This window comes from Nonomuraea sp. H19, assembly GCF_052068215.1.
In the GTDB taxonomy this organism is placed as follows: domain Bacteria; phylum Actinomycetota; class Actinomycetes; order Streptosporangiales; family Streptosporangiaceae; genus Nonomuraea.
In genome coordinates this window covers 1-55,640 of sequence record NZ_JBQHCV010000030.1, presented here as the reverse complement: position 1 = coordinate 55,640, position 55,640 = coordinate 1, and the positions used below count along the sequence as shown (strand labels likewise).

General features: G+C 68.4%; 58 protein-coding genes and 2 pseudogenes (1 of these 60 running past the window's edge). 33 read left to right on the top strand and 27 right to left on the bottom strand.

Features of this window, described 5'->3' with window-relative positions; genetic code table 11:
• Positions 1–253, bottom strand: the beginning of a protein-coding gene (locus ACTMTI_RS45925; RefSeq protein WP_441127158.1) for a dihydrofolate reductase family protein. The gene continues 314 nt to the left of window position 1, outside the view; the window shows 253 of its 567 coding nt (coding positions 1–253); its start codon is at positions 251–253; its stop codon lies off the left edge, out of view.
• Positions 254–352: 99 nt separating this feature from the next.
• A complete protein-coding gene (locus ACTMTI_RS45920) occupies positions 353–952 on the bottom strand; it encodes a pyridoxamine 5'-phosphate oxidase family protein (RefSeq protein ID WP_441127157.1) in 600 nt (199 codons plus the stop codon).
• Between the two features lie 112 nt (positions 953–1,064).
• On the opposite strand from ACTMTI_RS45920, the gene ACTMTI_RS45915 reads away from it, so the two are divergent.
• From ACTMTI_RS45915 to ACTMTI_RS45905, 3 genes are all read left to right on the top strand, one after another.
• Positions 1,065–1,931, top strand: coding sequence for a LysR family transcriptional regulator (locus ACTMTI_RS45915; protein ID WP_441127156.1), 867 nt, complete (start codon positions 1,065–1,067; stop codon positions 1,929–1,931).
• 162 nt (positions 1,932–2,093) lie between these two features.
• The gene (locus ACTMTI_RS45910; RefSeq protein ID WP_441127155.1) at positions 2,094–2,408 is read left to right on the top strand and encodes a class I SAM-dependent methyltransferase; all 315 of its coding nucleotides are present in this window, start codon (positions 2,094–2,096) and stop codon (positions 2,406–2,408) included.
• On the top strand, positions 2,405–3,319 hold the full coding sequence (locus ACTMTI_RS45905) for an alpha/beta hydrolase (RefSeq protein WP_441127154.1): 915 nt from the start codon (positions 2,405–2,407) through the stop codon (positions 3,317–3,319). Before ACTMTI_RS45910 ends, ACTMTI_RS45905 begins: the two co-directional genes overlap by 4 nt.
• A 446-nt stretch (positions 3,320–3,765) precedes the next feature.
• On the opposite strand, the gene ACTMTI_RS45900 is transcribed toward ACTMTI_RS45905, so the two are convergent.
• Positions 3,766–4,662: a helix-turn-helix transcriptional regulator gene (locus ACTMTI_RS45900; protein ID WP_441127153.1), complete on the bottom strand. Its 897-nt coding sequence runs from the start codon at positions 4,660–4,662 to the stop codon at positions 3,766–3,768.
• Between the two features lie 170 nt (positions 4,663–4,832).
• Between ACTMTI_RS45900 and ACTMTI_RS45895 the strand changes: the two genes are divergently transcribed.
• From ACTMTI_RS45895 to ACTMTI_RS45865, 7 genes are all read left to right on the top strand, one after another.
• Positions 4,833–5,009 (top strand): carboxymuconolactone decarboxylase family protein, encoded by a 177-nt coding sequence (locus ACTMTI_RS45895; RefSeq protein ID WP_441127152.1) that lies wholly within the window; start codon positions 4,833–4,835, stop codon positions 5,007–5,009.
• 12 nt (positions 5,010–5,021) lie between these two features.
• Positions 5,022–5,180 carry a carboxymuconolactone decarboxylase family protein gene (locus ACTMTI_RS45890; protein WP_441127205.1) on the top strand — a complete coding sequence of 53 codons (159 nt, stop codon included), beginning with the start codon at positions 5,022–5,024 and terminating at the stop codon, positions 5,178–5,180.
• Positions 5,181–5,309: 129 nt separating this feature from the next.
• Positions 5,310–6,299: an aldo/keto reductase gene (locus ACTMTI_RS45885; protein ID WP_441127151.1), complete on the top strand. Its 990-nt coding sequence runs from the start codon at positions 5,310–5,312 to the stop codon at positions 6,297–6,299.
• A gap of 419 nt (positions 6,300–6,718) precedes the next feature.
• Complete coding sequence (locus ACTMTI_RS45880; RefSeq protein ID WP_441127150.1) at positions 6,719–8,146, top strand: serine hydrolase domain-containing protein; 1,428 nt, start codon at positions 6,719–6,721, stop codon at positions 8,144–8,146.
• A 17-nt stretch (positions 8,147–8,163) separates the two neighbouring features.
• Positions 8,164–8,550 (top strand): hypothetical protein, encoded by a 387-nt coding sequence (locus tag ACTMTI_RS45875; protein ID WP_441127149.1) that lies wholly within the window; start codon positions 8,164–8,166, stop codon positions 8,548–8,550.
• Between the two features lie 20 nt (positions 8,551–8,570).
• The gene (locus ACTMTI_RS45870; protein ID WP_441127148.1) at positions 8,571–8,891 is read left to right on the top strand and encodes a hypothetical protein; all 321 of its coding nucleotides are present in this window, start codon (positions 8,571–8,573) and stop codon (positions 8,889–8,891) included.
• A 21-nt stretch (positions 8,892–8,912) separates the two neighbouring features.
• Positions 8,913–9,383 carry a hypothetical protein gene (locus ACTMTI_RS45865; protein WP_441127147.1) on the top strand — a complete coding sequence of 157 codons (471 nt, stop codon included), beginning with the start codon at positions 8,913–8,915 and terminating at the stop codon, positions 9,381–9,383.
• A 482-nt stretch (positions 9,384–9,865) separates the two neighbouring features.
• On the opposite strand, the gene ACTMTI_RS45860 is transcribed toward ACTMTI_RS45865, so the two are convergent.
• A complete protein-coding gene (locus ACTMTI_RS45860) occupies positions 9,866–11,086 on the bottom strand; it encodes a cytochrome P450 (RefSeq protein ID WP_441127146.1) in 1,221 nt (406 codons plus the stop codon).
• 193 nt (positions 11,087–11,279) lie between these two features.
• Here ACTMTI_RS45860 and ACTMTI_RS45855 point away from each other — a divergent pair.
• Positions 11,280–11,366: pseudogene (locus ACTMTI_RS45855) on the top strand (IS5/IS1182 family transposase); the annotation flags it as partial.
• 36 nt (positions 11,367–11,402) lie between these two features.
• On the opposite strand, the gene ACTMTI_RS45850 reads toward ACTMTI_RS45855, so the two are convergent.
• Positions 11,403–12,335: a hypothetical protein gene (locus tag ACTMTI_RS45850; protein WP_441127145.1), complete on the bottom strand. Its 933-nt coding sequence runs from the start codon at positions 12,333–12,335 to the stop codon at positions 11,403–11,405.
• A gap of 113 nt (positions 12,336–12,448) precedes the next feature.
• Between ACTMTI_RS45850 and ACTMTI_RS45845 the strand changes: the two genes are divergently transcribed.
• Entirely contained in the window at positions 12,449–12,940 is a 492-nt protein-coding gene (locus ACTMTI_RS45845) for a hypothetical protein (protein WP_441127144.1), read from the top strand.
• A gap of 76 nt (positions 12,941–13,016) precedes the next feature.
• Here ACTMTI_RS45845 and ACTMTI_RS45840 read toward each other — a convergent pair.
• The 5 genes and pseudogenes from ACTMTI_RS45840 to ACTMTI_RS45820 all read right to left on the bottom strand — a co-directional run.
• Positions 13,017–13,508, bottom strand: a pseudogene (locus ACTMTI_RS45840) (family 1 glycosylhydrolase); the annotation flags it as partial.
• Between the two features lie 85 nt (positions 13,509–13,593).
• A complete protein-coding gene (locus ACTMTI_RS45835) occupies positions 13,594–15,057 on the bottom strand; it encodes a family 43 glycosylhydrolase (protein ID WP_441127143.1) in 1,464 nt (487 codons plus the stop codon).
• 56 nt (positions 15,058–15,113) lie between these two features.
• Positions 15,114–15,941 (bottom strand): carbohydrate ABC transporter permease, encoded by an 828-nt coding sequence (locus ACTMTI_RS45830; protein ID WP_441127142.1) that lies wholly within the window; start codon positions 15,939–15,941, stop codon positions 15,114–15,116.
• Entirely contained in the window at positions 15,938–16,879 is a 942-nt protein-coding gene (locus ACTMTI_RS45825; protein ID WP_441127141.1) for a carbohydrate ABC transporter permease, read from the bottom strand. Before ACTMTI_RS45825 ends, ACTMTI_RS45830 begins: the two co-directional genes overlap by 4 nt.
• Before the next feature lie 8 nt (positions 16,880–16,887).
• On the bottom strand, positions 16,888–18,156 hold the full coding sequence (locus ACTMTI_RS45820) for a sugar ABC transporter substrate-binding protein (protein ID WP_441127140.1): 1,269 nt from the start codon (positions 18,154–18,156) through the stop codon (positions 16,888–16,890).
• A gap of 235 nt (positions 18,157–18,391) precedes the next feature.
• On the opposite strand from ACTMTI_RS45820, the gene ACTMTI_RS45815 reads away from it, so the two are divergent.
• Positions 18,392–19,723, top strand: coding sequence for a LacI family DNA-binding transcriptional regulator (locus ACTMTI_RS45815; RefSeq protein ID WP_441127139.1), 1,332 nt, complete (start codon positions 18,392–18,394; stop codon positions 19,721–19,723).
• A 252-nt stretch (positions 19,724–19,975) separates the two neighbouring features.
• Here ACTMTI_RS45815 and ACTMTI_RS45810 read toward each other — a convergent pair whose 3' ends face one another.
• Positions 19,976–20,785, bottom strand: a complete 810-nt coding sequence (locus ACTMTI_RS45810; protein ID WP_441127138.1) for a helix-turn-helix transcriptional regulator — start codon at positions 20,783–20,785, stop codon at positions 19,976–19,978.
• Between the two features lie 77 nt (positions 20,786–20,862).
• Between ACTMTI_RS45810 and ACTMTI_RS45805 the strand changes: the two genes are divergently transcribed.
• Complete coding sequence (locus ACTMTI_RS45805) at positions 20,863–21,597, top strand: dienelactone hydrolase family protein (protein WP_441127137.1); 735 nt, start codon at positions 20,863–20,865, stop codon at positions 21,595–21,597.
• A gap of 442 nt (positions 21,598–22,039) precedes the next feature.
• Here the strand turns inward: ACTMTI_RS45805 and ACTMTI_RS45800 are convergent, their stop codons facing one another.
• The 7 genes from ACTMTI_RS45800 to ACTMTI_RS45770 all read right to left on the bottom strand — a co-directional run bounded on the left by ACTMTI_RS45800 (position 22,040) and on the right by ACTMTI_RS45770 (position 28,130).
• Entirely contained in the window at positions 22,040–22,870 is an 831-nt protein-coding gene (locus ACTMTI_RS45800) for a hypothetical protein (RefSeq protein WP_441127136.1), read from the bottom strand.
• Positions 22,842–23,057, bottom strand: a complete 216-nt coding sequence (locus tag ACTMTI_RS45795; RefSeq protein WP_441127135.1) for a RidA family protein — start codon at positions 23,055–23,057, stop codon at positions 22,842–22,844. The genes ACTMTI_RS45800 and ACTMTI_RS45795 overlap by 29 nt, the downstream gene beginning before the upstream one ends.
• Positions 23,058–23,344: 287 nt before the next feature.
• The gene (locus tag ACTMTI_RS45790; RefSeq protein WP_441127134.1) at positions 23,345–24,418 is read right to left on the bottom strand and encodes an adenosine deaminase family protein; all 1,074 of its coding nucleotides are present in this window, start codon (positions 24,416–24,418) and stop codon (positions 23,345–23,347) included.
• Positions 24,415–25,467: an ABC transporter substrate-binding protein gene (locus ACTMTI_RS45785; RefSeq protein ID WP_441127133.1), complete on the bottom strand. Its 1,053-nt coding sequence runs from the start codon at positions 25,465–25,467 to the stop codon at positions 24,415–24,417. The genes ACTMTI_RS45790 and ACTMTI_RS45785 overlap by 4 nt, the downstream gene beginning before the upstream one ends.
• 22 nt (positions 25,468–25,489) lie before the next feature.
• Complete coding sequence (locus tag ACTMTI_RS45780; RefSeq protein ID WP_441127132.1) at positions 25,490–26,467, bottom strand: ABC transporter ATP-binding protein; 978 nt, start codon at positions 26,465–26,467, stop codon at positions 25,490–25,492.
• Positions 26,464–27,255 carry an ABC transporter permease gene (locus ACTMTI_RS45775; protein WP_441127131.1) on the bottom strand — a complete coding sequence of 264 codons (792 nt, stop codon included), beginning with the start codon at positions 27,253–27,255 and terminating at the stop codon, positions 26,464–26,466. The genes ACTMTI_RS45780 and ACTMTI_RS45775 overlap by 4 nt, the downstream gene beginning before the upstream one ends.
• Complete coding sequence (locus ACTMTI_RS45770; protein ID WP_441127130.1) at positions 27,252–28,130, bottom strand: ABC transporter permease; 879 nt, start codon at positions 28,128–28,130, stop codon at positions 27,252–27,254. The genes ACTMTI_RS45775 and ACTMTI_RS45770 overlap by 4 nt, the downstream gene beginning before the upstream one ends.
• A gap of 77 nt (positions 28,131–28,207) precedes the next feature.
• Here ACTMTI_RS45770 and ACTMTI_RS45765 point away from each other — a divergent pair, with 77 nt between their 5' ends.
• Together ACTMTI_RS45765 and ACTMTI_RS45760 are read left to right on the top strand one after the other, a co-directional pair.
• Positions 28,208–29,152 (top strand): LacI family DNA-binding transcriptional regulator, encoded by a 945-nt coding sequence (locus ACTMTI_RS45765; protein WP_441127129.1) that lies wholly within the window; start codon positions 28,208–28,210, stop codon positions 29,150–29,152.
• A gap of 443 nt (positions 29,153–29,595) precedes the next feature.
• A complete protein-coding gene (locus tag ACTMTI_RS45760; protein ID WP_441127128.1) occupies positions 29,596–30,240 on the top strand; it encodes a dihydrofolate reductase family protein in 645 nt (214 codons plus the stop codon).
• A gap of 162 nt (positions 30,241–30,402) precedes the next feature.
• Here the strand turns inward: ACTMTI_RS45760 and ACTMTI_RS45755 are convergent, their stop codons facing one another.
• The 6 genes from ACTMTI_RS45755 to ACTMTI_RS45730 all read right to left on the bottom strand — a co-directional run bounded on the left by ACTMTI_RS45755 (position 30,403) and on the right by ACTMTI_RS45730 (position 35,787).
• Positions 30,403–30,624, bottom strand: coding sequence for a hypothetical protein (locus ACTMTI_RS45755; RefSeq protein ID WP_441127127.1), 222 nt, complete (start codon positions 30,622–30,624; stop codon positions 30,403–30,405).
• Positions 30,625–30,846: 222 nt separating this feature from the next.
• Complete coding sequence (locus ACTMTI_RS45750; protein WP_441127126.1) at positions 30,847–32,196, bottom strand: ATP-binding protein; 1,350 nt, start codon at positions 32,194–32,196, stop codon at positions 30,847–30,849.
• 350 nt (positions 32,197–32,546) lie between these two features.
• Positions 32,547–32,846 (bottom strand): DUF1905 domain-containing protein, encoded by a 300-nt coding sequence (locus ACTMTI_RS45745; protein ID WP_441127125.1) that lies wholly within the window; start codon positions 32,844–32,846, stop codon positions 32,547–32,549.
• 168 nt (positions 32,847–33,014) lie between these two features.
• On the bottom strand, positions 33,015–34,316 hold the full coding sequence (locus ACTMTI_RS45740) for an aspartyl protease family protein (protein WP_441127124.1): 1,302 nt from the start codon (positions 34,314–34,316) through the stop codon (positions 33,015–33,017).
• A gap of 284 nt (positions 34,317–34,600) precedes the next feature.
• The gene (locus ACTMTI_RS45735) at positions 34,601–35,434 is read right to left on the bottom strand and encodes an NAD(P)H-binding protein (RefSeq protein ID WP_441127123.1); all 834 of its coding nucleotides are present in this window, start codon (positions 35,432–35,434) and stop codon (positions 34,601–34,603) included.
• 125 nt (positions 35,435–35,559) lie between these two features.
• Positions 35,560–35,787, bottom strand: coding sequence for an SDR family oxidoreductase (locus tag ACTMTI_RS45730; RefSeq protein ID WP_441127122.1), 228 nt, complete (start codon positions 35,785–35,787; stop codon positions 35,560–35,562).
• Between the two features lie 371 nt (positions 35,788–36,158).
• Here ACTMTI_RS45730 and ACTMTI_RS45725 point away from each other — a divergent pair, with 371 nt between their 5' ends.
• The 6 genes from ACTMTI_RS45725 to ACTMTI_RS45700 all read left to right on the top strand — a co-directional run bounded on the left by ACTMTI_RS45725 (position 36,159) and on the right by ACTMTI_RS45700 (position 43,123).
• Positions 36,159–36,932, top strand: coding sequence for an IclR family transcriptional regulator (locus ACTMTI_RS45725; RefSeq protein WP_441127121.1), 774 nt, complete (start codon positions 36,159–36,161; stop codon positions 36,930–36,932).
• A complete protein-coding gene (locus tag ACTMTI_RS45720; protein WP_441127120.1) occupies positions 36,929–37,813 on the top strand; it encodes an SMP-30/gluconolactonase/LRE family protein in 885 nt (294 codons plus the stop codon). The genes ACTMTI_RS45725 and ACTMTI_RS45720 overlap by 4 nt, the downstream gene beginning before the upstream one ends.
• Before the next feature lie 18 nt (positions 37,814–37,831).
• Positions 37,832–38,692 (top strand): fumarylacetoacetate hydrolase family protein, encoded by an 861-nt coding sequence (locus ACTMTI_RS45715; RefSeq protein WP_441127119.1) that lies wholly within the window; start codon positions 37,832–37,834, stop codon positions 38,690–38,692.
• The gene (locus ACTMTI_RS45710; RefSeq protein WP_441127118.1) at positions 38,692–39,705 is read left to right on the top strand and encodes a zinc-dependent alcohol dehydrogenase; all 1,014 of its coding nucleotides are present in this window, start codon (positions 38,692–38,694) and stop codon (positions 39,703–39,705) included. Before ACTMTI_RS45715 ends, ACTMTI_RS45710 begins: the two co-directional genes overlap by 1 nt.
• 21 nt (positions 39,706–39,726) lie before the next feature.
• The gene (locus tag ACTMTI_RS45705) at positions 39,727–42,516 is read left to right on the top strand and encodes an FAD-binding and (Fe-S)-binding domain-containing protein (RefSeq protein WP_441127117.1); all 2,790 of its coding nucleotides are present in this window, start codon (positions 39,727–39,729) and stop codon (positions 42,514–42,516) included.
• 76 nt (positions 42,517–42,592) lie between these two features.
• Positions 42,593–43,123, top strand: coding sequence for a GNAT family N-acetyltransferase (locus tag ACTMTI_RS45700; RefSeq protein ID WP_441127116.1), 531 nt, complete (start codon positions 42,593–42,595; stop codon positions 43,121–43,123).
• Here ACTMTI_RS45700 and ACTMTI_RS45695 read toward each other — a convergent pair.
• Positions 43,111–43,587 carry a hypothetical protein gene (locus ACTMTI_RS45695; protein ID WP_441127115.1) on the bottom strand — a complete coding sequence of 159 codons (477 nt, stop codon included), beginning with the start codon at positions 43,585–43,587 and terminating at the stop codon, positions 43,111–43,113. The two genes, ACTMTI_RS45700 and ACTMTI_RS45695, sit on opposite strands and share 13 nt — an antisense overlap.
• Before the next feature lie 218 nt (positions 43,588–43,805).
• Here ACTMTI_RS45695 and ACTMTI_RS45690 point away from each other — a divergent pair, with 218 nt between their 5' ends.
• Genes ACTMTI_RS45690 through ACTMTI_RS45670 form a run of 5 tightly spaced genes read left to right on the top strand, consistent with a single transcriptional unit; the run spans position 43,806 to position 48,731 of the window.
• Entirely contained in the window at positions 43,806–44,198 is a 393-nt protein-coding gene (locus ACTMTI_RS45690) for a GntR family transcriptional regulator (RefSeq protein WP_441127114.1), read from the top strand.
• Positions 44,195–45,085 (top strand): ABC transporter ATP-binding protein, encoded by an 891-nt coding sequence (locus ACTMTI_RS45685; protein ID WP_441127113.1) that lies wholly within the window; start codon positions 44,195–44,197, stop codon positions 45,083–45,085. The genes ACTMTI_RS45690 and ACTMTI_RS45685 overlap by 4 nt, the downstream gene beginning before the upstream one ends.
• Entirely contained in the window at positions 45,082–46,143 is a 1,062-nt protein-coding gene (locus ACTMTI_RS45680) for an ABC transporter permease (RefSeq protein ID WP_441127112.1), read from the top strand. Before ACTMTI_RS45685 ends, ACTMTI_RS45680 begins: the two co-directional genes overlap by 4 nt.
• Entirely contained in the window at positions 46,140–47,564 is a 1,425-nt protein-coding gene (locus ACTMTI_RS45675) for a S41 family peptidase (protein ID WP_441127111.1), read from the top strand. The genes ACTMTI_RS45680 and ACTMTI_RS45675 overlap by 4 nt, the downstream gene beginning before the upstream one ends.
• A 12-nt stretch (positions 47,565–47,576) precedes the next feature.
• Entirely contained in the window at positions 47,577–48,731 is a 1,155-nt protein-coding gene (locus ACTMTI_RS45670) for an alpha/beta hydrolase family protein (protein ID WP_441127110.1), read from the top strand.
• 128 nt (positions 48,732–48,859) lie between these two features.
• On the opposite strand, the gene ACTMTI_RS45665 is transcribed toward ACTMTI_RS45670, so the two are convergent.
• Complete coding sequence (locus ACTMTI_RS45665; RefSeq protein ID WP_441127204.1) at positions 48,860–49,252, bottom strand: nuclear transport factor 2 family protein; 393 nt, start codon at positions 49,250–49,252, stop codon at positions 48,860–48,862.
• A gap of 355 nt (positions 49,253–49,607) precedes the next feature.
• The gene (locus ACTMTI_RS45660; protein ID WP_441127109.1) at positions 49,608–50,195 is read right to left on the bottom strand and encodes a TetR/AcrR family transcriptional regulator; all 588 of its coding nucleotides are present in this window, start codon (positions 50,193–50,195) and stop codon (positions 49,608–49,610) included.
• Between the two features lie 171 nt (positions 50,196–50,366).
• On the opposite strand from ACTMTI_RS45660, the gene ACTMTI_RS45655 reads away from it, so the two are divergent.
• From ACTMTI_RS45655 to ACTMTI_RS45630, 6 genes are all read left to right on the top strand, one after another.
• Entirely contained in the window at positions 50,367–51,278 is a 912-nt protein-coding gene (locus ACTMTI_RS45655; RefSeq protein ID WP_441127108.1) for an alpha/beta hydrolase, read from the top strand.
• Positions 51,279–51,426: 148 nt separating this feature from the next.
• Positions 51,427–52,263 (top strand): alpha/beta fold hydrolase, encoded by an 837-nt coding sequence (locus ACTMTI_RS45650; protein WP_441127107.1) that lies wholly within the window; start codon positions 51,427–51,429, stop codon positions 52,261–52,263.
• Between the two features lie 197 nt (positions 52,264–52,460).
• Complete coding sequence (locus ACTMTI_RS45645) at positions 52,461–52,589, top strand: hypothetical protein (RefSeq protein WP_441127106.1); 129 nt, start codon at positions 52,461–52,463, stop codon at positions 52,587–52,589.
• Between the two features lie 55 nt (positions 52,590–52,644).
• Positions 52,645–53,661, top strand: coding sequence for an NADP-dependent oxidoreductase (locus tag ACTMTI_RS45640; RefSeq protein WP_441127105.1), 1,017 nt, complete (start codon positions 52,645–52,647; stop codon positions 53,659–53,661).
• Between the two features lie 116 nt (positions 53,662–53,777).
• Complete coding sequence (locus ACTMTI_RS45635; protein WP_441127104.1) at positions 53,778–54,608, top strand: enoyl-CoA hydratase/isomerase family protein; 831 nt, start codon at positions 53,778–53,780, stop codon at positions 54,606–54,608.
• A gap of 210 nt (positions 54,609–54,818) precedes the next feature.
• Complete coding sequence (locus tag ACTMTI_RS45630; RefSeq protein ID WP_441127103.1) at positions 54,819–55,532, top strand: SDR family oxidoreductase; 714 nt, start codon at positions 54,819–54,821, stop codon at positions 55,530–55,532.
• Positions 55,533–55,640 lie beyond the last annotated feature (108 nt).

The window sequence follows — 55,640 nt, the reverse complement described above, 5'->3', positions numbered from 1 at the left end:
TCTTGTCGGCGGCCTGCCAGACCCGCGCCCACTCCAGGATGAACGGCGCCTGGTCAGGCACCGTGTGCGCGGTTTCCCAGTAGACCATCGTGTCGTACATCCGGCGGCCGTAGAGGTACGTACCGATCGATCGCCCGTGCTCGTTGATGAACTCGTGCAACTCCTCCTCGGGGCCGCCCCAGCCGAAGTCGCCGTCCGTATCGCTCACGTAGCCGTCGAGCGACGTGATCATCGAGTATATGAGCTTGCCCATGGTGGGCCTCCTTGCCTGTCCGGACAACGGATCTCAAAATCGGTATGCAGCTTGTCGCCGACGCTCCACGCGGGATGCCAGCAGTCATGGCCGGGACTTCTATCGGGTGCGGGTGACGCGGAGTCGTGTGTCGGTGACGTTGTCGAAGCGTGAATCCCCTCCCCTGATCAGGACGAAGTGCCGCCGCACGTCGGCGCAGTAGGCCAGCAGAGGGCCGGACGGCGCGAGGTCGTCGCCGGTGAGTTCCTTGCCTGCGGGGAGGCGGGCGTTGAGCAGTGTCAGCGCCGCGACGGGGTCGTCGGCGGGACCGGCGGTCGCCTCGAGGTAAAGCGCCTCGGCACCGCCTACGGGCGCGTGAGAGTCGAAGACCGTGATGGCCACGTCCGGACGTTCGGTGAGGTTGCGGGAATGCCTGCTGTCCGGTGCCGACACCCAGACGAGCCGATCCTCATCGCGGGCGGCGAAGAAGACGGGAGTGGCCCACGGCTGCCCTTGGCGATCAGCGGTGGCCAGCACAAGGTAGTGGTTGTCGCCGAGCAGCCGGGGAACCATCGCCCACATGCCGGTCACCGGCCGCGGGCCCGGTGGTTGAGGTGCTTGGCGGCCGGAATCGCCCTGTCGGCCGTGAGATCCGTACTCGGTGCGGTCACCTGCCCGCCCGTGGGCGCCGATCTGTTCACCGTGCTTTGTGTTCGCCATCGTTCTCCCTGCGATCGTCGGCTTGCCGACACATCGTCGCGTTCACCGCCGGGCCTCATCAATGACGAAATATGGAACAATCGTTCGGCAATACTGAAGAATGAGGGAGCCGGTGGAGCGTCAGGACATCGAGGTGTTCCTCGTACTCGCCGAGGAACTGCACTTCGCGCGCACGGCCGAGCGCCTCCGTGTCTCGGCTGCAACGATCAGTCAGACCATTGCCAAGCTCGAGCGCCGGTTCGGCGCGCCGCTGTTCCACCGCACCACCCGCCGGGTCGAGCTGACCTCTCTCGGCAGGCAACTCCGGAACGATTTACAGCCCGCGCACGCACAAATCCAGGCCGCGATCGCACGAGCGACCGCGGCGGGGCACGGCATCACCGGCACGCTGGAACTGGGCTACATGTCGGCCGCGGTGGCCCAAGTCGTCCTGCCGCTGGCTGACACCTTCCGCGACCACGTGCCCGGGTGCCGGGTGGCCATCCGCGAAACCGCGCTCGCCGACCTCTTCGGTCCCCTGCGCCGGGCAGAGGTCGACCTGTCGGTGCTGCCCTTGCCGGTAGAGGAGCCGGACCTCACCGTCGGGCCGGTGCTGCTGTCGGAGCCGGCGATGCTCGCCGTGCCCGCGGACCATCCGCTGGCGCACCGCATCCGCGTTGGTCACGATGAGATCGCCCGCGAGAGGGTGTTCTTCGTCGATACCCTGCCTGGTTACTGGATCGACCGCCACCTACCGGTGCCCGACCGTCTCACCGAGTCCCTGCCCGGCTTCCAAGAGATCCTCGCCTACGTCACCTCAGGCCACGGCGTCGCCCTCGTCGGCGCCCAGACGCCGGACTTCTATCCGCGTCCCGGCTTGATCTGCATCCCCGTGGAAGGCGATGCCGCGTTCGACTACGCGCTGGTCTGGCGCACTGACCGGCTCAGAACCATCGCCGAGGCCTTTCTCCGCCACATCACGCCGCTGACGAGTAATTGAGCGATGGGCCGTTCGCTTGCCGGACTCCCATGGCAGCGGGAGTGCAGGTAGGCGACACCTGATGCCGGATATCTGTGCAAGACCTGCCTCGGCCAAGCTCGACCCCCACCGGCAAGCGAATCGAGACCTTAGTCATGGAGCCAGGGGTCACCGCGAACCAGGGTGTCAGCGCATGAACACGGACAACTGGCTGGAGGACACCGGGCCTCCTATGACACGGTCGCAGTCAGCTACGCCGACCAGATGCGCGAGGCGCTGGGCGAGCACCCCTATCTCCGGGCGACCCTGGCCTTGTTCGCTGAGCTGGTTCGCACCGAGGGAGACGGACCGGTGGCTGACGTGGGTTGCGGACCCGGGCACGTCACGGCTCACCTGCACGAGTTGGGCCTCGACGCGTTCGGCATCGACCTTTCTCCCACGATGATCGAAGTGGCCCGACGTGACCACCCCCATCTGCGTTCGAGGTGGGGTCGATGACCGATCTCGACCTCCCTGACGCCTCAGCCGCCGCCCTGCTCGTTTTCGGCCGGGCGGCGGGAGATCAACCGGCGGCGGGCAACCCCGTCGCCGGCCCGGCCGCCCGGATAATTGACTCGCCTCGTCAGCGGGAATGCCGATGTAATCCCGCCATGCGCATCACCTCAGAAACGTTCGCTGACGGCATCCGCGAACAGCTCTTCACTGTCGGAGACATCCCCGGGGTGCTCTGGACGCCCGCCGAGGGCTCCGGTCCCCGTCCGCTGGTCTTGATCGGACACGGCGGCGGCCAGCACAAGAAGGGAGGGGAGGTCGTCTCCCGGGCCTTCCCCTACGTCACCTCCTGCGGCTTCGCGGTCGCCGCGATCGACGCGCCAGGTACCGGCGACAGGCCGGAGCACCCGCAGATCCGGCGGCTCGTCGCGCTCATCCAGGAACGAGAGGCCGCGGGCGAGCCCTTCGGCCCGGCGTGGCCCGCCCTCAACGAAACCGTGGCGGCGCAGCTCATACCCGACTGGCAGACCACCCTGGACGCGCTCCAGAAACTGGACTCCGTCGGCGACAGCCGGCCCGTCGGGTACTACGGCCTGTCCCAGGCCGGTGAGATGGGCATCCGCCTCGTCGCGGCCGAACCTCGGATCACAGCTGCGGTCCTCGGCCTCATCGGAAGCGACTGGCTCACCGACACCGCGGCGCGGATCACGATCCCGGTCGAGTTCGTGCTGCAGTGGGACGATGAAGTCAATCCGCGGGACTCAGTCATGAAGCTGTTCGACGCACTCGGCTCCGCCGAGAAGACCCTGCACGCCAACCCCGGCAGCCACTTTCGAGTCCCGTCCTTCGAAATCGACAGCTCGATCCGATTCTTCGCCCGGCACCTGGGTAGCCCTGGCACCGCGAGCAGCTCCTGACACCACCGGCGCCACCCGGGGTCGTGGTCATATCCGGCCGAGATTTCCCGCTTGCTGTCTGGCCGCTGTTCCTCGATACCCCCACCGTCCAGGCCGCTCTAGGGGGCAGCTGGCAGGCGGTCCAGGCGGATGCCGGCTGGGGCAGCTGGGCCGTCATCCGCCGACGCGGCGATCACGCGTAGACCGATCGTTGCCTCGCGCCCAGCCGGTGCGTTGCGCGCACGCGACTTTGGACATCCGTGCAGCCGACTTCGGAAACCGGCACACCGCTAGGACGCGCATCACCACCGAGTGGTCTGCACGCCCACTGCTGCGTGCAGACCACTTCGCGCATCCGTGCACTCACCTTCGGAAACTGACACCCTGCACAAGCTGTCGACAGGGCTTGCATCTTTGTCGGCGTGTCGATCCGGTCGGGCGGGGGACCGGTTCAGGCCCGGCGCAGATCAGCTCTCCGGGGTGCGTGTCCGGTCGTCTTCTCGGGCCGGTTCGGTCTGTTCGAGGGTGGAGGCCCAGCTGGCGAGGAGCGTGAGCCCGTCCTGGGCTGCGGTGCCGGGTTCGGCGCTGAAGGCGGTGAGGGTCAGGCCGGGGTCGGCGGGCAGGGGCATGGCTTCGAAGGGAAGGCTGAGGTCGCCGATGACCGGGTGGTGGAAGTTCTTGACGCCGTTGTGGTGCAGGCGGACGTTGTGCGCGGCCCACAGGGTGCGGAATTCTTCGCTGCGGGTGGCGAGTTCGCCGACGAGGTCGGTCAGGGCCCGGTCGTAGGGGTCGCGGCCGGCTTCGGTACGCAGCAGGGCCACGGTGGTGTGGGCGGATTCGTCCCAGCCGGGGTAGAAGTCGCGGGCGCGGGGGTTGAGGAAGCGGAAGCGGGCGAGGTTGACCGGCCGCACCGGGTCGTCGAAGACGGGCGCGTACAGTGCCCGGCCGAGCCGGTTGGCGGCGATGATGTCCAGGCGTCCGTTGCGGACGTAGGCGGCCGCGTCGGTCATCGAGTTCAGCAGGCGCTGGATGCCGGGCCGGATCTGCTGCTGGGCAGGGCGGCGGCGGATGCGGGGGCCGGCGTTGGCGGTGCGGGCCAGGTCGTGTAGGTGGGCGCGTTCGGCTTCGTCCAGCTTCAGGGCGCGGGAGAGGGATTCCAGGACGCTTTCGGAGACGCCGCTGAGGTTGCCTCGTTCCAGGCGGGCGTAGTACTCGGCGCTGACGCCGGCGAGCATGGCGACCTCTTCGCGGCGCAGCCCGGGGACGCGCCGGTTGCCGCCGTAGGCGGGCAGGCCGGCCTGCTGCGGAGTGATCTTGGCTCGCCGCGAGAGGAGGAACTCGCGGACCTCGCTGCGGTTGTCCATGTTTTCCCAGGGTAGGCCCGGTTTGGGTGCCGTGGGGTGTTCTGTCAGTACACCAAACAGCAGGAACTGTCTGCCCGGTCTCATCGCCGGTTTGCTGGCTGATGCCGGGGTTGTGCGTACCGCCCGCCGCCTCCCCGAGCCTCACCACGCTCCTATCGAAAGGCAGCAACATGACGCAGAACACGGGGAGTCCGCAGCCCGCAGGCGGCCGGAGCGGGCTCGGCGACTTCGCGCCGAAGCTGGTGGAGCTGACGGACACGGTGCTGTTCGGGGACGTGTGGGAGCGGCCGGAGCTGTCGGCGCGCGACCGCAGTCTGGTCACCGTCACCGCCCTGGCCGCGCTGTAGCGGACCGAACAGCTGGACTTCCACCTGCGCAAGGCGCTGGAGAACGGGCTCAGCAAGGAGGAACTGGTCGAGGCCCTCACCCACCTGGCCTTCTACGCAGGCCGGCCCACCGCGATGAGCGCGGTCGCCCAGCTGAAGACCCTCGTCGAGGAGACAGGCCCGGCTGCCTGACAGCAGCGGCAACGCCACCAGGCCGCCTCTGCCGCAGGAGGACGGACGAATGCCAGACCAGCACGGTCGGCGACCGGCCTTGTCGGCATCAGTGATTGAGCAACGATAGCGATGACGATGGAGAAGACGATGGACAAGCGAACTCTCGGGCGTGGCCTTGAGGTCTCGGCGATCGGCCTGGGCTGCATGGGCATGAGCCAGAGCTACGGTCCCAACCCGGGAAGCCGGCAGGAGATGATCGCGCTGATCCGGGCGGCGGTGGAGCGCGGCGTCACGTTCTTCGACACTGCCGAGGTCTACGGGCCGTTCCTCAACGAGCAACTGGTCGGCGAAGCCCTCGCCCCCGTCCGCGATCAGGTGGTGATCGCGACCAAGTTCGGATTCGCCTTCGACGGCGACGGCCGCCAGAGCGGGCTGTCCAGCCGGCCGGAACACATCCGGCAGGCCGTCGACGGCTCGCTGCGGCGGCTCGGCGTCGAGGTGATCGACCTGTACTACCAGCACCGCGTCGACCCGCAGGTGCCGATCGAGGACGTCGCCGGAGCGGTCAAAGAGCTCATTCAGGCGGGCAAGGTCCGGCACTTCGGCATGTCCGAGGCAGCCGCCGGCACCATCCGCCGCGCCCACACCGTCCAGCCCGTGACCGCCGTGCAAAGCGAGTACTCCCTGTGGTGGCACAGGCCCGAGCAGGAGGTTCTGCCGGCGCTGGCAGAGCTCGGCATCGGCTTCGTCCCCTACAGCCCGCTCGGCAAGGGATTCCTCACCGGCACCGTCGATGAGGCCGCCACCTTCGACAGCTCAGACATCCGCGCGAGCATCCCGCGCTTCGCCCCCGAGGCGAGGAAGGCGAACCAGGCACTCGTCGATCTCCTGGCCGCCATCGCTCAGCGCAAGGGCGCCACCCCCGCCCAGATCGCCCTGGCCTGGCTGCTGGCCCAGCACCCCTGGATCGTCCCGATCCCTGGCACCCGTCGGCTGGAGCGCCTGGCGGAGAACATCGCCGCCGCCCAGGTCGAGCTCACCACCGACGACCTCGAACACATCGAGACCGCCGCCGCCAAGATCGATATCCAGGGCGGCCGCTACCCCGAGCACCTCGAACGCATGACCGGCCTGTGACCTGCCGCCACCACCTTGTGCGCCACCAGGAAAGACATCAGTGAACTGGCCGCTCGAACATCGCCTCGGCCGCGCCCAGCAGCCGCTCCATCGGGGCCGGTCGGGGCGGCGGCTCGATACTCCCGGCTGCGCTATGCCCAGCCCCTCACCATGATCTGCCGACCGCCGGTCACCAGCGTGGTGATCGAGGAGGCGAAGACCTCGCTGATGCTGGGCGAGAGGGCCTTTCCACCCGACTGCCGGCCGTGATCCTCACCGAACTGCCGGGAATCAGTCCCGAGACCGCCACCGCCTGGACCCAGGCCGGCGGCAAGTGGGCCCGCTACGCGGCGCAACTCCCCGATCGACCCAATCGCAGAACCTGAGCTCTGTCTCGTAACTCGATTGGGCGGATTTGGCGGTTTTGTTAGGGTGCCTGGATGCCTTCTCAGCGCACCCTACTGCCGCGCTCGACGCCGGCCGCCTCGGGGATGTCGTCCCGTTCGATCACCGCGCTGCTGGACCGGCTCGAAGCACGATCCGTCGAGTGTCACTCCATCATGGTCGTACGCCACGGTCACGTCGTCGCTGAAGGCTGGTGGGCGCCGTACTCGGCCGAGCGCCCGCACCTGCTCTACTCGCTGACCAAGTCGTTCACCTCGGTCGCCGTGGGGCTCGCGATCGCCGACGGGCTGCTCTCGCTGGACGATCGGGTGGTGGACGTGTTGCCCGACCACGTTCCGGCCGACATCTCGGCGCAGGGACGCCGCCTCACCGTTCACCACCTGCTGTCCATGACGGCCGGACACCGTACGGACAGCCTTGCCGAGGCCTGGCGACTGGAACCGGGCGACCTGGTGAAGGGCTTCCTGCGCGTACCGTTTCCCGAGGCCGAGGGAACACGGCACGCCTACGACAATTCGACCACCTTCATCCTGGCCCGGATGGTGGAACGGGTCACCGGCCGCGGCCTCCCGGAACTGCTCGACGAGCGCCTCTTCAAGCCGATGGGCGTCGACCACGCCGAATGGGATCGGGTGGCGAGCGGTGCCGCCTTCGGATTCCACGGACTGCACCTCACGACCGAGGCCATCGCCGCCTTCGGTGAACTGCTGCTGCGCGGAGGCCTTTGGGGCGACCGGCGGCTCGTCCCGCGTGAATGGGTGGAGCTCGCGACCAGACGGCACATCGACACCCTGCCATTCGAGGACGGATCGGACGACGTCGACTTCAGCTGCGGTTACGGATACCAGTTCTGGATGTCGCGTCACGGGTACCACGGTCACGGTGCCTTCGGCCAGCAATGCGTGGTCGTCCCGTCGCACGATCTCGTAGTCGCCGTGACCGCCCAAGGGCAGGCTCAGGACGTGCTCGACGCCATTTGGGAGTGCCTGCTGCCCGGCATGGACCATACGGGAAGCACCCGGGACGACGAGATCCTCGCCGATCGGCTGCGGCGGCTGTCACTCGCGCCGGTGCCGGGTTCGGCCGCCCCGGAGCGTTCCGTCAAGGCGAGACTCGACGCCTCCGCCGAGGATTCGGCTCTGCCCGGCGGAACCATGGTGATCGTCGATCCCGTGGACGGTGGATGGCTCCTGCGATTCGGGTCCTTCCTCAACGTCGAGGTCGGCCACGGCGAATGGCGGGAAAGTTCGCCGCTCGGCCGCCCTGTCGTCGCGGCTGGCGCCTGGCAGGGCAACACGTTCGTCGCCGAGCTTTACGTCATCACCACCCCGCACCGGGTTCGGCTGGTGGTCGACGCCGACGCGGGGACAGCGGTGGCGACGTGGAGCACCGTGCCCCTGACCGGCCCTAGTCTGGCGTTGCATGTGCGGTCGCCGCTGATGACACGGCCCGACGTCGCGTAGGTGACGACCCGGACCCCGTGGCCTCCAAGACCACCACCCCCACGCCGTCGAACACCGAGCCGACGCCGGCGGTGAGCGAGTTCACCGACCCCTGTGGAACGTTCGACACCGGCAAGAAGACCCCGTATGCGGTAACCGGCTACTGGATCACCCCCAAGTCGACCCCCTGCACCTGGCGCGAGCAGCTCCAGGAGATCCACCGCGTCGGCGGCGACACGATCATCAGGATCGGGTACGGCCTGCAGTTCCGCACCGTCTCCGACTCCGGCGAGGTGCTGGCCAAGGGCACCGTCGACGCGCTCTACGAGCCGTGCGAGGAAGACGGCCTCAACTGCCACGACGCCGCCCTCCGCGACCTTCGTGAGGCCAACCCCGGCAACCGCATCGGCCGCGTGCGCGTCTGAACAAGCCCCGGTCGTACGACATGATCCTCGTGGCCGGCTCGAACCAGGACAAGGACAGCCTCACCGAGTTGCTCGATCTCGCCGACCAGTTCGGCATGCGCGTCTTCCCCGCGCTGCCGCTCGCCCGGCGCGACTCGAAGGCGGAGACCCGGGCCGAGAAGCGCCACCTTGGCACGCTCAAGCTGATCCTGATCAGCCCCTACCTGGACGCGCGCAAGCGGGTCGCCTTCGGGCAGACGCCCAAGCAGGTGGCCGAAGGGTTCGAGGCCCTGGTGAAGACCGGGCTCGAGATCATCGCGCCGCAGGACAGCCGGGGGACGGGCAAGGTCGGGCTGTTCTGACCCGACGAGCGGCTGCGGCCGGTGGTGGGGGAGTCGACGTACGACACCGCCTACCACGGGTCCACGCGGGACTACTACCGAGAGATGGCGGCGGCCCGTGAGGAGCTGATCGATCAGGGCTATCACGTGGAGCCCTGGGCGAACGTGGAGGCGTTCGAGCCGTCCGGCGATCAGCCGTGCGCGCCGACCGGCCCACGTGGGAAGACCTCCAAGGAACGGCTGGACCAGGCTGTGACCATGGCCGGGCGGTACGTGCAGAAGATCGTCTCTTATATGTGGAGCGACTTCATGACCTGTGGGGATCCGTCGCTTGAGGACGAGATCGGCAACGACTGGCAGCGGTCGATCGCCGTGGACGCCATCCGGCGGCCGCACGACATCCAGGACGGGGTGGAGGTTCGCGGGTACAACCTCAAGGACGGCACCGTCAACGTTACGCGGTCTGGGGGGACCAAGGAGATGGTGGTGGCTGCCGTGGGGGTGGCTGGATGAGGATCCGATCGAGGAAGAGCCGCCGGTGGGGATGGCTACTGGCTGGGTGCCGTTCGACTGGGCTCAGGTGCCTGCGGGGGACTGGGTGCAGATCGGGGTTAGGTGCCGTCCGGGCCTGGGACTACGGAGCCGCTGCATGTGCGGATCGCCGCGCAGGCGAATGTGACGCAGGGGGGCTGACTGGCCTGACTGACTGACGCCGGGGCGGGGTGCGGACCGTGTGGCGCCGGCGAGGATGCGCGTCCGGCGCCGCCCCGCTGATCGCCCGCGGCGTCCTCGACGAGCGGCATCCGCAAGGACCTCGCCGCCCAGACCTGGAAGCAGCTGACCTCGGCCTGCGCGCTGCCGGGCAAGATCTGGCTGGACGCGCTGGTGCCGTACGCGCTGGACCAGAGCGTCAAGCAGATCGGCGCGCCCCAGGCCTGGCAGAAAGGTGACGGCGGCCCGCCCTCCCCGGGAGGAGGGCGGGCCGCGGGACCTGATCAGCCGAAGCGCAGCGGTAGCGCATCCGGGCCCTGGATCCCGATGGGGCCTTGCCAGGTGATCGGCCCCACAACGGAGGGCGGGCCCAGCCGCGCGGCGAGGATGGGAAGCGCCTCCCCTATCTCGACGCGGGCGAGAGCCGCGCCCAGGCAGTGGTGCGGGCCCGCGCCGAACTGCAGCGGGGGATTGTCCCTGACGGCCGTGATGTCGAATTGACCGGCGTTCTTGTGCGCGCGCGGGTCGCGCTGGGCGACGTTCACGCACATCGTGAGGAACGTGCCGCGCGCGATGTGCAGTCCCTCGTAGTCGAAGTCTTCGGCGGCGAACCGGTAGATGGTGCCCGCCGAGGGAAGCCAGCGCATCACCTCTTCGACGGCTTGGGCCGCCAGCTCCGGCCGCTGCCCCAGCAGGGTCCACTGGTCGGGGTGCTCGGAGAAGGCGACCATGGCGTTGGCGAGCTGGTGCCGGGTGTTGTCCTGGGCGCCGAACACGAGCGTGACCAGGAGGTTGCGCAGCTCGTCCTTGCTGACGCGGCTGTCGTCGGCCTGATGGGCCGAGACCAGGGCGGAGCTGAGATCGTCGGTGGGCCTGGCCGACTTCTCCTCGATGAGGAAGTCGGCGTAGTCGTTCAGGCCGCGTACCGCGGCTTCCACCCTGGTGGCGACATCGCCCCCGGCCGCGAGGCTGAAGACCAGGCCGATGTCTCTGGTCCAGGTACCGAAGACGTCGTAGTCCTCGGGCGGCACGCCGAGCAGCCGGCACATGACCGCCAGTGGCAGCCGGGCGCCGAAGTCCTCGACGAACTCGCACCCCTCGGCCGACGCCAGGCCCTCGGTCAGTTGCTCGACCTGGGCCCGGATGAACGGCCGCAGACTTTCCACCGTGCGCGCGGTGAACGCCTTGCTCGTCAGGCGGCGCAGGCGGCGGTGATCCTCTCCTTCGTGGTTGACGATCATCGGGACGAACCACTCGTAAATCGGACCGTCGAAAATCCCGTTCGTCTCCAGGTATCGCTTGCCGTTGTGGTCCAGCCTCCGGTCGCGTAAGAGGTCGTTGGCCTGCTCATAGCGCAGCACGAGCAGGCCTATGGGGCTTGTCGCGTACCAGCTTTCCGCTTGGGCCGCGAAGACCTCGGGCGCGCCGAAGTCGAAAGCCGGATCCAGGGGATCGAGGAATGGCACGTTCTGGGGAGTGGGTTCCTGGCCCACGGATGTCGACACGTCATCCTCCCTGCAGAGATGGGCGTACCGTCCACACTCCCCCGGCATCGCAGCGAAATAAAGTAACGCGCTACGCATTCTTTGAGCTATGGTCATCCGTCCGGTGAACATCCATGACTCGCCGGATTACGGCGGCCACCTTTAGGAAATGAAGAATGGCCGTGATTCCCGTTCCGACTCGATGTGGCACCGCGCGCGCCTGGCCGGCGGATTCGGTGTCGGCACCACCACCGCCTGGCGGTATGCCCGCGAAGCCGTCGATCTGCTGGCCGCCCTCGCGCACCCAGGAGATCCACCTGCTGAACGGGTAAGGCGCTCACCGGACTGGACGCGTTTCGTCAGTCCGCTGGACCCAGCCGAGGAACACGCCGTCGGGGCAGTGCGTCGCCAGCGCCGCCGCGATCGAGCCGTGCAGGCTGGCGTCGTTGGGCAGGGCGAGGTGGTGCACGTCCGGCTCGTCGTAGAGGGACAGGTCGAGCCGTGCCCCCGGGTACCTGCTAACCCCGGCCACGATCACCGCTTCGCCCACATATGACAGAGCGACCGAGCGGAGCCTGGACCAGGGGTGGTCGTTGATGCCCCGCTCGGTGACGGTCAGTACGCCCATGGCCTTGGCCTGCAAATCTATCCGGATATATCCGGCGATGCCGATGGCCGCCACCAGCACCACGCCGACCATGAAGGCGATGTAGTCCGGGGCGTTGACCCCCCGGTCCTCGGGCAGCATCTCGCCGATGACGCCGACCACGATCAGTACGACCGCGGCGATGACGATCATCAGGCAGCCGAACATGCCCCTGTTCTGCCTGAGCGCGGCGGCCCGCAGGTCGAAGGCGGTTCCGTCGGGCGGCTGGCGGAGCATCTTCGCCGCGACGGTGGACTGGCTCCACCGCTTGACATCCTCGCGGCCGAGCAGCATCCCGCCGGCGATGCCGCACAGCGCGGCCGCAGCCCCGATCAGCTGCGACGGGTACACCTTGCCACTGCTGATTCCGATCGCTATGGCGGCGCCGACGATCATGATTGTGCAGATCGCGAAGAGCGCCTTGCGCATCAGCCCTATCGCCATCGGCCCGCCCAGCCAGACCCGGGCAAGCCAGAAATACCAGACCGAGCTCCAGAACACCCCCGCGAAGATCTCGAAGGGGGCGGCGTCGTTCCGCCAGACGAGCACGATGCCGCCGATGAGGCCCAGCCAGAGGATGGCGAGCAGACCGACGGCCAGTTGGTGGGCGAGGGGACGCTGCATGCGCGGAATCCTAGTCTCCAGGCGGATCGCCCCAGACGGGGCAAGTTTGTACGGCGAGCCGTACATTCCGGGCGTTTCGCCGCGTCGGCATCACCCAGGCGGGGCCAGCGTCGGTGGAGCTCCTCGCGGATGCCAGTCAGCCGCTCGAACCGGGCGTTGGCGGGAAGACGGCGATCCACAGGAGGCGGTCCCGACACCTGCCGATCAGGAGGCTGTCCGACTTCGCCGGCCCTGCGCCTGCCGATGATGTCATCCGCCCAGGTCATGGCTTTGATGACGTCGAATACTGCCTGAAGGTGCCGCCGGACGTAGTCGGTCCGGTCCTCGTCGTGAATCATCCCGTTGTCGACGGTGTCAGGGAAGGGGCGCCGTTCTCGGTGATCAACGGATTCCAGGTCCCCATCCTGGACGAAGGACCAGTCGGTGATGCCGGCCGTCGTTTCGAGGAGCCGGCCGGTGTAACGACCCTCCAGCATCGGCCCCAGGAACGCGTCGTTCGACAGCGCCTCCACTTTGGAGCACGCGGTCTCGCCGCTCGGGCCGTCCGGGCGGAACACGTGCAGGTTGAGCGTGACGGAGAACTTCGCGTCGGATTTGACCTCTGAACGCATCGCCTGGATGGGCCAGGCCGTGCGCGCGATTGAGATGGTGCACGGCCAGCAGCGGCTCCAGCCTGCTCGATCGTCCGGGCGCGTGCACGCCGCTGCCGTAGCCGAGATACGCCGAGCACCAGGGTTCGTTGAGCGTGGTCCAGGTGTCGACGCGGTCCCCGAGCGCGGCGCTGATGCCCCGCGCACACTCGGCGAACGCGTCGGCGGTGGCTCTGCTGGTCCACCCTCCCTCATCCTCCAGGGGTTGAGGGAGGTCCCAGTGATACAACGTCGCCACCGGCCGGATGCCGCGTTCGAGAAGTCCGTCGACCAGGCGCGAATAGAAATCGACGCCCTTCTGGTTGGCCGGGCCCACGCCGGCCGGAATGCCCCGCGGCCAGGCGACGGAGAACCGGTGGGCTTCGAGTCCGAGCTCGGCCATCAGGTCGAGGTCGGTCTCGAGACGGTGGTAGTGATCGTCGGCGACGTCTCCGGTGTCGCCGTTGAACGTCCGACCGGGCGTGTGGCTGAATGTGTCCCAGATCGACGGGCCGCGCCCGTCTTCGGTGGCGGCGCCTTCGATCTGGTACGCAGCCGTCGCGGACCCGAAGACGAACTCGTTGGGAAACCCTCACTGGAGTTCCTCGCGAAAGGTTTGAGTCATGGCGTCACGGCAGGGGATCGATGTAGGCGTCATCCGCCTCGTACCGCACGGAGGCGACTTCGACCATGCCGCTGATGGCGCGGACGCCGGCGACCCGGCCGGTGAATCCGCCGGCAACCTCGGTGGAGAGGTATCGGCCGTCGAAGCGCGCGAGCATCACGCTGTGGCCGTCGCGGATCACTGACAAGGCGATGTCATCTGGGCCGTCGTGGGTGGCACGCAGTGACTCGATCCGTACCGTCGGCGTCGGCCCGAGGCCGGTCGCGGCCTCGCCGACGTGGGATTCGAGCGGGCCGATGTGCAGAACCGCGTGCGCGGAGCCCTCGTTCACGCGCAGCTCGCACCAGTGGTGGTCATCGAGTCGGAGTAGGACGCCCGCCGCGCCGTCGGCCGTCCGTAGTGCGACGTCGAAGCGCCAGCTCTCGTCGGTCACGCGGGTCATGAGGGCACTGACGTTCCCGCTGGCGGAGGTGGCCGGGATCAGCGAAATGCCGGGTTCGGCGGGTGAGACGAATTCGTCGAGGGGAGCGCCGGGGGAGACCCAGCGAGGGTGGAGTGAGGGGTCGGCGAATCGATCCAGGAATGAGTGGTCGGGGATCTCGTACACGAAGCGCCCCTCGTCGAACCACGGCCACCCGTCGATCCAGTCGATGCCGGCGAGGAATGTCTCGCGGCCGTTGACGTGGAACATTGGGGTCGTTCCGCGTGGGCGGACGCCGAGATACACGGCCGCCCATCGCCCGCCGGGGGCTTCGACGAGGTCCGCGTGCCCCGTGTTCTGCACGGGATGCGTGGTGCTGCGATGCGAGAAGACGGGATTGCCGGGGGCGGGTTCGAAGGGCCCGTCGGGCTTGCGGGACCGGGCGATGGAGATGGCGTGGCCGCGTTCCGTGCCGCCCTCGGCGATCATCAGGTACCACCAGCCGTCTCGGCGGTAGAGATGTGGAGCCTCCGGGAAGGCTAGTCCGGTCCCCTGCCACACGAGCCTCGGCTCCTCCAGTGTCACCCCCTTCTCGAGATCGACCCGGGCTTGGGCGATGCCCTCCAGGCCGGGGCGTGTCGAGCAGTAGGTGACGTAGCAGGTGCCGTCGTCATCCCAGGCCAGGTCGGGATCGATGCCCGCCAGGCCGTCGATTACCACGGCCGGAGCCCACGGACCGGCCGGGTCTGTCGTCGACGTCAGCAGTTGGCCGCCACCTGTGGAGACGTTCGTCGTGATCAGCCAGAAGCGGCCCGCGTGATGGCGCAGTGTCGGAGCGTAGATCCCCTTGCTGGCGCCGGCTTTCCCCGCCTGGAACTGGTCGGTGTCGGCCAGAGCGTTGCCGATCTGGGTCCACGTGGTGAGGTCGGTGCTGTGCCAGACCGGGACGGCGGGGGAGTATTCGAAGGAGGAATTGACCAGGTAGTAGTCCGCCCCAGCCCGGCAGATGCTCGGGTCGGGGTGAAAGCCACCGATGATGGGATGCACGCTGGCGGCCGCGCGGCGCCTGCCTTTTCGCGATTCGGGATGTGGTCCTTCGAAGGTCATTTGATTCCGGTCGCCGCGATTCCTTGGATGAAGTAGCGCTGCAGGGCCACGAAGAGCAGCAGCACCGGGGTGATGACCAGTACGGAGCCGGCCAGCAGGACTCCGTAGTTGGTCGCGTTCTGCCCCACCGAGTACAGGGAGAGCGCGATGGGGAGGGTGTACATGTCCTCGGTCTGCGCGACCACGAGTGGCCACAGGAAGTTGTTCCACGATCCGAGGAAGGTGAGGATGGCGAGCGTCGCCAATGCCGGCCCGCAGAGGGGCAGGATGATGCGCGTGAAGATGCGTATCTCGCCCGCACCGTCGATGCGGGCGGCTTCGATGAGCGCGTCGGGGATCTCGCTGATGAACTGCCGCATGAGGAAGACGCCCATCGGGCCCGCGAGGAACGGGATGATCAGGGCGGGATAGGTGCTGACCATCCCCAGTTTGCTGACCACGACGAACAGCGGGATGAAGGTGACGACGCCGGGAACCATCAGCGTGATCAGCACCAGCAGGAAGAGGACCCGCTTGCCGGCGAAGTCGAGTTTCGCGAGCGCATAGCCGACCATGGAGCAGAACAACAGCGTTCCGAGGACCGTGAAGACGGCCACGATGACGCTGTTGAGAAAGAACGTCTGGAAGTTCAGACGGCCGAACCACGTGGCGAAGTTCTCGAACGTGAAAGTCTCGGGCCACCATGTGGGCGGTCGCCTCAGTAGCTCCGACTGGGTCTTCACCGAGCCGAGGTACATCCAGACGAACGGGATGAGCGTGGCCACGACGGCGATGACGAGCACGCTGTACACCAGGGCCCGGCCCGCGATGATGGGCTTTTTCATGGTGCTTCCTTGGGGCGGAAGGCTCGGAACTGCACAATGCTCAGCAGCGCGATGGCGATGAAGAGCACGTAACTGGCGGCCGACGCGGTGCCGTAGTTGCCGAATCCGAACTGGTTGTAGGTGAAGTAGCTGATCGAAAGCGTGGAGTCCAGCGGGCCTCCCTTCGTCATGACGAACGGCTCCTCGAAGAACTGCAGATACCCGACCGAGAGGAGCACGGCGCCGAGGAGCAGTGTCGGACGGAGCATCGGAAGCGTCACCCGGACGAATCGCTGCCACGCGGTCGCGCCGTCGACGGCGGCCGCCTCCAATACGCTCGCGGGGACGTTCTGCAGCCCGGCCAGGAAGATGATCATGAGGGTGCCCATGTTCCGCCAGACGGCCATGAGGATCATGGCGGGCATCGACCAGAGCGGGTCATTGAGCCAGTCCGGGCCCTGGATGCCGACGGCGTCGAGCGCGGTGTTCAGCAGGCCGTCCGGTTGCAGGATGAATCGCCACACCACCGCGACCGCCACGATGCTCGTGATCACGGGCGCGTAGAAACCGACGCGGAATGCCGTGCGGAATCGCGTGATCCCGTTGTTGAGCGCCACGGCGAGGGCGAGAGCGACGACCATCGTGAGCGGAATGCCCACCGCGACGAAGTACACGGTGTTCAGCAGCGACCGCACGAACTGCTGGTTCTGGAACAGTCGGAGGTACTGGTCCACTGCCACGAACTCGACGGCCAGCGGGCTCTCGATATCGCTGTTCCTGAAGTCGGTGAAGGACATCAGGAACGATGAGACGAGGGGGAACACCATGAAGACGGCGAAGCTCAGGATGAACGGCAGAGCGAAGAGGTAGGCCACCACGGTCATCCGGCGACGACGCGCCTTGGTGGTGCCGTCGCTGCCGGAGCGTGACAGTGCTCCAGCGCCGGCGATTCGTGTCATGGCCATGCTTATTTGCCGGTTCCCAGCGAATCGGCGGTGGACTGCAGCTGCCTGACCGCGTCCTGCGGGCTCTTGCCGCCACGGGCCATCCGCTCGATCTCCGTGTCGGCGGCCGCCGACACCTGCGTCCACGTGGTGAGCGCGGGAGCCGTCTTGACGCTCTTGAGCTGCTCACCGAACACCGACACCTTCGGGTCGCTCGTCAGCGCGGTGTCCTTCCACGCCGATTGCCGCGAGGGAAGGTCGTTGACCGCCTTGAACCACTCGACCTGAACGTCGGGCTGCGTGAGCCACTGGATCAGCTTCCATGCCGCGTCCGGGTTCTTGGAGTTCTTGAACACGGTGAGGTTGGCGCCGGCCGCGAACGAGGTGGACGTCCCGCCCGGCGGGGCCGGGATCGGCGCCACCGCGAACTTGTCCTCGAAACCGGCGCCGCCCGCGGTCTTCAGCCCCGGGATGTCCCACGGGCCGCTGATGAACATCGGGACCGAACCGTCAACGAAGGCCGAGGTAGTGGACGCCGACTCGGAATCGGGATTCTTGTTGGCGATGCCTTCCTTGAAGAAGCCGTTGACGTATTCGAGGGACTCGACAATCTTGGGGCTGTCGAACGTCCACTTCGTCTGGTCGGAGTTCATGACGTCGGCTCCGTTCGACCAGACGAACGGCAGGTTGTTCAAGAACCCGTTCCATCCGCCGGAAGGCAGCGCGACACCATATTTCGCACCGGTCTTGTCCTGGTAGGCCTTGGCGAGCTCCTTGAATCCCTGCCAGTCTTTGGGGAAGCTGTCGAACCCCGCCTTCTTCATCAAGTCGGTGCGGTAGAAGATCACTCGGGTTTCGACATACCACGGCACTCCCAGATGTGCTCCACCGATGTCCGTCGTTTGCCGCGAAACAGGGAAGATGTCGCTCGTGTCGATCTCGGCGGGCGTCGGACGGAGCGCCGAGGCGAACGTCGGCATCCAGTCGGTCCCCAACATGCCGATATCTGGAGTCGTTCCCCCTGCGATCGCCGTCTGATACTTGTTCTGCGCCGAGTCCCACGGAATCGCGGTCACCTTCACCTCGACGCCGGGGTTCTTCTCTTTGAAGGGCTTGACGAAATCAGCGAGCGCTTCACCCTCCGTGCCTTGCGCCCAGATAGTGACGGTGCCAGTGGCCGGACCATTCGTCAGGCGACTCGCTGACACGTCGTTCTGCGGGCGGTCGTTCGAACGCCCACAGCCGCTGAGCATGAGCGCAAGCGTCGCGGTGACGGCCGTGGCCACCGCCATATTCCGTCGGATCATCATCGTTCCCCTTCGTGCATGGGGCTGTGGGGTGCGCGAACTGTGCTCCACTGCGAGCACATGTCGTGCCGGATCGACTCCGTTTCGGCATCTAAGCGCATAACATCAGGTGGACGCAACCATGCTCACTGCTGGACTCCTTGCACGGTGAGGCACGCGCCGCACGCCCGACGCGGGTCGCCGTTATTGATCCACGAAGCGATAAGACCTGGTAGAAGGGATGCCACTCGAGATCAACGCTGTCTGCTCGTCATCCCGGGCGCGTGACTTCCGCGTCCCCCGGGGCGACTCTCCTCGTGCGGGACATGATCGTGATGACGGTCCCGGCGGACCGTGTCCGCCGCGCGGTCGCGCGTCAAGGCGGAGCTTTTCCGCTCGCCGGGCGATAGTCGAAGGGCGCAAAGGAGGCGGCCTTGGAGCGCCGTCGAACCGGTACTGTACGAGTGCTCTTGATGGACTGCTGACTCGAATTGGGGCGGACGTGGCGAGGCGACCGACGGTATACGATGTCGCTCAGCTTGCTGGAGTGTCGATCGCAACGGTTTCCTTTGCGTTCACCAAGCCAGAGCGGGTGAAGGCGGACACTTTGCAAGCGGTTCTGCGCGCTGCCGACTCCATCGGCTATGTGCCCAGTGCGAATGCCCGGGGGCTTGCCAAAGGAAAGACCGGAGCGCTGGGCTTGTATGCGTTCGACTATCTGCTCGAGTCGGTCGCGGATTCCCCGGATTCCGTTCCGCCTGATTCGACTCGCGTTCCTGACGGGCGGCTTTTCCCGTTGTATTCGGACGAGGTCCAGCGGGGCGTTCAGTTGGAGTGCAGGCGGCACGGTTACGCTCTGATGCTCGGTTCCGGCCATAATCCTGGACATTTGCCGAGCGTGATCGACGTCGCGGGACGCGTCGACGGCCTCATTGCGTTCGCCGGTGCCGCATCGGGCGCCCTTCTGGAACAGATCTCAGCCCGTATACCCGTCGTCGAACTCGGCGGCGAAGTCCGGCGCGAGGGAATGTACACCGTCTTCGTCGACAACCGCGCCGCCATGGCCCACCTCACGCAGCACTTGCTGATCGATCACGGTTATCGCGACTTCGCATACCTTGGCGAGTTGGGCACCCCGGAGTTCGTCGCGCGCTATGAGGGCTTCTCCGAGGTCCTGCGACAGGCGCGAATCGCCCCTCCGCCCCCGGTGAGGAGCCATCCCGGTGACGATCGATCGACGATCGACGCCGTACGCGGCCTTCTCGAACGCCCTTCCTTCCCGCAGGTTCTCATGTGCGCGACCGATCAGGAGGCCCTCGTCGCCATTGACGCGCTTCGGGGACAGGGCATGGACGTGCCGGCCCGGGTTGCGGTGACCGGCTTCGACGGCATACTGGCGGGACGGCTGACCACACCGCACTTGACGACGGTGCGACAGCCGATGGAGGACGTCGGGCGGGTGGCGGTGCGAATCCTCCTCGAAGCCCTCAAGGGCAACGAAGACGCGAGCCGTCATGAAACTCTCGCGTGTGTGGTGTGGCGCGGCGGAACCTGCGGGTGCTCCAACGACTGACAGAAACCTGCTGCCGGCGGTAGTGGCGCAGCGCGGTGGCGGTCTCGGCGTCCAACTCGTGGTGCTAGACATAGTTATCGCGGCGATGAAGACCGGTCTCTTCGAGGTCATGGATCACACTTCGCCAGCGGTTGGGAGATCGGTCGCGGTGAAGTCGCTGCGCCGGTCAGCGTGTCAGCCATGTGTCTCAGGTTCGGGCCGTGCCAAAGGGGCAGCGCTGCCCGGGACGGCCAGGTGCCACACCAGTTCCCCTCAGCCGACCGCGCCTGCTGCCGAGTAGGTGACCAGGGTCTGGTCGGGGTTGTCTGCGAGTTGCAGCACGACGTGGCTGTAGTTGAGCGGCCCGAGCCTCGGATGGCGAAGCTTCTTCGATCCACTGCCCACCGTCATGACGTCATGCCGCGGCCACCACTGCCGGACCTCCTCGCTGTCCCCCTTCAGCTCTTCGATCAGGGCCTCAACGCCGGGATCGTCCTGGTGCCTGGCCGTGGCGAGCCGGAGCCGGCCGAGCATGGCCCGGGCCTCCTGTTCCCATTCGAGATACACCGTTCGGGCGCGCGGCGCGGTGAACATCCAGCGCACGAGGTTGCGCTCGCCGTCGGGCAGCGCGTCCCAGTCGGCGAACAGCTCACGCGCGGCGGGGTTGGAGGCCAGTACGTCCCAGCGGCGTCCCTTGACGATCGTCGGGAACGGCTCGAGCCGCTGTACCAGGGAGACCACTTCGGGATCGATCCACTCCGCCGGTGCCGCGGCGATACCAGGGCCGGGCCCGTCCTCGCCGCCGCGGGCCAGCACCCGCAGGTACTGCCGTTCTGCGTCGGACATCCGCAGCGCGTCGGCCAGGGCGTCCAGTACCTGGGCCGAGGGCCGCACGGGTCGGCCCTGCTCGAGGAACGTGTAGTACGTAACCGACATGTTGGCCAGCAGCGCGACCTCCTCGCGGCGCAGCCCCGCCGTGCGCTGGCGGCTTCCGGCGGGCAGGCCGACGTCGCTTGGACGTAGGCGCTCGCGTCGGGACCGGAGCAACTGCCCCAGGGCCTGCAGATCACCGGTTGTTGCCATACAACGCAGCCTAATCATGCCAATACCAGTAACAAGCTGCTCTGGTTACCAGTTTCAGTCGCGCCCATGCTGGACCCATGACGAGCACCCCGGAAACCATCACCATCCCCGTGGCCGACGGCACCACCTTGCCCGCCTACCTGGCCCGCCCGGCCGGCCGCGCCGCCCCTGTCGCGGTGCTCGTGGCGCACGAGCTATTCGCGGTGAACCCCGACATGCGGGGTGTGGCCGATGCCTTGGCGCAGGCCGGGTACCTGGCCCTCGTGCCGGAGTTCTACCACCGGCACGCCGAACCGGGCCGCTGGCTCGAACGCACCGACGCCGGGCGCCGAGAAGGATTCGCCCTCCTGCACCAGTTGCGCCGCAACGAGGCTCTGGCCGACGTGGACACCTGCCTGAGCTGGCTGGACGCGCAGCCAGACATTCAGCAGACCGCGATGATCGGCTTCAGCGCCGGCGGCCACCTGGCCTACCTTGCAGCCTGCCAACTGCCGATCAGCCACACCGCCGTGCTGTACGGCGGCTGGCTGCCCACCACCGATATCCCGATGAGTCAACCCACCCCCACGCTGGACCTGACCTCCGGGATCAGCGGCCGATTGCTCTACCTGGTCGGCGAGGACGACGCACTGATCGACGCGGGCCAGCGCGGTCAGATCCGCGCCGCACTGGAGGAGGCCGACGTCGAGCACGAAATGGTCATCTACCCCGACGTCGCTCACGCGTTCTTCTGGTCCGGCACGCCGGCCTTCGACCAGAAGGCCCGAGACGACGCTTGGACCCGGATCCTGAGCCTGCTCGCCGGCTCTTGAGACTTCCTCAGAACGAACGAGCTACACCCATCTGGGCCTGTGGCTCTGCGTTGGTTCCAGGACCTGACCCCGGCCCCAGGCACGGTCACCACGCCACGCTGGCCCCAGGCCCGCACCGAGGAGGACACCGCGCTCGTTCGCGCGGTCATCCCCGGCTGCGTGGACGCGGCGGTCAGCCGCCTGCTGCTGGCCACCGACCGAGGCCTGCTCCGCCTGTCCTGCACCGACGAGTCCGGACGCCGCGTCGAGCTCCCCGAGACGGGCCTGGGCGAGCTCACGGTACATGGGCAGCGACGGCTGGCGCGCCCAGTATTCGGCCGAACGTTTCGTCGACGACTTCAGCGATCTCAAACCACCGCGGTCCGACGTCCCGTGAAGCCCGAAGCGGCCGCCCCCTTTGGGGTGGCGGTCGCTCGCGTCGTTCAGTCAGCCGGGTGCGGCGTCAGTCCAGCTTCTTGAAGAAGCCGCGGATGAAGGCCACGATGAATGCGCCGCTTCGTCCGACGTCGCTCCATGTGTCCCCGTACCTCGGCGCCTGGCCCACGCCGGTGCCGATGTGCGTGGACCACCTGTCCTGGTGCTGGAGCCCGTACTTGAATCCCTTGTTCCGGGGTGCCGGATCGCGGCCCGCTGAACGGGCCCTGGCAGCTCGCTTCTCTTGGGCCGCGGCCGCGGTTGGGACGTAGGCGAGCGCCGCATGGCTATCGGCCGGCGCCGCGCCTTTGGGCGGCGATTGCCGCTGGCCTGGCGCCGCGATCGGCAGGTTCGACGCATCGAGGTCGTCGGGCCGGCCGAGCTCCAGGACGCCTTCCCCCACCTGGCCCGCCGCTACGCCAAAGCCGCGACCGACGCACCCGCCGACCACGGTCCAGGGCGGACGGCAGCGGGCTGGGCTGAGTGGCGCTGCGCCCGGAGCGCATCGGCGAACAGGCGATGACGACCAGCAGCCGCTGGTCACGCGAGTCGCTCGCAACAACGGCGCATCGGGCATCGGCAAGACCAGGCCGGCCATGGCCGAGGAGTACGGCGCTGACCGGTTTCCGGACGAGGTGGCCGCCCCGGGCGGTCGGCGCACGGAGCTCTGCAGGTGCTCATCGAAGAGGGCCACACTGCCTTGACACAGGGGCGGGATGGCCTTCCCTCCGCGTCGGCCGTCCTCAATGAGAATGCCGGGCTCAAAGAGGATCTCGACCCCGATCAGCGCAAGCGGCGGCGTAGCGAGGTTGAACTCGCGGGCTGCCTGTTCAATGCCCGCGTTGAAAGCGTCGTACATTTCTCCTCCAGCCTGCGGCGTACCAGGTAAGGCGGACGACGTCGTGGAACGTTGCTCCTGCCACGTCGAGCGCCTTGGCGACGTTGCGGTAGACCTGGGTAACCTGTCCGGCGAGGTCGCCCGGTGCCACGAGCTCGCCGTTCTCCTCCCAGGCGACCTGTCCCGCGATGTGGACCTGTCGTACCACTCATGCCGCATCGACTGCCGACGCTGTCGGAGTAGATGTAGCCGGCCAGGCGGAAGCTGCCGGGCGAGAGTTCGTCCGACTCTTCGGTGGGATCCATCTCGGACAGGGGATACGCCACGGGCTTGCGACTGATGAAGAGCCGGACCGTGGAGGTGACCGGTTGGCCGTGGGCCGGCTCTGACCGCAGCACGGTGTTGTCCGGCTTGGAGTCGTTCACGACCGTTTCTGTGGGTCCTTGGAGAGGAGCCTGTGGGCTTCCGGTTCGTCGACCTAACGCAGCATGCCGATCATTCTACGCTCGCGAGTTCTCTCTCAAAGCGCTTGCGCAGCGCGTCCTTCTCCGGCTCCGGCAGCCAACACGCCTCCACCCCGGCCAGCGCCATCGCACGCAACCGCTCATCCTGTACGGCGAGCTGATCGGAGAGGATCCGATACTCCTTCGCCAGCGATGTCGGGAACATCCCAGGGTCGTCGGAAGCGGGAATGACGTTGAGCCCGGCCTCGAGCATCGCTGCGATCGACGCCCGCCGCCACGGCCGCCACGAGCGCCGCGACGTGGTCGAGACGACAGTGAACGGGATCTGCTCGTCCCTGACCCTGGCGACGACCTGGTCGTCCTCGAGTACGAAGTAGCCGTGGTCGATCCGGTCGCACCCGAGTATGTCGAGGCAGGTGAGCGTGTTGGCGGCGACGGGCGCGTGCTCGGAGGAGTGAGCAGTGCGGCGGAGCCCGGCCTCACCGGCGAGCCGGAAGGCGGCCTCGAACCGCTCGGGCGGCCCGGCGGTCTCCAGGTTGTCCAGCCCGACCCCTGCCACGTAGTCGTGCGGATTGTTCACAACCGTGCGTATCCAGCAGAGCGCCTCCTCGCCCGACTTGCTCCGGTCGATGGCCGCGATGAGCCTGCCCGTCATGCCGAAGTCGCGTTCTGCCATCCTGATGCCCTCGGCGTATGCCTCGATCACCGTGGCGTAGCCGAGCTTCTCCTGATGTTCGGTCAGCGCGTCGAAGGAGAGCTCGAGATGCCTGGTCGCGCTGGTCCGGTGGGCGTCCTCGAACGCCTCATAGGTGATTCTGGTGAGATCGTCAGCGTCGCGCAGGACCTGGAGAACCCACGAGGACACCTGGAACAGCGAGTACGAGACCTCGGGCTCGTCCGTGCTCCTGCCCTGCGGAACCGGGATCCGCGTGTTCAGGTAGAGTGCCGGGTCCGGCGGAAGCGAGTTCACATCCGCGTAGATCCGCTCGGGCGTGTCGGGCAGGTCGAGCCCCTCCCGCCTGGCCAGCTCGGCGAAGGTCGAGCCGCGCACGGTGCCGATGAGGTGGCAGTGCAGATCGACCTTGGGCATCAGATCAAGATTCACTTGCCGGCAACCTCGCGGGTGAAGCGCTCGACCCAAGTGGCGCGGGTGTCGACGAGCTGGGCGGGGTCGAGGGTCTTGAACCCGGCGGCCACTGGGTCCTTCGCCGCCTCGCCCGTTACCTTGGCGACGTCGGCCGGGATCTCGGCCTTCGGGTTCGTGGGCAGGTCACCCACGGCCTTCGCCATGGCGCTCTGCGCCTCGGCCGACAGCATGTAGTCGATGAACTTCGCCGCTCCCTGCTGGTTGCGGGCGCCCTTGGGGATCATCGCCCGGTTGGTGGCCATGTAGCGGCCCTTGGCAGGAGCCGTCCAGGCGATCGGCTCGCCCGAGGTGACAAGCTTGGTGGCGAAGCCGCTCAGTGCGTCGGCAGCGACGATCTCGCCTTGGGTCAGCAGGTTCGTGACCTCGGTCGAGGAGGTGTAGAACTGCAGGACGTTCGGCGCCCAGCCGGCCAGGGTCTTCAACGAGGTGTCGATGTCGTAGGGGCCGTTGCCGTACGACTCACCCACACCCGAGATCATGAGTTGTCCGGCGGTCACCGAAATATCGGGAAGCGCGACCTTTCCCTTGTTCGCCGCGTTCGCGAACAGCTCCCAGTCGGCGGCCTGCTTCTGGCTGAGCTTGCCGGTGTTGTAGATGATCCCGTTGAGCTGGTGCGTGTAGGCCGGCCCCTCGTAGGCACCCTCGGTCGCGAACGGCGCGAGCTCCTTGATGTTGGGCACGTCGACCTTTTGGAAGAGACCGTCCTTCTGCCCGAGCGCGGCGAAGTAGTCGGAGATCAGCACCACGTCCGCCTCCGGCTCACCCTTGGCGAGCTTCAGCTTCGACAGCCGGTCGGCGTTGGACCCGGTGTCCAGCTCGACCTTGATTCCCGTCTGCTTGGTGAACGGAGCGACGACCGCCTGCTCGAACTCCTTCACACCGAAGGGGAAGGTGCTGACGACGATGGTGTCCTGATCGGCTTGCTTCTCACCGGAGCCGGAGCCGGAACATCCGGCTGCGGCGAGCACTGTCAGAGCAGCGGCCAGTACGGCACGGCGCGTGGGCATGGGGTTCCTTCTTTCAGTGGCTTCAGCGGGGGAGGGGGACCAGATGGGCGTCTGGCGCGATCACCGTGACGCTCGATCCGGGTGCCAGGGCCGCGCCGCTGCGTACGTCGGCGCGCAGCCTGACGGTCGCGCCCGACGGGTCGACCACGTCGAGCGAGACCAGCAGGTCGACGCCGCGGAAGGCCACGTCGACCACCATTGCGTCAAGGCCGTGACCTTTCTCGACGATGCGCAGATGCTCGGGCCGGATGGTCAGAGGGGTGCCGTCGGCCGCGGTGAGGAAGTTGTCGTAGCCGAGGAACTCGGCGACGAAGCGGTCAGCCGGACAGGGGAAGACCTCCTGAGGAGAGCCCTGCTGCACGATCCTGCCCTCATTCATGATGACCATCTCGTCGGACATCTCCAGCGCCTCGTCCTGGTCATGGGTGACGAGGATGACGGTCAGCTTGGTCTCCGCCTGGATGCGCCTGATCTCGGCCCGCATCTGGACGCGCAGGCGGGCGTCGAGGTTGGACAGTGGCTCGTCGAGCAGCAGGAGCTTGGGCCTGATCGCGATCGCCCTGGCCAGTGCCACCCGCTGCTGCTGCCCACCGGAAAGCTTTTTCGGCTTGCGGCCGGCCAGGTGCGCGAGCCCGACGAGCTCGAGCGTCTCCATGACCCGCAACCGTCTTTCCGCGGAGGGCACCTTGCGCAGCTTGAGCCCGTAACCGACATTGTCGGCCACCGTCATGTGCGGGAACAACGCGTACGACTGGAAGACCATCCCCAGATTCCGCTTTTCCGGCGGCGTGCGCGTGCTGTCGATCCCGTCGATGCGGATCGTCCCCGACGTCGGTGCCGAGTAGCCCGCGATCATCCTGAGCGTGGTGGTCTTGCCGCAGCCGCTCGGGCCCAGCAGCGTCGTCAGTTTCCCTGATGGCACGGCGAGGTCGATCTCATCGACGGCGGTGAAGGAGCCGAACCTCTGGGTGACGCCGATCAACTCGGCGGCGGCGGTCATTGATTGATCCCTCCGAAGATCTTGGCGAATCCGACCGTGCGCTCGGCGATCACCGCGATGACCACGGTGGCGGCCAGGATGAGGGTGGAAGCGGCGGCGACCATCGGGTCATAGGACTGCTGCACGTAGTCGAGCATCGTCACCGGCAGCGTCCGGAAGTCGCGTCCCTGCAGCAGTAGCGACAGCGGCACGTTGTTGAACGACGTGACCACGCTGAGCAACCCGGCGGAGAAGATTCCCGGACGCAGGACGGGCAATGTCACGTTGAAGAACGCGCGCAGCGGCGAGGCACCGAGCCCCCGGGCGGCCTCCTCCAGAGCGGGGTCGGCCAGCGCGAGCGAGGCGCCGGTCACGCGCACCGCATAAGGCAGCATCAGCGCCGTGTGCCCGACCAGCAGGGTGCTGAAGTTGTCCAGGTCCATGCCGATCATCAGCTGCTGGAACAGCGCGAGGCCGACGACCAGCTCAGGGACGATGAGCGGCGACAGGAACAACCCCTCGACGAGGCCCTTGCCAGGGAGCTGTCCACGGTGGACGGCGAGCGTGACAGGCACGCCGATCAGCAGTGCGAGCGCGGTGGCGAGTACGGCGAGCTCCAGGCTGGAGAGCGCAGCCTCGACGAACGGCTCGTAGCCGAGCGCCTCGTCGAACCAGCGCAGCGAGATCCCGTCGGGCGGGAACCTCAGGGTGCTCCCCGCCGTGAAGGCGGTGGCGACCACGAAGATGATCGGCACGATCATGATGACGTAGCCGATGACCGCGAGCGCCGCTGTGATCGGCCGCTTCATGAGGTGGCCCCCTTTCGCCCGATCAGCGAGGACAGCCCGGAGACCAGGAAGACCAGGACCGTCATGATGAGCGCCGTCGCCGAGGCGGAGGCCCAGTCGAGCGTGGTGCTCGCGTAGTTGAAGAGCTGCGTGGAGAGCATCCGCTGGCTGGACCCGCCGAGCAGATAGGGCGTGGTGTAGGCGGTGACGGAGCCCGCGAAGACCAGGGTGGCGGCCACCACGATGCCCGGCATGGTCAGCGGGATGACGACGTTCCACATTGTGCGGATCCTGCTCGCGCCGAGCCCGCGCGAGGCGTCGTCCAGGCCAGGATCGACCTGGGCGACGGCCGAGTAGCAGGAGATGATCGCCAGCGGCAGGAACAGCTGGGTGAGGCCGAGGACGATCGCCAGCTTGGTGTAGAGCAGCTGCGGCGCCACGTCGACGATGCCGAGCTGGACGAGCAGTTGGCCGAGCGCCCCCTTGGAGCCGAGAATCACCAGCCAGCCGAACGTCCGCACCACGTTGCTCAGCATCAGTGGGAAGATCGCCACTGCCAGGAAGACTCCGCTCCAGCGCGACGGCGAGCGGGCGAGCCAGTAGGCGATGGGAAAGCCGAGGACGACGCAGATGATCGTGACAGCCAGGGCCAGCCCGACCGTGCGCCCGATCACCTCCAGGTCGTAGGGATCCGTGAGCATCTCGCCCAGGCGCGCGAAGATCTCGCTGGTCGGCACGTCCGGCGGCGCGAAGAGCATCGCGGCGGAGGGGATGAGGAAACCTGCGACGAGAAGGACGAGACCCGGCACCAGTAGAAAGGCCGATTTGCGGGAGATGTCGGCGTCCTTTCTCAGTGGCGTACGCTTACCTGGAACCGGTTGTGGAACCGGTTCCATGAGCCTGACCATAGATGGTGAGCGGCCTCGCGCACAAACCCCCCTGTGAATTCCGTGTAACGACTCAAGGAGGATCAGTGCCAACACTCGCGGACGTCGCCGCGCTGGCCGGGGTTTCCAAGGCGACGGCCTCCCGCGCCCTGGGCCGGCCGGACCTGGCCGCCCCGGAAACGGTGGCCCGCGTCCGCGCAGCCGCCGAGCAGCTCGGATTCGTCCCCAACCGGGCAGCCACTCAGCTGGCACGAGGGAAGACCGGAGTGGTCGCTGTCGTGGTGCCCACGCTCGACAACACCTTCTTCACCCCGATCATCGGCGGTGCCCAGGCGCGCGCGGCCGACTCGGGCATGCAGCTGACCATCGCGGTGCACTCTCTGGAGCACGAAACCCAGCTCGCCGCGGTCGAGCAACTCGCGCACCAGGTCGACGGCTTCCTGCTTACCGCGCCCCGGGGTTCAGACGAGATCGTCCGCGCCGCCGCGTCGTTCAAGCCGACCGTGCTCATCGACCGCGAGATCGAGGGCATGACCTCGGCAGTCGCCGACACGGCCACCGCCTTCGGCGCGCTCGTCACCTGGTTCGTCGAGAAGGGCCACGAGCGCATCGTCTACATCGGCGGCCCGGCGGGCTCCTGGCAGGATCGCCAGCGCCAGGCAGCCATCCGCGCCGCGGCCGGGTCGAGCGGCGCGACGCTGACCATGCTCGGCCCCTACCCCTCGACGTTCGCCGCCGGAGTGGAGACGGCAGAGGCCGTGGTGGCCGCCCGCGCCACCGCCGTAGTCCCCTACGCGACCTCGATCGGCCTTGGCCTCATGTTCGCCCTGCTCAGCCGCGGAATCCGCGATGTCGTGGTCAGCTCGGAGCGCATGGTCGTCGAGAGCCTCGGCTTGGGCGACGTCCCCTCGATCGACGTGGACGGCGAAAAGCTCGGCGAGGTGGCCATGGACCAGCTCATGACCCTCCTCGGCGAGCGCAGGGAGCCACCACCACTCACCAGACGTCGCCTGACCGTCCCGATCCGCTAGGCGGATCGTCCGCCCAGCAATCAGGTTCGCCTGGCGGCCCCCGCCGAGGAGGCCGTCCGGCTGGGAGGCCGGTGACCTGCGATGACGCTGGACGCAGGCCGGCCACCCAGTGTGGACGTGGCCTGTGATCTATCGTGAGCGGGAGTGCGGGTGCGGCGTCCCGGCCTGGTGGCGTAAGCAGAGCACCGTGCTGCGCGCTTCAAGATCGGTCGGCATGCGCTGTTCGAGGAATCGGACGTGCGGGCCTGGATCAAGGCGCTCGGCATACCTGCCGAGCCCTGCTGCCGGGCGTCGCAAGGACGCTGACCGCGGGACGGGGGGTGACCGATGCGCCGGGTGAGGCGGTCGACGAGTACGAAGCTGGGTGCCGTCGCGGCGATGAGTCTGCCGGCGCCCGCAGGTCTACCTCCCGACCGAGACGACGAACTCATCGGGAGTAAGGCATGGGCCTCATCCACATCGAGCTGTTCGCAACCCTCGACCTCGTCGGGCAGGCGCCCGGCGGCCCCGACGAGGACCCGGTGGGGTTCCCGTTCGGCGGCTGGCAGGCGCCCCTGCTGGACGAGGTCGCCGGGGCGCAGGTCGGTGCCGCGTACGAGGGCATGGACGCCCTCCTGCTCGGCCGGCGGACGTATGACATCTTCGCCGCCTACTGGCCGTACCAGGAGGGCGGCGAGGACAACGAGATCGCCACGCTCTTCAACCGCGTCCCGAAGTACGTGGCCTCCCGCGGCAGGCCCGGCCTCTCGTGGGCCGGGTCCACGCAACTCGGCCCGGATCTGGCCGGCGCGGTGCGCGAGATCCGTGACCGGCACGAGCACGTGAAGGTCGTCGGGAGCCTGAACCTGGTGCAGACCCTTCTGCGCGAGAAGCTCTTCGACCGTCTCGACCTCTGGGTGCACCCGATCGTGCTCGGCGTCGGTAAGAAGGTGTTCGACGGTGGCGCGGTGCCCACGAACGTCACACTCCTCGAACCGCCGGTAGCCGGTCCGAAGGGCACCGTGTATCTGCGCTACGGGCTCGCCGACGGCACGCCCGGGACGGGGGACATGAGCGCACCCGATCGCGGTGCCGGGCGCGACGACTGAAGCCGCCCCGCGCCAGGTGAGTCCGTGTCGTCGGCGGTGAATCCGCCAGGTCAGCATTCCGTCCCGGCGTCGGCCGTTCGAGGTGCCGACGCCGTGACGAAGTGCCTCGCCAGAGGGTCGCCGCCGTCACGCACATTGTCTGGCAGGCCCGTCGCCCTAGTACTACAGCCGGAGACGTGCGGTAGCGGGCGGTGCGGGCTCGGTGCTGGTGGCGTCGTCGCCAGCGGGACCAGGCGAGGAGCTGTTCGATGGTCGCGTGGTGCGGGCCAGGAGCGAGGTGAACAGGCGGCGTGCTTCGGCCGGCGTGACCGCGATGAGCCCGGCCTCGTCGGTGGCGGGTCCGGCGGCTCTTCCGCCCCGCTGGAGCAAAGGCTTCGTCGGCAAAAGCCCCGAACCTGGCTGGCACTGACCGACGTAGGGCGCGAGGCCTTCAAGAACTACACGTCCGTACTTCGGCAGATCACGGAGAACACCCGTCGCGCTTGAGACACAGAAGCCGACCGGCTGTCTCGAGCGGGGACTCCCTCAACGTGTGGAGGGACAGTGCGGGCGGGGCCGTCCAGGAGAGGTGCGCTTGACACGCCGCCTCACCAGGCGGGGGCAGCTTCAGCCCGGCGCCAGCGGTAGGCGCAAGACGAATTTGGCGCCCAGCGGTGAGTCCTCCACGGTCAGCGTGCCTTGATGCGCTTGAGCGATGGCACGTGAGATGGCGAGGCCGAGACCACTGCCTTGCGGATCGCGCTGGCGTCCTGCGGTCAAGCGGACGAAAGGCGCAAAGACCCGCTCGCGGTCGGCCGGTTCGATCCCGCCGCCGTCGTCAAGCACACTGACCGTCGCGTGTCCATCCGCGCGTACGACACTGACGTCGACACACGTCCGGGCGTGGCGTTGGGCGTTGACGAGAAGATTCACCAGCACCTCTGCGAGCTGGACGGGGTTGCCGGACACCTCCACGGTCTCGTCGGCGTGGAGGCGGATCGGCACCTTTGTGCCCCTTCGTGCGACTTCCTCCCGCACCAAAGTGGTGAGATCTACCCGCTCGAACTTGTACGAGGAGGTGCGCAAGCGGGTCAGCGCCAGCATCTCATCGATGATCAACTGACAACGCTCCAGCGTGGACAGCGCATCGTCAATGGCTAGGCGCGGGTCCACGTCGGAATACAGCAGGGCCTCTTCCAACTGGGTACGCATCCCGGTCAGCGGGGTGCGCAGCTCGTGTGTCACCATCGAGGCGAAGTGACGCTGATGGTCGACCGCTTCCTGCAACCGCGACAGTGTCTCATTGGCGGTGCGAGCCAGCCGCCCGATCGCGTCATGCCCGGACGGTTCGGGAACGCGCATGCTCAAGTCGGTCACGGTGACCTGGGCGATCCGCCTCCGTATCGCCTCAACCGGGCGCAACGCCTGCCGGACCAGTATCCAGGCCGCGCCCGCGAAAAGCAGGCTGGCCATCAGGACGCCGACGCCGAGGAGAAGCTCCAGGGTATGGGTGGCCAGGATCGCGGGTTGTATGCGACCGGCATAGACGATGTGCGATTCCCCACCCCACAACAGTTGCTCCTCTTGCGGCGAGGGCCTGACGGCGGTGAACATCACGCACTGCACAGCGGAACACTCCATGCGATGCACAATGCGATCATCGGACTGGGGCCAGAACTTGCTCAGCACCGGGCGTCCCACCGCGGCTCTACTGGCCGACACGACCCGTCCGGATGAATTGACCAACTGGATCAGGTTGACGTCCGAGGTGGTGACCGGGGGCGGAGGCCGTGCCTCGTTCATCGCTCCGATCCAGTCAACGGCCGCTTGCTCGGTATCTTCGAAGATACGCTGCTCGACGTCGGTGCGAATCGCGAGATCCGCGACAACTCCAACGGCGCTGAGAGCCATCAGCGACAAAAGTCCCGCCGCCAATGTCAGGATTGCCTGGACAGAAAGGCGTCTGGAAAGCGACACTCGTTCCTTTCTGGTGTCCTACTCGCCTCGCAAGAGACGCCAGACACGTTCAGCTCTCGTTGTTCCCGCCTTTCTTGCTGCCGGCATGCCCATCCGGCACGCGGCACCCGACGTTCGCCGTGACCCGCCAGGATCCGCGCCGCCTCAAGTCGTCCTGTCCATGGTCGCCGGTGAAAGGCGGCCTCGCAGGCTCACCGCTATCACTTCCCGTGCTGGTCTTGAAGGACAACCCTCCGTACGGTCAATCTTCTTTTAACCAGTTTCGGTAGGTCTTCTTGGGGGCACCGCCGTCGATCACGCCGGCGTGACTTCGCCCATAGAGCCCCGAGAGCACGGCGCCGGCAGGGTGATCAGACGTCGAGGAGCTCGACGGTCACGCTCGCCACGTCACCCGCGCCGAGCCCTTCGGCCTCGCGCACGGTCCGCTTGATCGGCAGCGCGTAGCAACCGCGCCCCTTGTCCGGGAAGATGGAGGTCTTCCAGCTGCTCCCGCCGATCGTGACCCGCACCCGCAGCGAACCGAACCCACGCCGCGACCCGCCGGTCATGTCCTGAATCGCCTCGGACTCCTCGACGGGCAGGCTGACGAAGGTCCAGCTATCAGCCCGCCGAGCATCCCAGATCCACAACTCGGCATCGAAGACGACCATCACGGACACACCATGGCACGCGGGTCCGACATACCTTCGGCATACCGCCGCGTAGCTACCTCGCCGGCCTTCATCTACCGCGGAGCCATCCGAAGTCTTCAACCCCTTGACGATCCAGAGTCCGCACAGGCCCCAGCCCACCGAGCGACTGCCAGTGACGTGGATCGTCTACTGGCTTGCGTCCGGGTCCATGGAGTCACCGGTGATGTAGAGGTTCATGTGGGTGTAGTCGAAGGTGATGGCGAACGGCTTGAAGTAGTCGTGGGTGAAGTTGGCGATGGTGTCGAACATCATGCCGTCGTCGACTCTGGGATTCTCCTCCGCCCAACCTTTGACCCGCCGCCTGGTCGCCCTACCGAGGCTGATCCGCTCCGGGGTGATGGCGTAACGCACCTTGCCGTTGATCACCTCGGGCTCGCCGAGCGCGATCCCGGCTCGCTTGGCCATCTCCAACGAGGTGCCCATGCCCCGACCGGGACCACCGGTGTCGAAGGTGACAACCCCGGGCCCGTAATCGTCGAGGCTGCCCAGGGTGACGGGGAAGTGGTCCTTGGCCAGCCACAGGGGCAGCACGTCGCCAGGCAGGCGCTTGATCTCGGCCCGGAATCGGCGCAGGTTGGCCTCGGTCTTGCGGCGCAGGACGAACTGCTTGTGGCCGTAGTCCATGGTGGTGAGGAAGTGGTAGAAGTGCACCGTTCCGATGGTGCCCTGCGCCTGGGAGCCGTCGGGCAGTGGCGGCCGCACGGCCTCGTTCCAGTGGACGGGCGCGTTGCGCACCTCGATATCGCCGATGCGGACCGACTCGGCGATGCCGTGGTACATGACGAACCGCTGCCCGTCGGCGCTGCCCATGCTGGTGGACACCACATCTATCTTGGCCTCGCGGGCCAGTTCCATGGTGAGGCCGGCCGTCGTCGCGCCGGTGTCGAGCTGGAAGATCCTCGGGGGTGTCCCGTTGATCGAGACCTCCATGTGCGGCAGGGGATCGAGCCCGAGGAAGGGGATACGAGTGCTCTGCGGGCCGCGCACCTGCCAAGGTGTGCCCTCGATGCGCTCGTACAGCGTGGCGTACGCGCCGTCGACGGTGGTGCCGCGCTTGCGCAGCCATGGTGCCGCATCGGCCAGCCGGTCCTGGCGTACGAAGCAGTCCGCCAACTGGTAGAGAAGGAACTGATCGTCAGGCTTCAGCGTCACGGCCTGCCTCAGGAACTTCTCGGCGTCGGCGAACCGGTTGGACAGCAGGGCGATGTAGCCGATCTGCCCGGCGGCGTGCGCATCATCGGCGTTCTCCCGCAACCGGCGCCGGTAGCCACGCTCAGCCTCCTTGAAACGGCCGTCCTTGAACAATTGGTCGGGATCGGTGGAGGGCGACGACGCAGCGGCAGCGTTTGCGCCGCTCGTCCCAAGCACTGGCAGCGCCGCGCCGGCGGCGGCCAGGCCCGCACGCTGCAGGAACTGCCGTCGATGCATGCCCCTGGAGGCTCTTTCTCGGTTCACAGCCGTCTCCTGGTCCTCGTTGCCTTCTGAGCGGACGAGGAACCATGACAGCAGTGCCGAGGTTTCCTCGGCGTTATCGCGAGCCAGAGCAGGACACCGGCGTACGGGTTCCGCCGAACACCTGGCGGTAGGTCAGGGGCCCGGCGCCGTAGGCGGGCTTGCGAGGGCCCGGCTCATGCAGGTGCTCGGCGGTCAGGCGCAGGCCGTGCGCATCGTCGTGCACGATGCTCGGTACGTCGGCAGGGTCCCGCTTTCGGTCACGTGTTCCAGGCGCCTTCGGCGGCTGCCTGTCGGGCGTAGTCGGTGAAGTCCCGGGCAGGCCTGCCAAGGACCCGCTGGACGTCGTCGGTGAGGGTGGCGAGCCCGCCGGAGCGGACGTGCTCATACAGGCCGACAGTAAGTTGTACCCACTCCTCGGGTACGCCGTGTGCGCGTTGTTCGTCCGCGTACGCCTCCGCTGTCAGCGGCACGTAGCGGATGTCGCGGCCGGTGGCCTCCGCGATCTCGGCGACCGCGTCGGCGAAGGTCATCAGCCGGGGGCCGGTCAGTTCGTACGCCCGCCCGGCGTGCCCGCCCTCGGCCAGAGCGGCGACGGCCACGGCGGCGATGTCCTCGGCGTCGATGAACGCCTCCTTGCCGTCCCCGGCCGGCAGCCTTACCTCGCCGCTGAGGACGGGGTCGTGCAGGAAGTCCTCGCTGAAGTTCTGGGAGAACCAGCGCAGCCGCAGCACGGTCCACTCCAGGCCCGCCTCATCCAGCGCCCGCTCCGCCGCCAGAAAGTGTTCGTGACCGGGGCTGTCGCCGGGCGTGGAGACCAGCACCGCCCGCCTCGCCCCGGCCGCCGCGGCCTGCCGGGTGAAAGCGGCGATGTCCTGCGCCGCCTGCTCACTGCCGAGATCGGGCACTACCAGGTACAGTCCGGTCACGCCGCGCAGCGCCGGCTCCCAGGTGGCGCGATCGGCCCAGTCGAAGCGCACCTCGCCGGACCGGGAGGCCGCCCGCACCGCCACGCCCCGCTCCTTGAGCAGCCGCACCACCCGGCGGCCGGTCTTGCCCGTGGCGCCGGTCACCGAAATCGTCTCGTCATGCATGCCCTCCAGCCAACCAGCCGCACACCCGCGACAGCCATGGCGAGCACGCTCGCTTCCATACGGATTCGTCTACGCCGACCGGCATGGATCCGCTGACGGACCTGCTGAACGGGGTCCGCGTCCTCTCAACGAGAGGGCTTGGCGACGGCGCGGTCAGTAGGTGGCGCGGCCACCGCACTCGTGGAGAAGCTGATCTTGTCGGAGGTGAGCCAGGCGATCAGCTCGGCCACCTCTTCGGGACGGCCGATGCGGCGCATCGGGATGAGGCTGATGATGTGGGCCAGGGCCTCGGGGCCGGTGGTGGCCTTCATCGGAGTCTCGATGACGGCGGGGGCGATGGCGTTGGCTAGCACGCCGCGGCGCCGTTGACGAGGATGTCGATCGGGCCGATCTACTGGGCGGCGGCGTGGACGTCCTTTCAATGGGATTCGCGCGGTACGTGGCCGCCGCTGGAGCCGGTGAGGGAGGGCGTGGCCGAAGGGGCCGCCAGCGGCGGCTTCGGGGGGTGAGGTGGAGGACGACGATGCCGTACGCGGTGCCGCTCATGCAGCCGTCGCAGACAGCCATTCTTTTCCAAGAATTAGAACTCGCATCTAACATTTGGAATCTTGCATGAGGTTAGCGCATACTCATGGCTGACAGAAGCCGCCCATTTGGGGGAGAGCTTTCGCTTGATGGAACACTGGTCTAATATTCGGAATATGTTGCAAAGAACACGTCCGAGGTGGTAGCCGACGCCGAAGGCGGCTCCAAGCTCGTCGGATCCGATCGCGTGCTGGCGGTGCTGGCCGAGCTGGCCCACCACCCCGACGGGATCGGGCTGGAGGAGATGGCGCGGGCGGTGGCCAGTGCCAAGCCGACGGTGCACCGGGCGCTGGCGGCGCTGCGCCGGGCCGGGTTCGCCGCGCAGAACGGTCACGGCCGTTACGTGTTAGGGGACGAGTTCCTGCGGATGGCCTTCGCTCATCACGAGGCTCGGCCCGATCACGTCCGCGTCACCCCCATCCTCAAGGCGCTGTGCGACCGCTACGGCGAGACCGTGCACTACGCGGTGCTTGACGGGACCTCGGTCGTCTACCGTTCCAAGCTCGACCCGCCGTCGGGGCCGGTGAGGCTGACCTCGGTCGTCGGGGGCCGCAACCCGGCGCACTGCACAGGGGTCGGCAAGGTGCTGCTCGCGCATACCCTTCATGATGAGGACGCGGTCCGCGCCTGGGTGGGCAACCGGACCCTGGAGCGGCCGACCGAGCGCTCCATCGGCACGGCCGGTGAACTGCACGCCGAGCTGGTGCGCATCCGGCAGCAGGGCTACGCCGTCGACGACCAGGAGAACGAGCCCGGCGTCAACTGCGTGGCCGTACCGGCCTACCTGACCTCGCCCACCGTGCCCAGCGGCGCGATCAGCGTCAGCGGCCTGGCCTATCGCACACCGCTGAGGGCGCTCGTCGACGACCTGCCCGCCATCCGCGCCATCGTCACTGGAGAGGACCCCGCGTGAAATTCGCCGCGACGCCGGCTTCGGCGGACGTCTACGCCCTCGGCGAGGGCCCCGTGTGGGACGCCGCCCGGCAGCGCCTGCTGTGGGTCGACATCGTCGCGGGCGCCGTGCACGAGGGCCTGGTCGCCCCCGAGACCGGCATCGTCACCGCCACCGGGCGACACGCCTTCGGGTCCACCGTGGGGGCGGTCGCCGTCTCCGCGGACGGGCGGCTGATCGTCGCCGAGAAGGAGATTCTCACCAGGCTCGACGCCGACGGCCGCCGTACGGAGTTGGCCCGGGTGCTGGCTCCCGGCGTGCGCAGCAGGCTCAACGACGGCGCGGTCGATCCGGCCGGGCGCTTCCTGATCGGGAGCCTGGCACAGGACGACCGACACGGTGAGGAGGTGCTGGCCCGCCTGGACGAGACCGGCCTGACCTACCTCGACACCGACCTGGTGCTGTCCAACGGCCTGGCCTGGAGCCCCGCCGGCGACCGCCTCTACAGCGTGGACACCATCCCCGGCACGGTCTGGGTGCGCGACTACGATCCGCCCAGCGGCAAGGCCGGACCGCGCCGGGAGGCGTTCACCATCACCGACGGCAAGCCCGACGGGATGTGCGCCGACGCCGACGGCAACCTGTGGATCGCCAACTGGGGACGCGGCCGCGTCGAATGCCGCACCCCCACCGGCCACCTGCTGGCCGCCGTTGAGACCGGCGCGCCGCACACCTCCAGCGCCGCCTTCGCCGGCCCCGATCTCGACGTCCTCGTCATCACCACGTCCACCCTGGGTCTGGCCGAGCAGGACCTGGCCGCACACCCCGACTCCGGCCGCCTGTTCACCGCTCGGGTGGGCGTGCGCGGCCTGCCCTCGCCCTACTGGGCCCCGCTCGACTGAGATCAGGAGAAACACCCCTTGTACCTCATGCGCATCGGCGCGTCCGGCGCCGAGAAGCCCGTCGTCCGCGTGGACGACACCCACTACGTCGACGTCTCCGACCTCACCCCTGACTTCGACGAGAAGTTCTTCGGCGCCGGCGGCGTCGCCACGCTTGCCGGACCGGTGGCCGACCGGATCGCACGCGGCGACGTACGCGCCTTCTCCGGGGAGCGCGTCGGCGCGCCGATCGCCCGCCCGCACCAGATCCTGTGCATCGGCCTCAACTACAGCGACCACGCCGCCGAGACCGGCCAGGCCGTCCCCGCCGAGCCGATCCTGTTCACCAAGTCGCCCAACACGCTCATCGGCCCCAACGACGACGTGCGCATCCCGCGCGGCTCCACCAAGACCGACTGGGAAGTCGAGCTGGGCATCGTGATCGGCAGGCGTACCTCCTACCTCGACTCGGTCGAGGAAGCGCGCGCGGCGATCGCCGGATACTGCGTGGTCAACGACGTCAGCGAGCGCGCCTTCCAGATGGAACGCGGCGGCCAGTGGAGCAAGGGCAAGTCCGCCGAGACGTTCAACCCGGCGGGCCCCTGGCTGGTCACCCCGGACGAGATCCCCGACGTCACCGACCTCGGCATGTGGCTGGACGTCAACGGCACCCGCCGCCAAACCGGCACCACCAAGACAATGATCTTCAACCCGTACGTCATCGTGCACCACCTGAGCCAATTCATGGTGCTGGAGCCCGGCGACCTGATCAACACCGGCACCCCGCCCGGCGTCGGCATGGGCCACGACCCCCAGATCTGGCTCCAGCCTGGCGACGTGATGGAGCTGGGCATCGACGGCCTGGGCGGCCAGCGTCAGAACGTCCTCGGACCCCGGTAGTGCGCGCACTCGTCCTGACCGGCCCGGGCAAGGCCGAAGTCCAGGAGGTCGAGCCGCCCGTCGCCGCGCCCGGGCAGGTGGTCGTGGACGTCGAACGGGCCGGTGTGTGCGGCACCGACGTGGAGCTGTTCACCGGCCACATGAGCTACCTGCACACCGGCCGGTCGCGGTATCCGCTGCGCCCAGGCCACGAGTGGTGCGGCACGGTCACGGCACTCGGCGAGGACGTCGATCCTTCGTGGCTCGGCCGGCGGGTCACCGGCGACACCATGCTCGGCTGCGGCCACTGCGACCGCTGCCTGGCAGGCCGCCACCACGTGTGCGCCGACGTGGCCGAGATCGGCATCAGCCGAGACCGCCCCGGCGCGCTGGCCGAACAGCTCGCCGTCCCGGCCACAGCCCTGCACGCGCTGCCCGGCCCGGTGGACGTCACCCTCGGCGCCCTTGCCGAACCCGGCGGCAACGCCCTGCGGGCCGTCCAGGCCGCAGCGCTCGCACCGGGGGAGCGGCTGCTGGTCCTGGGCACCGGCACGATCGGCCTGCTGGCAGCTCTGTTCGCAAGAGCCGGGGGAGCCGAGGTCCACCTGATGGGCCGCGACCCCGAAGGTTTGCACCTGGCCCGATCCCTGGGCTTCGCGGGCGCCTGGACCCGGCCGACGCTACCGGGGCCGCCGTGGCACGCCGTCGTGGACGCCTCCAACGCGCCCGAACTGCCCGCCCTCGCCCTCGACCTCGTCGAACCCGCCGGGCGCGTGATCTACATCGGGCTGGCCGGCACTCCGTCCACCCTCGACACGCGTGACCTCGCGCTGAGGGACGTCACCGCCGTCGGCATCCTCGGCGGTTCGGCCGGGCTCGCCGGAGCCGTCGCCGCCTACGCCGACGGCTCGGTCGACGCCCGCCCGCTCGTGGCCGCCACCGTCGGCCTGGCCGACACCGCCGACGTCCTGGCCGGACACCGCCCGGATGGCGCCGGGCCGGGCCCGAAGATCCACATCGACCCGCGCCGATAACCGAACGAAGAGAGCACCAACGTGACCCATCCTGAACCGCGACGGCTGAGCGCGCCCGACCCCGCCATCCTGGCGGCGGTGGAGACCGCCGTGCCGGGAATCTCGCGCACGCGGGTGAGCGACCGGCTCGGGATGGCGCACGACGCCTCGCACTACCTGCTCACTCCGCAGGCCGTCCTCGTGCCGGAAAACGCCGACCAGGTAGCGGCGCTGCTGCGTACCGGCCTGCCGCTGACGTTCCGCTCGGGTGGCACCAGCCTGAGCGGGCAGGCAGTGAGCGCGCACCTGCTGGTCGACACCCGCCGCCACTTCCGCTCCATCGACGTGCTGGACGACGGCGCGCGGGTGCGGGTGCAACCGGGCGCGGTGCTGCGGCAGGTCAACGCCCGCCTCGCCCCTTACGGCCGCAAGCTGGGCCCGGACCCGGCCAGCGAGTCGGCGTGCACGATCGGCGGCGTGGTGGCCAACAACTCCAGCGGCATGACCTGCGGCACGCACGCCAACACGTACCAGACACTGGAGTCGATGACGCTGGTGCTCCCCAGCGGCACCGTCCTCGACGTCGGCGCCGCCGACGCCGACGAGCGCCTGCGCACCCTCGAACCCGACCTCGCACAGGGCCTGACCAGGCTGCGCGACCGCATCCGGAACAACCCCGACTCGGTGCGCCGCATTCAAGCCCAGTTCTCGCTCAAGAACACCATGGGCTACGGCCTCAACAGCTTCCTCGACCACGACACCCCGGCGCAGATCCTCGCCCATCTGATCATCGGCAGTGAAGGCACCCTTGGCTTCGTCGCCGAGGCCGTCCTGCGCACCGTCCCGGCCCACCGCCTGGCCGCCACCGGCCTCCTCGTCTTCCCCGCCCTGCGCGAGGCCATGGCGGCGATGCCCGAGCTGGTCGCCGCCGACCCGGCCGCCGTCGAACTGCTGGACGCCGAATCCCTGCGGGTGGCACAGACCGACCCGAAGGCCGACGACGTGCTGCGCACGCTCACCGTCGCCGAGCACGCCGCCCTGCTGGTGGAATGGCAGGAATCCGACCCCGGTCAGCTCGCCGAGCGGGAACGTGCGGCCGAGCAGGTGTTCGCCGACCTGCGCCTGGCCGCCCCTGCCCGCCTCAGCCGGGAAGCCGGAAGCCGCGCCGGGCTGTGGCACATCCGCAAGGGCCTGTACGCCTCCGTCGCCGGAGCCCGGCCCAGCGGCACCACCGCTCTGCTGGAGGACGTCGCCGTCCCCGTCCCCGCCCTGGCCGACCTGTGCGATGATCTCGCCGACCTGTTCGCCAAGCACCGCTACGAGCGCAGCGTCATCTTCGGCCACGCCAAGGACGGCAACCTGCACTTCATGCTCAACGAACGCTTCGCCACCGACCTTGAGCGTTACGCCGAATTCACCGACGACATGGTGGAGGCCGTCCTGGGCCGGGGCGGCACGCTCAAGGCCGAGCACGGCACCGGCCGCGTCATGGCGCCGTTCGTCCGCCGCCAGTACGGCGACGAACTCTACGACGTCATGCGCGAGGTCAAACGCCTGTGCGACCCGGCAGGGACGCTCAACCCCGGCGTCGTCCTCACCGACCGGCAAGACGCACACCTGCGCGACCTCAAGACCGTCGTCACCGTCGAGCCCGAAGTGGACCGCTGCGTGGAATGCGGCTACTGCGAGCCCGTCTGCCCCAGCCGCGACCTGACCACCACTCCCCGCCAGCGCATCGTCCTGCGCCGCGAGCTGGCCGCGGCGCAGGCGGCAGGGGATCACGCCCTCGCCCGCCAGATCGAGGCAGAGTACGGCTACGACGCCGTGGACACCTGCGCCGTGGACGGCATGTGCGCCACCGCCTGCCCTGTCCTCATCAACACCGGCGACCTCACCAAACGCCTGCGCGCCGAACGCCACGGCCGCGTGGGCCAGCAGGCGTGGAAGGCCGCCGCCAACCACTGGGACGGCATCACCCGCGCGATGAACCTGGCCCTCGACGCGGCCGCCGCCACCCCACCCCGCCTGGCCGAGGGCGCCGGCCGTGCCGCCCGCGCCCTCACCGGCCCGGACGCCGTCCCCGCATGGAGCCGTGACCTGCCCCGCGGCGGAACCCGCCGCCGCGCTGCCCCGGCCGAGCACGCCGACGCCGTCTACGTCCCGTCCTGTCTGAACACCCTGTTCGCCCCCGCCGACGGCGGTCCCGGCGTGATGGCCGCGTTCCAGCGCCTGGCCGAGCGGGCCGGCCTGCGGCTGCACATCCCCGAGAACGTGGGCGGCCTCTGCTGCGGCACGCCCTGGTCCTCCAAGGGCCACACCGGCGGCCACGAGGTGATGCGCCGCCGGGTCCTGGACGCCTTGGCCCGGGCCACCGACGGCGGACGCATTCCGGTCGTCAGCGACGCAGCCTCCTGCACCGAGGGCTTCGACCGCCTCGCCCCCACCTACCAGGTGATCGACGCGGTCGCCTTCACCGCCGAGCGCATCTTGCCTCGCCTGCCCGCCGCCCGCCGCCTCCCCTCCCTGGCCCTGCACCCGACCTGCTCCTCAACCAGGCTCGGCCTGGACGCGGCCATCACCCGCATCGCGGAGGCGGTCGCCGAGCAGGTGGTGATCCCCGACGGCTGGCAGTGCTGCGCCTTCGCCGGCGACCGCGGCCTGCTCCACCCGGAACTGACCGCCTCGGCCACCCAAGCCGAAGCCGCCTCGGTGGCCGACGCCAACTGCAGCGCCCACGCCTCGGTCAACCGCACGTGCGAGCTCGGCCTGGCCCGCGCCACCGGCAAGCCGTACCACCATCTCCTCGAACTCCTCGACCAGGTCACCGCATGAGCGCGCCGGGACACGGGATGTGCGCCAGCCTGATCCCGGTCATTCCTCGCCGGCGGGCCACTGATAGAACGGCCAGGTGAATCGTCTGCATCGCCAAGATCGCCTGGAATGGGCCCTGGCCTGGGAGGCCGACGTCTCCGCTGACACGCACGAAGCTCTCGCCGAAATGCTGGCCCGAGCCTATCCGGCGGACGCGGGGATCTTCGGCGGCCGGCGAAGCTGGACCTGGGCCCGTCCAGAGGCCCGCATGGTCGGCATGGCGGACGACCATCCCGTCGCCCACCTGGCCCTGCTGCGGCAGTTCGGGCAGACGAGTGAGAGCGGCGAGCGCCTGCTGGTCGGCGAGGTGGGCCTGGTCGCGGTCGACCCCGACTTCCAGGGCCGGGGCATCGGCCGCAAGCTGCTCGCCCAGACCGCCACGGAGATGGCCGGCCTGGCGCTGTCCTTCGGCTTCCTGACCTGCAGGCCCGCCGTGGTCCCGTTCTACGAGAGTGCGGGCTGGCATCAGCTGCCCTATTCGCCGGTCCTGGCCGGCGACACTCACACCATGATCCTTCCCCTCCACGCCCCCCTCTCCACCTGGCCCCGCGCTCTTCAGGCGACCTGACCTCGGGGGAGCCGGGTCATGCGTCGTACGCCCGCCGTCGATAGGCAGGGTCGCGCCGGTGACGTAGCCGGCCGCCGGGCCGGCCGCCGGGCCGGCCAGGGGACGGCGATGGACGCCGGCGAAGTGTTCGGGGTCGCGTGGCGCGGAGGCGGTGCGGGATGCGGCCCGCATGCTCCGTGGATGCCCAGGTCTCCCTGAAGAAGCCCGACGCCACGGCGCTCGGCAACGCCACCTACTGCGGCCGCAACTGCACCATCTCGGCGGAGCTCGTCGTAGTTCGGTGCGACCCGCAGGCCGTCGGTACGGCTGAACAGCTGCAGGGCGTTGTCGTAGTAGCGCTCTCGATCTTCGGCAGGGGCTTGCGCCGCCACCAGGTGGACGGCGGCTTTGAAGACGGACAGCTCGCGGTTGACGGTGTTGGGGTCGACCAGTACGGCGCGCGCGACGAACGCCGCGGTGAGCACCTCCTGTCACGCCCGGCGCGCCCAAGGCCGCAAACGGGATCTCGGGCGGGGTGGCGCCGCAGCGGTCGCGGCACTCTGCCCCCGGCGTAAAGGGCTGCGGTCGGGCCGAAGAGCGATGGACCGCTTCGGGTGCCGGGCGACACCGCTGCAGCGATCCTTATGATCCTTTAACATCTAAAGGTCTAAAGTGCTAGGAGCCTAGATAAATGGAGGAGTCGGTGATCGAGTTCCATCTGGACGGCAGGTCGGGCGTTTCGCCGTACCTGCAGCTGGTCCAGCAGGTCCGGCACGCGCTGCGGCTCGGTCTGCTGCGTGAGGGTGACCAGCTTCCGACCGTCAAGGAGGTGGTGGCGCAATTGGCGATCAACCCCAACACGGTGCTCAAGGCCTACCGGGAGCTCGAACACGAGGGCTTGGCGGCCGCCCGGCCGGGGGTCGGGACGTTCGTGACGAGGACGCTGACCGACGCCTCCCTGGCCATGCATGGCCCGCTGCGGCTGGAGCTGCAGCGCTGGCTGTCCAAGGCCCGCCGCGCCGGCCTCGACGACGAGAGCATCGAGGCCCTCTTCATGGCGACCTTTCGGACCACCGCTCAGGAGGACATAGCGTGACTTCGGTCCTGCAGGCCCAGGGACTGGGCAAGAAGTATGGCAAGCGCTGGGCGCTGCGTGAGTGCACCATCGACATACCGGCGGGCCACGTCGTCGGGCTGGTGGGCCCCAACGGGGCCGGCAAGACGACGCTGCTGAAGCTGGCCAGCGGCCAGCTGGAACCGACGGCGGGCGGCATCACCGTGCTCGGCGGCCGGCCCGTCGGCGGCCCGGCGCAGCTGGCCATGGTCGGGTTCGTCGCCCAGGACACCCCCGTCTACGCCGGGCTGACCGTCGCCGAGCATCTGCGGTTGGGAGCGCGGCTCAACCCCCGCTGGGACGACACGCTGGCGCGGGAACGGATCGCGCGGCTCGGTCTGGTCCCCGCGCAGCGGGCGGGCAAGCTGTCGGGCGGCCAGCGCGCTCAGCTCGCCCTCACCTTGGGCCTGGCCAAGCGGCCCGAGCTACTGATCCTGGATGAGCCGGTCGCCTCGCTCGACCCGCTCGCCCGGCGGGAGTTCCTGCAGGGGCTGATGGAGGCGACCGTCGAGCACCAGTTCAGCGTGGTGCTCTCCTCTCACCTGGTCTCCGACCTGGAACGCATCTGCGACTTCCTGATCGTCCTGGTCGACTCGCACGTCCAGGTGGCCGGGGAGGTTGACACGCTGCTGGCCACCCATCACCGGCTCAGCGGCCCGCGCCGCGATCCCGACCGGCTCCCCGCTGACCAGCACGTGATCTCCGCCCGTCACACCGACCGGCAGAGCACGTACGTCATCCGCACCGATGCCCCGATCCACGACCCCGCCTGGACGGTCACCCAGCTCAGCCTGGAGGACCTCGTCCTGGCCTACATGGACAAGCACACCGCCGAGGACCGGCGCGTCGCCCTGGAGGTGCAGCGATGATCTGGCTGACCTGGCGCCAGTTCCGCGGCTCGGCCGCGATGATGGCCGCCGTACTCGTCATCCTCGCCACCGCCTTGGCCCTGACCGGCCCGGACCTGGCCACCGGCTACTCCACCGGGATCGCCGGCTGCGCCCAGGACAACACCTGCGACCGCTTCTACGACCGCTTCTTCGACGAATACCAGACCCCCTTCATGGCCGTCAGCCTCGTCGTGCTGCTCCTGCCCGCCCTCGTCGGGCTCTTCTGGGGAGCACCGTTGATCACCCGTGAGCTGGAGGCGGGCACGCACCTGCTGGTGTGGAACCAGAGCATCACCCGCCGCCGCTGGCTGGCGGTCAAGCTCGGGCTCACCGGCCTGGCCGCGATGGCCGCCGCCGGTCTGTGCGGCCTCGCGGTGACCTGGTGGTCCGACCCCCTGGACAAGTCGGCTATTCCGGAATTAGCCCTGATGGCCCCGCTGGTGTTCGGCGCACGCGGTATCGCCCCGATGGGGTATGCGGCCTTCGCCTTCGTCCTGGGCGTGACCGTGGGCATGCTGGTGCGTCGCACGCTGCCCGCCATGGCGCTCACCCTGGCCGTCTTCGCCGCGATTCAGCTCGCCATGCCGCTGCTGGTCCGTTCCCACCTGATGCCCCCGGTCACCGCGACCTTCGAGCTCGGCAAGGCGAACGTGGATAACTTTGGCATATCGCGCGACCAGGGCGGATCTGCAGGATCTGCGCAAATTTTCTTGGAGTCGGCCGTTCCTGGCCACACGGGCGCCTGGGTCCTGGCCAGCGACCTGGTCGATCCGTCCGGACGCACGATCGCCACCAGCGGCAACCCTGGCACCATCCAGGTCTCCACGACGTCGGGACCCTGCGCACCGTCGGGGATGGGGGCCGGTGGGGACGGCTGCATGGCCGAGGTCAACCGGCTCGGCTACCGGCAACAGGCGACCTACCAGCCCCTCGAGCGCTTCTGGCCCTTCCAGTGGATCGAGACCGGGATCTACGCCCTGCTCACCCTCGGCCTCACGTGGTTGTCCTTCTGGTGGATCCGGAGGCGCCTGTCATGACCACCGCCATCAGGACCGCGACCGCTGGGCTCGCCCTCCTCCTGGTGGCGGCCTGCACGGCGCCGGCGCCGCCGCGCAGCGAGTCGAACACGGCAGGATCGTCGGTATGCGCTCGGCCCGAGGGAGCTCCCGGGGCGGAGACGGCCACCACGATCGACGTCATCGAGCAGGCGTACTTCTGCATCCTCGGCAACTACTACAGCGGCGCCACGCTGGACGCCCGCTCGCTGCTGAGCGCCGGATTCGTCGCCCTGACCCAAGAGCTCAACCGCAACGGGCGCGACGTGCCCGAGGCCGCCATGCCCGCGCTGACCGGTGACCGCAAAGCCGACTGGACCGCCTTCGAGACCACCTACCGCAAGACCACCGATCAGGTGCCGGACCTGCGTGACAAGCTGGCCGTCGTCACCCTGGAGGCCATGGTGGCCGGCCTCGGCGACAACCACGCCCGCTGGGCGCACGACGTCGCAGAGCGCCACCCCGACTACTACGACGGTGACGGTTACGGCCTGGGTCTGCAGGCGAACGTCAACGGTCCGCAGGTGGAGGGCAACCCCGGCGTCGCCCTCCCTCCGCTGTTCGTCACCACCGTGCAAGGCGGCGCGGCGCAGGCCGCCGGACTGCGCCCGGGCGACATCATCGAATCGATCAACGGATCGGCGCCCTTCATCGACGGGAAGGCCACCCCCGCGATCGCCGCCCTCTACCCGCAATACCCGCAAGCGCGCCCGGTCCGGCTGCGGCTCCTGCGGCAGAGCACCGGCCGCCGCTGGAGCGTGACGCTCAAGCCCGGCCTGTTCCAGCGGGATCTGGCCGCCCTGCAGGTGGTGCAGTCGAAGCTGCTGGACGACGACATCGCCTATGTGCGATTGCGCGGGTTCGCTCCCGACTCTGCGACCAGGGTGTTCAAGGCGATCTCCAGGCAGCGGACCGGCCGGACGCTCACCGGCGTCGTGCTGGACCTGCGCGGCAACGGCGGCGGCAGCCCCATGGAGGCGACCCGGCTGGTGAGCGCGTTCGCCCACGGCAAGGTCACCGCCTACCAGTGCACCGTGGACGGTAAGTGCGAAACGTCGTGGACCGACGGCACCGTCGAGTTGCTCAACCTGCCGCTGGTGGTGCTCACCGACCGCAGTTGCGCCTCGGCGTGCGAGCACGTCAGCGCCGCGGTCAAGGACCTGCGTATCGGCCGGCTCGTCGGCACCAGAACCGCCGGCGTCATCTCCGGCCCGGCGCAGCCGTACCTGCTGAGCAACAACACCCTGCTGAGCTTCCCCGCCAGGCACCACCTGGGGCCGAACCGCGAGGTGATCGACCGGATCGGCGTGCCGCCCGACCACCATGTGCCCCTGACCCCGAAGGACGCGGCCGCGGGGCGCGACCCTGCCCTGGCCAAGGCCCTGACCTTGCTGCAGAAGTGAAGGGACCTCTCGATGAGACACCTCCTGGCAGTCGCCGCGGGGCTGGTGGTCCTGGCCGCGTCGGCATGCTCCGCGCCCACGCCGCCCCGGTCGGCCGCCCCGTCGGCCCCGCCGACCGGCCCCGCCACCCTGCCCGCCCCCACCGGCGCCCATCCGGTCGGCACCACCGCCCTGTATCTGAAGGACACCTCCCGCCCCGATCCGTGGAACCTCGACGTCGACGCGCGCGAGCTCAAGGTCACCCTGTGGTATCCAGCCAAGCAGCGGGACGGGCAGCGGGCGCCGTACATGACACCGAAGGAATCGGAGCTCGCCATGAGGCGCTACCGGATTGCGGGCGTCCCGGACGACACGCTGAGCAAGACGCGCACGAACGCCATCAAAGACGCCGAACCCACGGGGCGGAAGCTTCCGCTGGTGGTGCTCTCTCCCGGCTTCACCAATCCGATGAGCACGCTCACGTCCCTGGCCGAGGATCTCGCCAGCCGAGGGTACGTCGTGGCCGGGATCGACCACACCTACGAGAGCTACGCCACGACCTTGCCCGACGGGCGGGTCGCCGAATGCCTCGCCTGCGACAGCGACACCGACCCGGGCTTCGGCACGGGAGTGGTCAACGGCCGGGCGGCCGACGTCTCCTTCGTCCTCGACCAGCTGCCCTCGAAGTGGGACGGTTCCGACCGGATCGACCGCTCCAGAATCGCGATGGCCGGCCAGTCGATCGGCGGGGCCAGCGCCATGGCGGCCATGGTGAAGGACTCCCGGGTGCGGGCCGGGATCGACATGGACGGCACCACCTACGCCCGGATCCCCAAGAGCGGCTTCTCCCGGCCGTTCATGTTCCTGGGCTCGGCGCAGCACGTCCCCGGAGGCCGCGACAATTCGTGGGACCGCGACTGGAAGCTGCTGACCGGGTGGAAGCGCTGGCTCGTGCTGACGGGCGCGGAACACCAGTACTTCACCGACGGCCCGCTGCTGGCGGGCGCCCTCGGCATCACGCCCGCCTACGGCGTTCTGCCCGCGGCACGCGCCGCCGAGCTCACCCGCACGTACGTGGCCGCCTTCCTCGACCAGCACCTGAAGTCGCAGCCCCAGCCTCTCCTGGACAAACCGTCATCGCGCTACCCCGAGGTCAAGATCTGCCCCGCGACCTGCGGCCAGTCCTGAGACCCGCAGAGCCCAAGGCGCTCACCCGCCCGCAGGAGAACGCGCTGCGCCGCGCCGCCGCCCGGCGCGGCTCTCGCGACGCCGCCATCGTCTTCCTGCTCGGCACCGGCGCTCGCGCCGAAGGACTCTCAAGCGCTGAGGGCTCGCGCGACGGTGAGGCTGTCCTCGTAGATGTGGTAGCGGATGATGAGTCCGTCCTCGACCGAGAGGTGTAGCGCGAACGGCGAGGTGTAGGCGGCGCCATTGCGCCTCACCGTCTGCGCGATCTCTCCGAGCACGACAGCATCCGCACCGTCGACCAGGATGCGCGCGACCGACGTGCCGTTCAGTTCGGGCACGTGATGGGCGTTCAGCGACCGGAAATGGTCCGCCACATCGGCCCGGCTCGACCGCGGCCGGATCCAGGGCACCGCCGGATGCCCTTCAGCGGGCCAGTCGAGCCGCCAGTCGAACTGCTCGGCGAACAGTTCGGCGGTGCGGTCTTGATCGCCCTCGGCGATCCGGCGAAGCAACTCTTCCACGATGGCACGGGTGTCACGACTCATGTCAGGAGTCTTTCCGGTCCCGTGCGGCCTGTCGATTACCTCCCACGTAAGCGAGACCTCTATCAGGTCAGGCGCCGTCCGCGGATGATCCGGGCGCCCGGATCATCCGTAGGACGTCCGCGCTGCCGCAGCCTCGATCGCTGCATCCCTCAGACTTCGATGGCACATGCTCAAGATCGGATGTCACGGGACGCCTTCTCCCGCTCATGGGCCTCGTCCTCGGCTCATGTGACGTACTCGGCCCCAGTCACGTCTGGCGTAGGCGACCCAGCGGAGCGCGGTGTGGCGGTGCATCCCGGCCCGGTGTACCACGGTCTGGTGATGCGGCGTCTCAGCTCTGTTGTGTGGCGTCCAGCAGCGTGAGGGCGTTCTGGATGCCCTGCTCGAGGACCTCATCGGCGAGTTGCCGGTCGGCCAGGGCGCGGGAGAGCTGCATTGTCCCGACCATTCCGGCGTAGACGCTCAGCACCTTGGTGCGCACCGACTGCGGATTTTCTGGCGCCAGGCGGGTGGCGAAGTCGTCGATGACGGCCAGCACGCCGTCGGTGTAGGCCTGTTTGGTCGCGTCGGCGCAGCGGCCGATCTCGTCGAGCAGGGCGGCGGACGGGCAGCCGTCCCCGGGGCTGTCGCGATGCTCGACCGAGAGGTACGCACGCACGATCTGCTCGACTCCCGCGCGGCCGGGCGCCACCGCGCTGAGGGTTTCGCGCTGGTCGCGGAGTTGGTGGGCGACCGCGGTGGCGACCAGGTCCTCCTTGGAGGCGAAGTGGGCATAGAAGGCACCGTTGGTCAGCCCCGCGTCCGCCATCAGCGTGGCGACCCCGGAGCCGTCGATCCCGTCACGCTTTAACCGGCGGCCGGCAGTCTCGACGATCCGCTGCCTGGTCGCCTGCTTGTGCTCCTTGCTGTATCTCACCATACGTTCTCCAATCCGCCGGGGAGGGCTCACGCGCCCTGCCCGCATCCAATTTAAGTACGATCATAATCCAAATCTGGCAGAACCCTTGCGCCCGGACATGATCTCATCCTATGGTCGTATGGTCGTAATCTAAACCTGGCTGCGCACTGCGCAGGGAGAAGGGGTGTCACCGTGGGAGTCAGTCCGCAGGCGCAGCAGTTCGCACAGTTCCTGGGAAGCGTGAGCGCGAAATCGTCGGTGCCGGGCCTCGATCTGGCGATCGTGCGCGACATCGTCGAGACGCACCATCTGGCGTCGACCGAGCCGGAAGGCGTCACCTACGCCGAGGTGAACGCAGACGGCGTCCCCGGCATCTGGTGCATCCCCGAGGGCGCCGACCCCGACCGGGCGTTGCTTCACTTCCACTTCGGCGGGTCGGTCACCGCCTCGATGCACTCCGACCGCAAGGCCGCCGGCCACATCGCGAAGGCGGCAGGAGTCCGCTCGCTGGTCGTGGACTTCCGCCTGGCGCCCGAGCATCCCTACCCGGCGCAGCTCGACGACGCCGAGACGGCCTACCGGTGGCTGCTCTCGCAGGGCTACGAGCCACGGAACATCGGCAGCACGGGCCACTCGATCGGCGGAACCCTCGCGGTGATGCTGCCGCTGCGTCTGCTCGCCAAGGGCGAGGCGACCCCGGGTGCGATCGTCAGCGTCTCGCCGTGGAGCGACCTCACTCTCCAGAACGCGACGGTGGACGAGAACGAGGGGAAGGACAAGATGCTCAGCAGGGGCGTGCTCGAGCTTTTCCGCGGAGCATGGCTGCAGGACCCGGCCTTGGAGTTCACCGATCCGCAGATCAGCCTCGTGAACGCCGATCTGACCGGCCTGCCGCCCACGAGCGTCCACTACGGCGAGCACGAGCTCCTCGCCGACGACGGCGCCGTGTTCGGGCGCCGGCTCGCGGACTTCAAGGTCACCTCAGAGGTCCACCCGATGCCGGAGGGGCAGCATTCGTTCATCCTGGGCGCGGGGCGCGTGCCCGAGGTGGACCAGGCGATCGAGCAGATGGGTCAGTGGCTCCGCCGTCACCTCGGCGCCTGAACAGAAGAACCTCTCGCCACCCGCCGTGCGGCTCGTCATCGCGTAGCAAGAAATCGGCGCGTTCCACGGCTTCACCGCCGCCTTGGCCGCACTGCGCAGCTGCGTTCGCCGGGACAGAGGTACACCGATCGATTCACAAGGAAAGGCCATGAGCACCACATACAAGAACGCGCCCACCCAAACCGTCGATGTCGGCGGAACTAGTTTCTCCTACCGGCAGCTCGGCGCGGACACCGGCGTGCCGGTGATATTCCTCAACCACTTGACCGGGGTGCTGGACAACTGGGATCCCAGGGTCGTCGACGGCGTCGCCGCCAGACATCCAGTGGTCACCTTCGACAACCGGGGCGTCGGCGCGTCGCAGGGCAAGACACCGAACTCGGTGGCCGCGATGGCGCATGACGCCATCGCCTTCATCCGGGCGATGGGCTTCGAGCAGGTCGATCTTCTCGGTTTCTCCCTCGGCGGCATGGTCGCTCAGGTGATCGCGGAAGAAGAGCCGAAGCTCGTTCGCAGGCTGATCCTCGCCGGCACGGGCCCGGCCGGAGGCCGAGGCATCGACAAGGTCACCTCTCTCACCATCCGCGACACGATAAAAGGGGCGCTGACCTTCAAAGATCCGAAGCAGTATCTCTTCTTCACTCGAACAGCAAACGGCCGGGCGGCGGCCCGCCAGTTCTTGGAGCGGCTGAAGGAGCGTACGGACAACCGCGACAAAGCGATTTCGCTATCGGCTTTCCGTGCTCAGCTCAAAGCCATCCACGCCTGGGGATTGCAAGATCCCTATGACTTGTCGGACATTCAGCAGCCTGTCCTGGTGGTCAACGGCGACAACGACAGGATGGTGCCCAGCAGCAATTCTGTCGACATGGCCCGACGCTTCCCGGACGCCGAACTCGCACTGTATCGTGACGCCGGACACGGCGGCATATTCCAGTATCACGAAGACTTCGTCAAAAAGGCTCTGGAATTTCTCGCGCCATAATTCCTTCCCGGATCGGATCTGCCGAGCAGGTGAGCGCGGTGCACGCCGAGCCGCCCAGCCCGCCGTAGAACCTTCGGACGAGCAGGTCTCACCAGGCCCCATGCCTACCTGATACCGCTAAGACGGCCGCTCGGACTTCTGGGCACGGCTGCCGGGCGAACGACGCCACTACCGCGTCGAAGAGACCGCACAGGTGCTTGTGCTACGAGGTCACCCATTCGGCGAACTACCTCCAGCGGTCAGCCACCCCGCTGGGCGTCGCGCTCTTCCCCTACGACCTCCAGCCCATCCGCAGCCACACCGATCACCCCACCCACGCCGCCTGACAAGGGCGTTGCCGTGGTCCACGTCATGACTTCTCACTGAAGGGATCTGATTCTCATGTCCGAGCAGAACCTGCCCACCACCGGACGCGCCTGGCACCTGGAGGCCCGCCCGGAGGGCCGGCCGGTGCCCTCCGGCTTCGCACTGCGCGAGGTGGAGATCCCCGCGCCCGGCCCGGGGCAGCTCCTGGTCGCCAACGCATACCTCTCGGTCGACCCCTACATGCGCGGCCGGATGAGCGCCAAGAAGTCCTACATCGAGCCGTACGAGGTGGGCGAGCCGATGGACGGGCCCGCGGTCGGCCGCGTCCTGGCCTCCAACGCCGAGGGCTTCGCACCCGGCGACCATGTGCTGCACGTCCTCGGCTGGCGCGAGTACGCGGTCCTCGACGCGGCCACCGCCCAGAAAGTGGACCCGGCGCTGGCGCCGCTGTCTGCCTACCTGGGCGTGCTCGGCGTTCCCGGCCTCACCGCGTACATCGGGCTGACCCGATTCGCGAAGGTCAAGGAGGGCGACACGGTCTTCGTCTCCGGCGCGGCGGGTGCGGTCGGCAGCGTGGCCGGCCAGATCGCCAAGCTGCAGGGCGCCGGGCGGGTGATCGGCAGCGCGGGCTCGGACGGCAAGGTCAAGCTGCTGGAAGGGGAGTACGGCTTCGACGCGGCGTTCAACTACAAGAACGGGCCGGTCGCCGAGCAGCTGGCGCAGGCGGCGCCGGACGGCATCGACGTCTTCTTCGACAACGTCGGGGGCGAGCACCTGGAGGCGGCGATCGGCGCGCTCAAGCTGCACGCCCGGATCGTCCTGAGCGGGATGGTCTCCCAGTACAACGACGAGAAGGTGGTGGGGCCGCGCAACCTGTGGAACATGTCCGTGACGCGTTCGCGGATGGAGGCGTTCATGGTGACCGAAGAGCTGGACCTCCAGCCGGAGTTCGTGCGCGAGGTCGGCGGCTGGATCGGCGAGGGCAGGCTGCGCTACAGCGAGACCGTGGTGGACGGCATCGACAACACCCTGCAGGCCTTCCTCGCCCTGATGCGGGGCGAGAACCTCGGAAAGATGATCGTCCGGCTCTGAACCTGCCATCACGAAGCAGAACGCGGGGGAACGCCGTGCCAACGGCGTGCCACGCGCGTTCCACAGCACCGCACTGCGCCGAGAGCCACCGACAACACCACAGTATGGAGAGCCCCATGAGCCGGCCCAGCACGATCAGCCTCGAACGTCCGACACCCGAGATCGCCACGATCACGTTCTCGAACCCTCCCGTGAACTTGGTCGTCGGCGAGACCATGACCCGGTTGCACGAGCTCGTCGTGGAGTTCGACGACGATCCCGACATCCAGGTCGTCGTCTTCAAGAGCGGTGTCCCCGACTTCTTCTTCAACCACTTCGACCTCGCGGCCGCCGCAGACTTCCCCGCGCCGGAGGGCAAGGACGCGGTGCCGGTCTGGACCGACATGGTGCTGCGGCTGACGAAGGCCGCCTACATCACCATCGCGTCCATTCGCGGTCGCACCCGCGGCGGGGGCAACGAGCTCGCCCTGGCCTGCGATCTGCGCTACGCGAGCCGGGAGAAGGCGATGTTCGGCCAGCCCGAGGTGGGCGGCGGGCTGCTGCCCGGGGGCGGCGGGACTGAGCGACTGCCCCGGTTCGTCGGCCGCGACCGGGCTCTGGAGATCATTTTGAGCAGCAGCGATTACGTCGCCGACCTGGCCGAGCGCTGGGGATGGGTCACGCGGGCTCTGCCGGACGCCGAGCTCGACGACTTCGTGGACACGATGGCGGCTCGCCTGGCCTCCTTCGACAAGACCTCCCTGGCGTCCGCCAAGGCGATGGTCAACCGTGCTTCACTGCCGCCGGACGCTGACCTGGTCGCGGCCTACGGTGAGTTCGCCCACTCGCTGACGCTGCCGGGGTTCCTCACGCGGGTGGCCGGTGCCGAGGCGTTGGTCGCCGAGAAGGGCCTCGACTTCGAATACCGGATGGGCGAGTACATCGGCATCGCCAACCAACAGACCTGACCCCTCTCCGCGTGACGATCAGCTCGTGCCGGGCCGGCTCATGCGCGGAGGTCTCAGCCGCCACCGCGATCTTCCACCGGTGACCAACGCCCCGCGCCGGCCACCATCCTGCCCGCGGAGCCGGCCCAACCATGTGACCTGCGGGCCCGACCGAGAACACCGGCGGCCCCACCCGATTCGATCAGCGTGCCCATCCACCAGGAGCTTTCCATGGACCTCTCCACCAGCACAGTCCTCGTCACCGGAGCCAACCGGGGTTTTGGCCGGGCGCTCGTTGTCGAGCTGCTCAGCCGCGGCGCCGTTGTCTACGCCGGTGCCCGTAACCCCGGCCAGGTCGACCTGCCGGGCGTCAAGCCGATCGCGCTCGACATCACCGATCCCGCCTCCGTCGCGGCCGCCGCCCAGGCCACAGGCGACGTGACCGTACTGATCAACAACGCCGGCTCATCCACCGGCAGCGACCTGCTCGCAGGCGACCTGAACGACATCCGTCTGGAGATGGACACCCACTACTTCGGTACCCTTTCGGTGGTCCGGGCCTTCGCGCCGCAGATCGCGGCCAACGGCGGCGGGGCGATCCTCAACATCCTGTCCGGCCTGTCGTGGGTCAGCTTCCCGGAGATCGGTGCCTACTGCGCCGCCAAGTCCGCACAGTGGTCGCTCACCAACGCTCTGCGCGTGCAGCTCGCCGGCCAGGGCATCCGGGTGGCCGGACTGCACGTCGGCTACATGGACACCGACATGGCACGGACGGTCACCACGGCCAAGTCCGACCCCGCCGACATCGCCCGGATCGCCGTTGACGGCCTCGCCGCCGGCGCCTACGAGATCCTCGCGGACAACGCCTCCCGCCAGGCGCAGTCCGCGCTGGCCGGAGGCGTCTCAGCGCTCTACCCACAGCTTCCGTCAGCTTCTCGGCCCTGAGGGGTCGAGCTTGCAGCTCCTCGCCGTACCTGGGGGCACGGGTTGGTCCGCGTCGTCGGCAGCGTGACTCACTGCCCGGCCCATGCGATCGCCGCGCGATGGGCGAGC

Bases quoted from the DNA above. Each gene is read 5' to 3' on its own strand.
- ACTMTI_RS45920 (WP_441127157.1), bottom strand. From the start codon at position 952: ATGGCGAACACAAAGCACGGTGAACAGATCGGCGCCCACGGGCGGGCA.
- ACTMTI_RS45905 (WP_441127154.1), top strand. From the start codon at position 2,405: ATGACCGATCTCGACCTCCCTGACGCCTCAGCCGCCGCCCTGCTCGTT.
- ACTMTI_RS45900 (WP_441127153.1), bottom strand. From the start codon at position 4,662: ATGGACAACCGCAGCGAGGTCCGCGAGTTCCTCCTCTCGCGGCGAGCC.
- ACTMTI_RS45895 (WP_441127152.1), top strand. From the start codon at position 4,833: ATGACGCAGAACACGGGGAGTCCGCAGCCCGCAGGCGGCCGGAGCGGG.
- ACTMTI_RS45885 (WP_441127151.1), top strand. From the start codon at position 5,310: ATGGACAAGCGAACTCTCGGGCGTGGCCTTGAGGTCTCGGCGATCGGC.
- ACTMTI_RS45880 (WP_441127150.1), top strand. From the start codon at position 6,719: ATGCCTTCTCAGCGCACCCTACTGCCGCGCTCGACGCCGGCCGCCTCG.
- ACTMTI_RS45870 (WP_441127148.1), top strand. From the start codon at position 8,571: ATGATCCTCGTGGCCGGCTCGAACCAGGACAAGGACAGCCTCACCGAG.
- ACTMTI_RS45850 (WP_441127145.1), bottom strand. From the start codon at position 12,335: ATGCAGCGTCCCCTCGCCCACCAACTGGCCGTCGGTCTGCTCGCCATC.
- ACTMTI_RS45830 (WP_441127142.1), bottom strand. From the start codon at position 15,941: ATGAAAAAGCCCATCATCGCGGGCCGGGCCCTGGTGTACAGCGTGCTC.
- ACTMTI_RS45825 (WP_441127141.1), bottom strand. From the start codon at position 16,879: ATGACACGAATCGCCGGCGCTGGAGCACTGTCACGCTCCGGCAGCGAC.
- ACTMTI_RS45820 (WP_441127140.1), bottom strand. From the start codon at position 18,156: ATGGCGGTGGCCACGGCCGTCACCGCGACGCTTGCGCTCATGCTCAGC.
- ACTMTI_RS45815 (WP_441127139.1), top strand. From the start codon at position 18,392: ATGCCACTCGAGATCAACGCTGTCTGCTCGTCATCCCGGGCGCGTGAC.
- ACTMTI_RS45810 (WP_441127138.1), bottom strand. From the start codon at position 20,785: ATGGCAACAACCGGTGATCTGCAGGCCCTGGGGCAGTTGCTCCGGTCC.
- ACTMTI_RS45805 (WP_441127137.1), top strand. From the start codon at position 20,863: ATGACGAGCACCCCGGAAACCATCACCATCCCCGTGGCCGACGGCACC.
- ACTMTI_RS45800 (WP_441127136.1), bottom strand. From the start codon at position 22,870: ATGTACGACGCTTTCAACGCGGGCATTGAACAGGCAGCCCGCGAGTTC.
- ACTMTI_RS45785 (WP_441127133.1), bottom strand. From the start codon at position 25,467: ATGCCCACGCGCCGTGCCGTACTGGCCGCTGCTCTGACAGTGCTCGCC.
- ACTMTI_RS45780 (WP_441127132.1), bottom strand. From the start codon at position 26,467: ATGACCGCCGCCGCCGAGTTGATCGGCGTCACCCAGAGGTTCGGCTCC.
- ACTMTI_RS45775 (WP_441127131.1), bottom strand. From the start codon at position 27,255: ATGAAGCGGCCGATCACAGCGGCGCTCGCGGTCATCGGCTACGTCATC.
- ACTMTI_RS45770 (WP_441127130.1), bottom strand. From the start codon at position 28,130: ATGGAACCGGTTCCACAACCGGTTCCAGGTAAGCGTACGCCACTGAGA.
- ACTMTI_RS45760 (WP_441127128.1), top strand. From the start codon at position 29,596: ATGGGCCTCATCCACATCGAGCTGTTCGCAACCCTCGACCTCGTCGGG.
- ACTMTI_RS45745 (WP_441127125.1), bottom strand. From the start codon at position 32,846: ATGGTCGTCTTCGATGCCGAGTTGTGGATCTGGGATGCTCGGCGGGCT.
- ACTMTI_RS45740 (WP_441127124.1), bottom strand. From the start codon at position 34,316: ATGCATCGACGGCAGTTCCTGCAGCGTGCGGGCCTGGCCGCCGCCGGC.
- ACTMTI_RS45735 (WP_441127123.1), bottom strand. From the start codon at position 35,434: ATGCATGACGAGACGATTTCGGTGACCGGCGCCACGGGCAAGACCGGC.
- ACTMTI_RS45680 (WP_441127112.1), top strand. From the start codon at position 45,082: ATGATCTGGCTGACCTGGCGCCAGTTCCGCGGCTCGGCCGCGATGATG.
- ACTMTI_RS45675 (WP_441127111.1), top strand. From the start codon at position 46,140: ATGACCACCGCCATCAGGACCGCGACCGCTGGGCTCGCCCTCCTCCTG.
- ACTMTI_RS45670 (WP_441127110.1), top strand. From the start codon at position 47,577: ATGAGACACCTCCTGGCAGTCGCCGCGGGGCTGGTGGTCCTGGCCGCG.
- ACTMTI_RS45660 (WP_441127109.1), bottom strand. From the start codon at position 50,195: ATGGTGAGATACAGCAAGGAGCACAAGCAGGCGACCAGGCAGCGGATC.
- ACTMTI_RS45650 (WP_441127107.1), top strand. From the start codon at position 51,427: ATGAGCACCACATACAAGAACGCGCCCACCCAAACCGTCGATGTCGGC.
- ACTMTI_RS45640 (WP_441127105.1), top strand. From the start codon at position 52,645: ATGTCCGAGCAGAACCTGCCCACCACCGGACGCGCCTGGCACCTGGAG.
- ACTMTI_RS45635 (WP_441127104.1), top strand. From the start codon at position 53,778: ATGAGCCGGCCCAGCACGATCAGCCTCGAACGTCCGACACCCGAGATC.
- ACTMTI_RS45630 (WP_441127103.1), top strand. From the start codon at position 54,819: ATGGACCTCTCCACCAGCACAGTCCTCGTCACCGGAGCCAACCGGGGT.